Genomic DNA, 57,671 nt, shown 5'->3' with positions numbered 1-57,671 from the left:
CCGACGAAATCATCGCGAAGATCGACACCGAAGCGAAAGCAGGCGAAGCACCCGCCGCCGCCGCTGCCGGCGACGCCGAAGTGAAGCCCGCGCCGGTCGCGGAAACGGTTGCCGCATCGGCTCCGGCTGCTGCTCAGGCATCGGGCGCCACGGGCGGCGCTGCTTCGCCGGCCGCGACGAAGATCCTGGCCGAGAAGGGCGTTTCGGCGGATCAGGTATCGGGTTCGGGCCGCGACGGCCGCATCACGAAGGGCGACGCGCTCGCCGCGCAGGCCGGCGCTCCGGCTGCCGCCAAGGCCGCCGCACCGGCTCCCGCCGCCGCGCGCGCCGCGAAGCCGTCGCTGCCGCAAGTCAGCGCACCGGCATCGGCCGATCAGTGGCTCAAGGACCGCCCGGAACAACGCGTGCCGATGTCGCGTCTGCGCGCGCGTATCGCCGAACGCCTGCTCGAGTCGCAGCAGACCAACGCCATCCTGACGACGTTCAACGAAGTCAACATGGCGCCGGTCATGGATCTGCGCAACAAGTACAAGGACCGCTTCGAGAAGGAACACGGCGTGAAGCTCGGCTTCATGTCGTTCTTCGTGAAGGCCGCCGTGCACGCGCTGAAGAAGTTCCCGCTCGTGAACGCGTCGATCGACGGTAACGACATCGTCTATCACGGCTACTTCGACATCGGTATCGCGGTCGGTTCGCCGCGCGGTCTGGTCGTGCCGATCCTGCGTAATGCGGATCAAATGAGCCTCGCCGACATCGAGAAGAAGATCGCCGAATTCGGCCAGAAGGCCAAGGACGGCAAGCTGTCGATCGAAGAGATGACCGGCGGCACGTTCTCGATCTCGAACGGCGGCGTGTTCGGCTCCATGCTGTCGACGCCGATCATCAACCCGCCGCAGTCCGCGATTCTCGGCGTGCACGCGACGAAGGAACGCGCGGTCGTCGAAAACGGCCAGATCGTGATCCGTCCGATGAACTACCTCGCGCTGTCGTACGACCACCGCATCATCGACGGCCGCGAAGCCGTGCTTTCGCTGGTCGCGATGAAGGATGCGCTGGAAGATCCGGCTCGCCTGCTGCTGGACCTGTAAGCATCAACGCATAGAACGGCCGACTGGCGCGCGCGATAGACTCGCGCGCGCCATGCAAGGCACGCTCCGCAAGAGCGGAGACAGACCCAAGGAAAGTCATGTCCAAAGAATTTGATGTCGTCGTGATCGGCGCGGGCCCTGGCGGCTATATCGCGGCGATTCGCGCAGCGCAACTCGGCAAGACGGTTGCGTGTATCGAGAAGTGGAAGAACCCGGCTGGCGCGCTGAAGCTCGGCGGCACGTGCCTGAACGTGGGCTGCATTCCGTCGAAGGCGCTGCTCGCGTCGTCGGAAGAATTCGAGAATGCGTCGAAGCATCTGGCCGATCACGGCATCAGCGTGTCGGACGTGAAGCTCGATGTGTCGAAGATGCTCGCGCGTAAAGACGGCATTGTCGAAAAGATGACGAAGGGCATCGAGTTCCTGTTCCGCAAGAACAAGATCACGTGGCTCAAGGGTCATGGCAAGTTCACCGGCAAGAATGCGGCCGGCGTACAGATCGAAGTGTCGGGCGAAGGGGAGACCGAAGTCGTCACGGCGAAGAACGTGATCATCGCAACGGGCTCGAAGGCGCGTCATCTGCCGAACATTCCGGTCGACAACAAGATCGTGGCCGACAACGAAGGCGCGCTGTCCTTCGACGCCGTGCCGAAGAAGCTCGCCGTGATCGGCGCGGGCGTGATCGGTCTGGAACTCGGCTCGGTGTGGCGTCGTCTCGGCGCGGAAGTCACCGTGCTCGAAGCGCTGCCGCAATTCCTGGGCGCGGCGGACGAATCGCTCGCGAAGGAAGCTGCGAAGCAGTTCAAGAAGCAAGGTCTCGACATTCATCTCGGCGTGAAGATCGGCGAAGTGAAGACCTCGGATAACGGCGTGTCGATCGCTTACACGGACAACGCCGGCAACGCGCAGACGCTGGAAGCGGAGCGTCTGATCGTGTCGATCGGCCGTGTGCCGAACACCGACAACCTCGGTCTGGAAAGCATCGGCCTGAAGGCCAACGAGCGCGGTTTCATCGACGTGGACGATCACTGCGCGACGAGCGTGCCGGGCGTCTACGCGATCGGCGACGTGGTGCGCGGCCCGATGCTCGCGCACAAGGCCGAAGACGAAGGCGTGGCGGTGGCGGAAATCATCGACGGCCAGAAGCCGCACATCGATTACAACTGTGTGCCGTGGGTCATCTACACGGAACCGGAAATCGCGTGGGTCGGCAAGACGGAACAGCAACTCAAGGCCGAAGGCCGCGAGATCAAGACCGGCCAGTTCCCGATGATGGCCAACGGCCGCGCGCTGGGTATCGGCAAGGCGGAAGGCTTCGTCAAGATGATCGCCGACGCGAAGACCGACGAAATCCTCGGCGTGCACGTGATTGCCGCGGATGCATCGGATCTGATTGCCGAAGCGGTCGTCGCGATGGAGTTCAAGGCGGCGTCGGAAGACATCGGCCGCATTTGCCATCCGCATCCGTCGCTGTCGGAAGTGATGCGTGAAGCGGCGCTCGCCGTCGACAAGCGCGCGTTGAACATGTAATACCGTTTGCCTCGGCAACAAGGCAGCACAGCAAAGGCGAGCGGGTCGATCCGCTCGCCTTTGTCACTTCGAACGGCAGAAGATGAACGTCACCGAATACTACGAAAACGAACTGCGCACGCGGGGCTATCAATCGGACGAGGCGCAGCTCGCGGCGGTCATGCGCCTGCAGCGCTGCTACGAAGAGTGGGTCGCGTACAAGTCGCGCCGCTCCAACGCGCTCAAGAAGTTTCTCGTGCATCCGGACCTGCCGCGCGGCGTGTACATGTGGGGCGGCGTCGGGCGCGGCAAGAGCTTCCTGATGGACAGCTTCTACGCGGTCGTGCCGGTGCAGCGCAAGACGCGCCTGCATTTCCACGAGTTCATGCGCGAAGTGCATCGCGAACTCGAGGAGCTGAAAGGGCAGGCCGATCCGCTCGACGAGCTCGCGAAGCGCATTGCCAAACGATACAGGCTCATCTGCTTCGACGAATTCCACGTCTCGGATATCGCCGACGCGATGATTCTTTATCGCCTGCTCGACCGGCTGTTCAAGGCCGGCGTGCAGTTCGTGATGACGTCCAATTACGAGCCCGACACGCTGTATCCCGAAGGACTTCATCGTGACCGTCTGCTGCCCGCGATCGAGCTCATCAAGCAGCATCTCGACGTGCTCAACGTCGACGCCGGCACTGACTACCGCAAGCGCACGCTGTCGCAGGTGAAGGCGTATCACACGCCGCTCGGCGCTGCCGCCGACAAGTCCTTGCGCTCGGATTTCGCAAAGCTCGCAGCCGTCCCCGACGAAAGCCCGATCCTGCATATCGAGAAGCGCGAAATCAAGGCGCTGCGAAAGGCGGACGGCGTCGTCTGGTTCGATTTCGCGACGCTCTGCGGCGGCCCGCGCTCGCAGAACGATTATCTGGAGCTTGCCAACCGCTTTCACGCGGTGATTCTCTCCGATGTGCCGCAGATGACGCCGCGCATGGCCTCCGAGGCGCGCCGCTTCACGTGGCTCATCGACGTCTTCTACGATCACAAGGTGAAGCTTCTGATGTCGGCGGCGGTGCCGGCCGAAGACCTTTACGTCGAAGGGCCGATGGCTAACGAGTTCGCGCGTACGGTGTCGCGTATCGTGGAGATGCAGTCGAAGGAATATCTGGAAGCGCCGCGGCGCGTCACGGATATTTCGCTGACCTAATACGAGAATCAAAAATCGGCGGTTAGCCAACAGGCATAAGGCTTCACGGGCTTTTTCAAGATTAGGATCACTCCGATTTGCCGGCGTAAGGGTACTCGGTATCGTCGATACCGGTTATTGGTCAGCAAATTGGAGAGAATACCGTGAAGCCCTATCGCGACATGTCCGACGAAGAATGGCAAATGGTGGCGCCGCTGCTTCCCGAACTGCGTCCGCGTTCGGAACTGCGGGGGCGGCCGCTCGCGAACACCCGCGCCGTGCTCAACGGCGTGCTCTGGGTGATGTACAGCGGCGCGTCGTGGTCCACGTTGCCGCGCAAATACCCGTCGTATCAGACTTGCCATCGGCGCTTTAAGGCGTGGCACGAGTCCGGCGTGTTGCTGCGGGTCATGACCCAGTTGTTCGGGCCGGCGGGCGAATCGCTTTATGCGTTGATGACTTCGCGCATGCGCGTGCCGGCCGAGATGCCGTCCGGGACAACGGAGCTGCCGGACGTCGCGCAAGCGGACAGCCCCCTCGCGCGTCGCGCTGCGTAAGCCAGCTGCCGAAGCCCTTCAGGCAGCTCGTACGCGGCAACAGAGAGGCAAACCAGAAAGAAGCAAAGCCGGTCGGAGACGAAAGTCTTCGACCGGCTTTGTCGTTTTGTCATAAATCCGGCTCGTGCGTTATTGCTGACGCACCCACGTCTGCGAGCGCCCCAGCAGGGACACGCCGACATACCCGCGCACCACGAGCTTCTGGCCGCCGTCCTCGAGCTTCATCTTGCACTTGTACAGCTTGCCGTTCTCGGGATCGAGGATCTGGCCACCGTCCCAGGCATCGCCGTCCTGGCGCATGCCGGTAATGATCGTCATGCCCTTGACCAGTTGATCCTTCCGCTCGTCCGTACAGGCCGTGCAGCGTCGCTCCGGATGATCGAATTCGCCGATGCCGCGCACGACCTTGCCGGACAACTGACCGCTGCCGTCGTCGGCGATCTGGATGATCCCTTTGGGCTTGCCGGTCTGATCGTCGATGGTCTGCCAGGTGCCGACGGGCGTCGCCGCCTGCGCGAACACGCTCGCCGCGAGCGTGGCGCACAGCGCGCCGAGCGTCAGGTGCGCGCCGCGCAAGCCGATGGAAAGGGTCATGTTTTCTCCTTGTCGTGATGAGTGCGCCCGGAATCCATGCGCGCCGATGCCGGGCGGCTCAGCATACGAGAAACGACCGTTGCCGTCTGTGAGAAAAGGTTCTAGCCGCGCGGGCGCGGACTCAGAGGCCGCGTTTCAGTCCGGCTTCGAGGGTCGCGAAGGTGCGCTCGTCGGTGCGATCGAAATGCAGCGGCGTGACCGACACGCCGCCCGACGCGATGACCGCCGTCTCGCTGTCGGGCGAGTTCGGGCGCGGGCCGCGCTGAAAGCGCAGCCAGTGATAGTCGATGCCGCGCGGATCGACTTCCGCGACCACGTCGATGCCTTCCACGAGCCCGACGCCTTGCCGCGTGACGGTGAGCGGACCGGCGGCGGACGCATCGCAATCGGGGAAGTTGACGTTGAGGCAGGTGGGCGCGTCGTGGGAGATTTCGAGCAGCTGGCGGATCACGCCCGGCGCCAGCGCGCGCGCCGTGTCCCAGCGCACGTTTTCGCGATCGCGGAAGGTCTGCGACAGGGCGATCGACGGGAGGCCGAGCAGCAGGCCCGTCATCGCCGCGCCTACGGTGCCGGAAAACATCGTCTCGACGCCGAGATTCGCGCCGCGGTTGATGCCGGACAGCACCAGGGTGGGTGGCGCGTCCTTCATGATGTGACGCGCGCCCATCACGACGCAGTCGCCGGGCGTGCCCTGTACGCCGAAGCGCCGTTCACCCTGACGCGATACGCGCAACGGCGAATGCAGGCTGATGGAATGCGAGGTGCCGCTTTGATCGTGCTCGGGCGCGATGACCCAGACTTCGTGCGCGAGTTCGGCCGCGACTGCTTCGAGCACGGCGAGTCCGGGCGCGTCGATGCCGTCGTCGTTGGTGATGAGCACACGTTGCACGATGGGAGAAAGGGCGGACATCGCGAATGACTCCTGGGTCGAAGGTGAAAAGGATCGACCGATTATTACAGAGTTCGCGTTTGCGGGCGTCCGCCAGGCCCGCGCTTACCTGACGCCGAGTCCGCGCAGCACCGCGTTGCCGTCCTCGGTCAGACGCACCTTGGGCGTGTCGGCGTCCGGCGACACGATCTCGACATATCCGTATTCCTGCAGCGAAGCGACATCCGGCGTGGCCGCCATGACGTCGATGGGCGCGTGCATGAGCAGGAGCAGCGTGGCGATTTCGTGATGGCTCAGAAGTCTTTTTATGGCTCGCACGGGTGCGGCGGCCGGACGGCGGAAGTTCATGGAGGTAATCCTCACTTTGGCATGACGATGCTTGGCGCACCGGGCGTTCCGGCAGGTGCGCACCTTGATGTCGATGGAATCCGGGCAGGTTATCGGTCGACTCTTAGGCGAAACTTAAACCGCACGACGCGCCCTGCGGCGAGTTGTTACACCCGGTGTCACGTGTTCAGCGCACACTTCACAAGGGCTCCGATCAGAACCGGTAGTCCGGGTTTTTCGGGTCGAAAGTCAGTCCGTCGAAGGGTTTGGGTTCGATGCGCTCGAACACGACGCTTTCGAAAATGGTGCCGTCGTTGTCGTACGACTCCAGGGTCCGGAAAACCGGGCGCTCCAGATCGAGTCCGAGAACCTCCTTCTTCGCGTAGAAATCCGGCTGACCCGTCGGCGTTTCGTAGGTCAGCGCGACCACGCGCAGTCCGTCGATGGTCTTCACTTCGATATCGGCGGGCTTCGTGATTCCGGCATCGGCGAACTTGCGCCCTTCGTCGATGAAGCGTTGCGTGATCGCTTCGATGCCGAGCTCGCGGATCGAATGATTCGACTGCGCGCGGGCGAGCACGCCGTGCACCGATGCCCACATCGGCACGACCCTGAGAAAGCCGCCGAGATGGCCGTAGAGCTCCTCGGGGCGCGTGGATTCGTCATAGATGATTTCCTGGCCGGCGTGCGCGCCGTCGGGCAGCCATTTCGCGTAGATGCGCAGCGGTTCGCGCGTGACGCGCACGAGCATGTGATCGGCGCGCTTCGGCCACTTGCCCTTGATGCGCTCGCGCCGCCGCATCGTGAGTTCGTACGACGCGTAATCGCGCAGCCCGTTTTGCAGATAGCGCGGCAGCGTGCGTGGATCGAGCGCGCTGAAGAGTTCGACGAGTCGCGCGTCGTCGAGTTTCGCGAGCGCGCCGCTGGCGGCGTATTGCGCGAGCCACTGCGTCTGCTGTTCGACGCCGAGCGTGGCGATGCGCGCGATATGCGCCGCTTCGCCGTCGTCCGTTGTCTGGGCGAGCGCCGGACCACCCGCGAATGCGAGGCAGGCGCACAGCGCCGCGCAGGCAGACCGCAAGTCTGAAGCGTTGCGTCGTCGCGCACGCGGCATGAGCATCTATTCCCGAGATTGGCGTTGCAATTCGGCGTCGCGCAATTCGCGCCTGAGGACCTTGCCGATCGTCGTGAGCGGCAGCGCGTCGCGAAACTCGACGTAGGACGGCACCTTGTAGCCGGTCAGGTGTAAACGGGCGAACTTCAGCAATTCTTCCACCGAAAGCGACGCATCGCGCCGCACGACGAACGCCTTCACGCGCTCGCCGGTCACCGGATCGGGCACGCCGACGGCGGCCACCGCGCGCACTTTCGGATGCGCGGCGAGCACGTCCTCGATCTCGTTCGGATACACGTTGAAACCCGACACGATCATCATGTCCTTCTTGCGGTCGATGAGCGTGACGAAGCCGCGCGCGTCCATCACACCGACATCGCCGGTCGCAAGCCAGCCGTGCGCGTCGATGACGCCCGCCGTTTCCTCGGGACGGTTCCAGTAGCCTTTCATCACTTGCGGTCCGTGCACGCAAAGTTCGCCCGGCTCGCCGATATTCGCCCACGAACCGTCGTCGCGGCGCAGGCGCACGAGCGTGGAGGGCACCGGCAGGCCGATGGTGCCATCGAAGCTGTCGGCACCCTGGCGCTCGAGCGGCGTCGCACAGACGAGCGGCGAACATTCGGTGAGCCCGTAGCCTTCGACGAGCGCGCGTCCGGTCATCGCGCGGAAGCGCTCGGCGACGGCGCGCTGCGTGGCCATGCCGCCCGCCATCGCGAGCTTGAGCGCGGAAAAGTCCCGCCGGCGGAATTCCTCGTGGTCCATGAGCGCGCTGTAGAGCGTGTTGAGCGCGGTGATCGTCGTGAAGTTTTCGTGACGCAGCGTACGCACGAGAGCGTCGATGTCGCGTGGATTGACGATCAGCACATTGCGCGCGCCGACCGCAACCGACACCAGCGCGTTCGCGGTGAGCGAATAGATGTGGTAGAGCGGTAGCGGCGTGACAACGATCTCGCGGCCATCGACGAGCACGCCGCGCGTCCACGCGAGCGCTTGCAGCAGATTGGCGATGACATTGCGATGCGTGAGCATCGCGCCCTTCGCGACGCCGGTGGTGCCGCCCGTGTATTGAATGAGCGCGATGTCGCCATGACCGGTGCGCACCGCTTCGAACGCGCGGCGTGCGCCGAGTGCGAGCGCGTGCGGCAGGCGGACCGCGTCGGGCAGCGCGTACGCGGGCACCTGCTTTTTCACGTGCCGCAGATACAGATCGATCGCGCGGCCTTTCACGTTGAGTCCGCGCCCGAGCAGATCGCCGAGCCCCGTCACGATGACGTTGCGGATGCGCGAGCCCGGCTGCGCGTCCTGCAGCGTCTTCGCGAAGTTCTCGAACACGACGATGGTCTGCGCGCCGCTGTCCTTCAGTTGATGGCTGAGCTCGCGCACCGTATAGAGCGGGTTCACGTTGACGACGATCGCGCCCGCGATGAGCGTGCCGAACAGCGCGACGGGATAAGCGAGCGTGTTGGGCATCATCAGCGCGACGCGATCTCCGGGCTTCACGCCGATGTCCTGCAGATACGAGGCGAACGCATGCGCTTTCGCGCCGAGCGCGGCGAAGCTCAACTCGGAGCCCAGACTCACGAAGGCGACCTGATCGCGGAAGCGCGCGACGCTTTCGTCGAAGAAATGCGCGAGCGAGCGATAGCGCGCAGGGTCGATCTCGCGCGGCACATCCGGCGGATATGACGCGTACCAGATGCCGTCCGTCGCGTGCGGCGTCACAACCGCGCTCGGCGCTTGCGGTCCCGGGCTCATGCGGTGTCTCCGTCGGCGCGGCTTTGGCGCGCCTTTATTTTGTGATTGCTGCTATGTCTGCCGCCCGCCGCTCTCCAGGATCGCGACGACGCCCTGACCGCCCGCGGCGCAGATCGAGATAAGGCCGCGCATCGGGGTGCCGCCGGCCTGCGCGCCCGCCTGCGCGAGCATCTTCGCGAGCGTGCCGACGATGCGCCCGCCCGTCGCCGCGAACGGATGGCCGGTCGCGAGCGAACTGCCGTTCACGTTCAGCCGCGCGCGGTCGATCCAGCCGGGAGGTGCTTCGAGGCCCAGCGCCGTGCGGCAGTATTCGTCGTCTTCCCACGCGGCGAGCGTGCAGAGCACTTGGGCGGCGAACGCTTCGTGGATTTCGTAGAAGTCGAAGTCCTGCAGCGTGAGCCGCGCGCGCGCGAGCATGGCGGGGACGGCGTAGGCGGGGGCCATCAGCAGGCCTTCGCGCTTGTCGAAGAAATCGACGGCGGCGGTGGCCGAGTGCGTCAGATACGCGAGCACCGGCAGTCCGCGCTCGGCGGCCCATGCCTCGGACGCGAGCAGCACCGCCGACGCGCCGTCGGTGAGCGGCGTCGAGTTGCCCGCGGTGAGCGTGCCGGCGTCGCGATCGAATACGGGCGTGAGCGCCGAAAGCTGATCGAGCGAGACGTCGGGGCGCAGCGTGTTGTCGCGCGAGAGCCCTCTGTACGGTGTCATCAGATCGTTGAAAAAGCCGCGCCCGTACGCCGCCGCCAGCTTGCGATGGCTTTCCTGCGCGAGCGCGTCCTGCGCCTCGCGCGAGATCTTCCAGCGCTTGGCCATCAGTTCGCAATGCTCGCCCATCGAAAGGCCGGTGCGCGGCTCCGCGTTGCGCGGCAGCGCGGGTCTGAAGAGCATGCCCGGCCTGAGCTTGGCGAGCGCGCCCAGGCGCTGTCCCGCCGAGCGCGAGCGATGCGCCTCGAGCAGGATCTTGCGCATGCGCTCGTTCACGGCGATGGGCGCATCCGAGGCCGTGTCGACGCCGCCCGCGATGCCCGCGTCGATCTGCCCGAGCGCGATCTTGTTGGCGACCAGAATCACGGTTTCGAGCCCCGTGCCGCAGGCCTGCTGCACGTCGTAGGCGGGCGTCTCGCGGGCCAGCGTGGTCGACAGCGCGGCTTCGCGCGTCAGATTGAAATCGCGCGAATGCTTGACGACGGCGCCCGCCGCCACTTCGCCGAGCCGCATGCCGTGCAGATCGAAGCGATCGACGAGCCCCTGCAGCGCGAAGCTCAGCATGTCCTGATTCGATGCGCTCGCGTACGCCGTGTTCGAGCGCGCGAACGGAATGCGGTTGCTGCCGATGATCGCGACGCGCCGGACCTCGCTCATGGCAGCTCCCATTCGAAATGGCCGCGCAGATGCGGCCGGTCGCCCGCCAGATCGCGCACCTCGAAATCGCGCGCGGTGGGCGAGGGCGCGGCGGTCCACAGCGTCGCGTCGCCGGGCAGATAGAGCGGCGACTTGAAATCGCCGCGCGCGTGCCCGGAGGCGAGCGCCTTGACCGGATGCAGCGCCGCGAGCGTTCGCGCGAGCGTCCACATGCCGTGCGCGATCGCGCGTGGATAGCCGAACGCCTTGGCGCTCAGCATGTGCAGATGGATCGGATTGAAGTCACCCGACGCCTTCGCATAGTCGCGCCCGAGCTGCGGCGGAAGCTGCCAGCGCGCCTCGCGCGCGAGCAGCGGGACGCCTGCATCGGCAACGTCGACGATCTCGGTCGATGGCGCATGGCTCTCGCCGCGCACGCCGCGCTTCAGATAGACGCTGTCGCCGTCCCACACGGCTTCGCCGCGCCGATAGATGCGCGTATGCAGCGTGAACGCCTGCCCCTTCTGATGCGGCACGAGCGGCCCGCACTCCACTTCGACACGCAAACTCTGACCCGCCGCGAGCGGCCGCCGCAGCCGCACGCTGTTGGACAGATGCACGACGCCCAGCGCCGACCACGGAAACGACGGGTCCGTGAGCATCATCAGATGCAGCGGAAACGCGAGCACGTGGGGAAAGGTCAGCGGCACGCCGTGCTCGGGAATGAAGCCGCACACGCGCGCATAGCGGCCGATGTCTTCGGCGTCGAGCTTCACGTTGGGACGCACGAGGCGCAGCGCGGGCAACTCCGGCGCGCGTGCGCGTCTGAAGAGCGCGGGCAGCGCGCGCCCATAGAGCTTCGCGGGCGGCGGCAGGGTATCGATGACGACGGTGCGGGCGCGCGGCAGGGTCGGTGCGTGCATGCGGTCTCGTCTCCTCACGCGCCGATCAGGCTCTGGCCGCACACGCGCACGACATTGCCCGTGATGCCCGCGCTGCCCGGGCTCGCGAGCCACGCGACCGTTTCGGCGACATCGACGGGCAGGCCGCCCTGGCCCATCGAATTGAGCCGTCTGCCGGCCTCGCGCAAGCCGAAGGGCATGCGCGCGGTCATATGCGTTTCGATGAAGCCGGGCGCGACCGCATTGATCGTCACGCCGCGTGCGCGCAGCACCGGCGCCATCGCGCGCACGCGGCCGATCACACCGGCTTTGGAGGTCGCGTAATTGGTCTGCCCGCGATTGCCCGCGATGCCCGCAATCGACGACACCGCGACGATGCGCCCGCCATCGCGCAACACGTGGGCCTCGAGCAACGCTTCGTCGATGCGCTCCTGGGCCAGCAGATTGACGTCGATCACGCTGTCCCACATTTCGCCGCTCATGCGCGCGATGGTCTTGTCGCGCGTGATGCCCGCGTTGTGCACGACGATATCGATGCCGCCCGACGCCGCGAGCGCGGCCGCGATTTGCGAGGGCGCTTCCGGCGCGGCGATGTCCGCGACGAGCGCCGCATGCGCGCCCGCCGAAGGCGCCGCATCTTCGATCGCGAGCATGGTCTGGTCGAGCGCGCCGCGGACGGCTTCGACGTCGAGCCCGGTGACGATCGCGCCGTGCTCGGCCAGCACCGCCGAAATCGCGGCGCCGATGCCGCGCGCCGCGCCGGTCACGAGCGCGCGCCGCCCCGCGAGCGGCTTAGTCCAGCTTTCGGGCGAGGTGGAGGGAGCGTCGATGGTCACGACCTGTCCCGATACGTACGCCGATCGCGGCGACAGGAAGAAGCGCAGCGCGGCGTCGATATCCGCGCCTTCGGCCACGCGCAGCAGATTCGACGTGATGCCGTTGCGCGCTTCCTTGCCGAGCGAACGCGTCATGCCTTCGAGCGCGTGCTGCGCGGTCGCGGCCGCCACGCTTGCGCACGTGGCCGGCGGACGTCCGATCACGACGATGCGCCCGTTCTTCGCGAGCGAGCGCAGCGCATCGTGAAAGAAGGCGTAGAGCGAATGCAACTGGCTGCTGTGCTCGATGCCGGTTGCATCGAAGATCAGCGCCTGCACGCGATCGACCGCGTGCGCGTCGCCCGAACGCGGCTCGAAGCGTCCGCTCATCACGCCGTGGCGGGCGGCGGCGGGCAGCCAGCCGTACGCGCTTTCATGCGCGACGCCCGTCATGCCGATTGTTGCGAGCACGCCGAGGAGCGCGTCGAAGAGCGTGGGCGAAGGTCCCGCGCCGATGGCGGCCATGCCGCCGAATTCGGCCTGATCCGCGCGATGGCGGCGTAATACCTCGGGACGCGGCAAGCCGAGCGAGCGGGCGATGCTCGTGCCGAAAGGCGAATTGACGAAGTCGAGATAGCGGTCTTTCATCGATTGGCGATCGGTCGTCGGGGGCGCATGACGCGGCGTCGGCTCAGGCGATAGTCTCGGGCAACTGCCGCTCCAGCGCCGCGCTGCGCTTTTGCAATGCTTCGAGGATACCGAAGTCTGGGGAAAAATCATCGACTTTCACGGCTTCGCGCGCGTGTCCCGCCCATTCGACTAGCAGCGCAAGCTCGCTGTCATCGATGAAACCGCGCGCGGAGGCCGCCTGCGCCCACGCACCGATTTCGTCGGGACTCTGCGGCAACGCGGGCGTATCGCCGGCTTTGACGGCTTCGCGCAGACGCGCCTCCAGAGCCGCGACAGCAGGCGTGAGCGCGAGCAGTTTTTCGCCGCGCGCGATCGGATCGCCGGGATGGATGTCGAGCGCCGCAACGTGCGAGCCCGCGACGAGCCGCTCGCGCGCATCGCCGGGCGTCTGCATGAGCAGCGCGACTTCGTTGCCGAGCGCATCGGCGCTGGGTGCGTGCGGCAAACCGAGCGGAAATGCGATCACGCGCAGGAACGCCGCCGCCGCGCGGTTCGGATAGTTCGCGAGCAGGCCTTCGAAGGCCGCGCGCGCCCGATACAGCGCATCTTCCGCGCCCCAGCGCACGAGCGGAAGGTCGCTTTCCGGGCGGCCGTCGTCCTCGAAACGCTTGAGCGTCGCCGAGAGCAGATATAGCTGCGAAAGGATGTCGCCGAGACGCGCCGAGAGCCGCTCGCGCCGTTTCAGCTCGCCGCCGAGAGCGAGCATGGAGACATCGGCGAACAGTGCGAACGCGCTCGACAGGCGCGTGGCCGCGCGATAGTACGGCGCGAGCCGGGCATCGGCGCGCGCGGGCCGGGCGATCAGCGCGCCGCCGCCGCATGCGTAGACCAAGCTGCGCATCGCATTCGAAGCGAGGAAGTTCGCGTGGCCGAAGAAGGCGGCGTCGAAGGCGCGCAAATCGTGTTCGCGCGCAGCGGTCATTTCCTTGAGCACGTACGGGTGGCAGCGGATCGCGCCCTGTCCGAAGATGATCAGGCAGCGCGTGAGGATATTCGCGCCTTCGACAGTGATCGAAATCGGCATCTGCTGATACGCACGCGCCAGAAAATTCGACGGCCCCATGCAGATGCCTTTGCCCGCGACGACGTCCATGCCGTCGTTGATCAGGACCCGCGCCCGTTCCGTGATGTGGTACTTCGCGATCGCCGATATAACCGAAGGCTTTTCGCCGAGATCGACCGCCTGCGCCGAGAGGCGGCGCGCCGCGTCCATCACGTACAGATTGCCGCCCATGCGCCCGAGCGCTTCCTGAATACCCTCGAAGCGTCCGATCGAGGTGCGGAACTGTCGGCGCGCGGCGGCGTACGCGCCCGTTCCGCGCACCGCGAGTTTTGCCATGCCGACATTCGACGAAGGCAGCGAGATCGCGCGTCCGGCGGCAAGGCACTCCATCAGCATGCGCCAGCCGCGGCCGACCTGCGCGCGGCCGCCGATGACCCAGTCCATCGGGATGAAGACGTCGCGGCCCGAGTTCGGCCCGTTCTGGAACACCGCGTTGAGCGGCCAGTGACGGCGGCCGATCTGCACGCCGGGATGGCTCGTCGGAATCAGCGCGCAGGTGATGCCGGGCGCTTCGTCATCGCCCAGCAAATGGTCGGGATCGAGTGCGCGGAAGGCGAGGCCGAGCACGGTGGCGATCGGTCCGAGCGTGATGTAACGCTTGTTCCAGGTGACGCGAAAGCCGAGCGTCTCGCGACCCTCGTGCATATCGCGACAGACGATGCCGACATCGGGAATCGCGGCGGCGTCCGATCCTGCGTAGGGGCTCGTCAGCGCGAAGCAGGGAACTTCGTCGCCGCGCGCGAGGCGTGGCAGATAGTGATTCTTCTGTTCCTCGGTGCCGTAGTGAAGCAGCAGTTCGGCCGGACCGAGCGAATTGGGCACCATCACCGACACGGCCGCCGCCGACGAATGCGTCGCCAGCTTCATGACGACCTGGGAATGTGCATACGCGGAGAAGGCTTTCCCGCCGTACTGCTTCGGGATGATCATCCCCAAAAACCCCTGTTCCTTGATGTAGGCCCACGCCTGAGGCGACAGGTCTTGCCAGATCGCGGTGGTGTCCCAGTCGTTGGAGAGATCGCACAGGCGCGCGCATTCGTTATCCAGAAAGCTCTGCTCTTCGGCCGTCAGCTTTGGTGCGCCGTGCGCGAGCAGCGTATCCCAGCGTGGGCGGCCGGAAAACAGTTCGGCGTCCCACCAGACGGTGCCGGCTTCGATGGCATCACGTTCCGTCGACGACATCTCCGGCAGGATCTCGCGAAACAGCGCGAACACGCGACGGCTGATGAGTGCGCGGCGCAGCGGTTTCGTGGCGAGCACGAGCGCGGGAACGAGGAAGAGGATCGCGAGCAACGCAACGCCGATGGAGCCGGTCACGCCGACGACCGGTCCCAGCGCTACCCAGATGATGAGGCCGGCGAGCCAGGCGAGCGCGGGAGCCTGAAGGAACGACAGCGCGCCGGCGAGCGCGAGAAAAGCGACTACGTAGAGAGCGGGCATCACGGATCTCCGACGAGAGCGGCCACGAACTCGAAAATGCCAGTCTACGAGCACATGACGTGCCGATGTTCTGGATTTCTCCCTCTAATTGGGCTTTTTACGGTTGCGATACAAATCCCGTCGTGAAACGATTCGGGAATTGGGGACGTTGAACTCGGAATATCCAGTTCAAGATTAAATCATGCAAGCTAAAAATAACCTGATCTAGATTCGCGGCGTCGAATGCGACGCCGGAGTGACGCCAAAGGGTTTATCGATCCCCGCGCGGCGCGGGGATCAAAAGGGCGCTGTGGATCGTTCTTTGCCGGATCTCACCACAGCAAGTCACAAAGGGCGAGCCTCTTGTTGTGACCACCTGCCAGCGTGCACGTGGTCTGGGGAGCATAGTCGGCTTTGGAGAATCTAGATCAATTAGTTAGGCTAAATATAGGCGGCATTTCCTTGGAGGCCACGTTTCCTGATTGGGCATGTATTCAGGGATATTTGCTTTTCAAGTCATTGAGCGCGAAGGGCAAGTGTCAGTACGTATATGTGCCGCTAGACACGAGCCTTATCGAGAGCATTCGCTTGCGCAGTTCCGGTGCGAGGTTTTCGCTGTACCGTGACGGCAACGGACGCATCACTCCTGTCGCGAAATTTGTCGCCTTGTGCTGTCTGGAGCAAGGCGTGTCGATTCCCGCGATCAGCTGGCAACTCGGTGTGTCCGAGAGCGTGGTGCGATGGTTGAGGCGCAAGCGATGGCGGGTGGGCAATGCTCCGGATCGTGTCGCGCTCCGGGAACTGCTCCGGAACATCGCGTTCGAGGCCGGCGAAGGATAGTTATACAGGCAGTTTTCCTTTCGATTGACCGACGCAATTCTTAAATGGAGTGGCCCCGTCTCGCACGGGGTCAACCATGTGCGACCGCGACTCCGCCTCCCGCATCCGTTTCCTGCGCCGCGCGCGTCAGATCGATGCCCCGCCGCTCCCGGCTGAAGAAAATCAATGCCGCGATGACGACGGCGACGACCCCCGCGACGATCGCCATCGCCATGCCGTAATTGTCGCCGTGTGAAGTGGCCAGCGACGCCTGCATCGTCGCATTGACCGCGGCGAGCAGATTGCCGAGCTGGTACACGAGCCCTGGGAAAGTGGCGCGAATCTCGTCGGGCGAGATTTCGTTCAGATGTACCGGAATCACACCCCACGCGCCCTGCACCGAGATCTGCATCAGAAATGCGCCGATCGCCAGCAAGACGGGCCCGCTCGAAAACGCCCACAGATACAGGACGGGCAGTGCAATCAGCGCAGCGATGAAGATCGCCAGCCGCCGGCCGATCTTCTCCGACAGCGCCCCGAAGAACAGCCCGCCGACGATTGCGCCGATATTCAGCACGATCGTGATCCACGACACGGTATGCGGATCGAAGTGATGCTGCTCGCGCAGGAAGGTCGGATAGAGGTCCTGCGTGCCGTGCGAGAAAAAGTTGAACGCGGTCATCAGCACGATCGCGTAGAGCGAAAGCGTCCAGTTCTGCTTGAGAGTCGCGAGCAGACCCGGGCGCTTGCGCTTCTCCATCGCGCGCCAGGCGGGCGATTCGGGCACGTGGGCGCGCACGTACATCACGAGCAGCGCGGGCGCTACGCCGACGAAGAACATTCCGCGCCAGCCGACGATCGGAAACAGCACGCCGAAGACGATCGAAGCGAGCAAATAGCCGCTCGGGTAACCCGCCTGCAGAAGCCCGGAGACGAAGCCGCGCGCGTGGGGCGGTACGGTTTCCATCGTCAGTGCGGAGCCGACGCCCCATTCGCCGCCCATCGCGATGCCGAAGAGGGCGCGGAGGATCAGCAGCGTGGCGAGATTCGGCGACAGGCCAGACAGCAATTCGAGCAGCGAATAACACGCGATGTTGATCATCAGCGTGGGACGGCGGCCGAACTTGTCGGCGAGTCGCCCGAAAATGAGTGCGCCGATGGGGCGCATCGCCAGTGTGATCGTGATCGCGAACGCGACTTCCGGGATTTTCACATTGAATTCGGCGGCAATATCCTTCAATACGAAAACCATCAGGAAGAAATCGAATGCGTCGAGTGTCCAGCCCAGATAGGCGGCGATCGTCACGTTTCTTTGTTCGCGCGTCCAGCTCATTGCTCATGCTCCGTTCGGGTAACGAATGACGGATAGTGCAATGCGGATGAGCAATAAATGAACCTTGCGGCAGCCTTTCCGCGCGGGCGTTTGCGCTCGATGGATCGGAGAATTACCGCGTGGCTTCATTCTCGATTCGATACATCGGATATCGAATAGAAAATGAAAGCAGGGAGCACGAAAAGCGAAGGCGAAAAACAAAAAACCCCACGATCATGCGTGGGGTTTTTCATATGCGATGCGCTTGAAAAAAGCGTCTCGCGAAATAGGACCTTGGTGCCCAGGAGAGGACTCGAACCTCCACGGTGTTGCCACCGCTAGGACCTGAACCTAGTGCGTCTACCAATTCCGCCACCTGGGCCAAGGGGTACAGCGAGCCCGCTATTTTAGCGGGTACGGGCGCCGTGTCAATCGAAAAGTCATACAACTCGCCTCGATCAAAAACACGGTCTCCGCATAAATAGAAAAAGCCACCTGACTTTGACATCGAGGTGGCTTTTTCTTACATCTTGGTGCCCAAGAGAGGACTCGAACCTCCACGGTGTTGCCACCGCTAGGACCTGAACCTAGTGCGTCTACCAATTCCGCCACCTGGGCCAAGGGGTACAGCGAGCCCGCTATTTTAGCGGGTACGGGCGCCGTGTCAATCGAAAAGTCATACAACTCGCCTCGATCAAAAACACGGTCTCCGCATAAATAGAAAAAGCCACCTGACTTTGACATCGAGGTGGCTTTTTCTTACATCTTGGTGCCCAAGAGAGGACTCGAACCTCCACGGTGTTGCCACCGCTAGGACCTGAACCTAGTGCGTCTACCAATTCCGCCACCTGGGCAAGGGTGCGTTTTGCTGTTGTTGGCTTGTTGCGTCAGCAGCAAAGAACGCCATTATAGCGAGTGAAATACGCCTGTCAAGTGTTTCGATATAAAGCGCGTAACCGGCGTGCAGCGGGGCCGTGCTGCACGCCGCGCCGGCCTCCGCAGCCCGTGGTGCTTAAACGACGGGTGTTAGAATGACCCGCAACGAAGACCGCATTCCGGGTAGCAAAGCATCGCAAAAGTCCCGTCCAACGAGAAAAAACACGACTACGCCCTTGAGCAAATATCCGTATCCGATTCCGAGCCGCGAAGAAATTCTCGGCGTGCTGCGCACGAGCGAGACACCGCATGCCGCGAACGACATCGCCGAGGCGCTGTCGATCAAGCGCCAGGAGCGCGAAGGATTTTTCAAGCGACTGGCGGCAATGGAACGCGACGGGCAAATCCGCCTCGACAAACGCGGCCATTATCAACTCACGCATCCGTCGAATTTCGTGGCCGGGCGCGTGCAGGGACATCGCGACGGCTTCGGCTTCCTGATCCGCGACGACGGCCAGGACGATCTCTTTCTGCCCAACGGCGAAATGCAGAAGGTCATGCACAACGACCGCGTGCTTGCGCGCATCGTCGGCTATGACCGTCGCGGGCGGCCGGAAGGGCATATCGTCGAAGTCACGGAGCGCGCCAACAAGCGCATCATCGGCCGGCTCGTCAACGAGAACGGCGCGCTCATTCTCGTGCCGGAAGACAAACGCATCGGGCACGACATTCTCATCACGCAGAATCCGAAGAAGGCGAAGGTCGGCCAGGTGGTGTCGGTCGATCTGACGGATTTCCCGAGCCGGCATTCGCAGCCGCTCGGGCGCGTGGCCGAAGTGATCGGCGATATCGACGACCCTGGCATGGAGATCGAAATCGCCGTGCGCAAATACGGCGTGCCGCATGAGTTCAGCGACGCCGCGCTCGCCTCGGCCGCGAAGCTGCCCGACGAAGTGCGTCCGGTCGATATCCGTCATCGGGTGGACTTGCGCGACGTGCCGCTCGTCACCATCGACGGCGAGGACGCGCGCGACTTCGACGACGCCGTGTATTGCGAGCCGGTCGCCGTCGGACGCGGTCAGGGGTTTCGTCTGCTGGTCGCGATCGCGGACGTGTCGCACTACGTGCGCCCGAACGAGCCGCTCGATGTCGATGCGCTCGATCGCAGCACCTCGGTCTACTTCCCGCGCCGCGTGATTCCGATGCTGCCGGAGAAGCTGTCGAACGGCCTGTGCTCGCTGAATCCGCATGTGGACCGCTGCGTGCTCGTGTGCGACATGGTCATCACCGCGCGCGGCGAGATCAAGGCATATCAGTTCTATCCGGGCGTGATGCATTCGGCGGCGCGTCTCACCTATACCGAAGTCGCGGCCGTGCTGACGAACACGAAAGGACCGGAAGCGACGAAGCGCGCGGATCTGCTGCCGCAATTGCAGGATCTCTACGGCGTCTACAAGTCGCTGCACGCCGCGCGTCAGAAACGCGGCGCGATCGATTTCGACACGACCGAGACGTATATCGTCGTGAACTCGCAGGGCAAGATCGAGCAGATCGTGCCGCGTCATCGCAACGACGCGCATCGGCTGATCGAGGAGTGCATGCTGGCCGCCAACGTCTGCGCCGCGGACTTCCTGAAGCGCAACAAGCATCCGGGTCTGTATCGCGTGCACGCGGGGCCGACCGAGGAAAAGCTCGAGAACCTGCGCGCGTTCCTGCGCGGCGTCGGCCTCACGCTGACGGGTGGTGACAAACCGCACGCGAGCGATTACGCCGCGCTGATCGCGCAGATTCGCGACCGGCCCGACGCGCAAATGCTCCAGTCGATGGTGCTGCGCTCGATGCAGCAGGCCGTGTACAGCCCGGACAACATCGGTCACTTCGGCCTGGCTTACGAAGCGTATGCGCACTTCACCAGCCCGATCCGCCGTTATCCCGATCTGCTCACGCATCGCGCGATCTACGCGATCCTGCAGGGCAAGAAGTATCTGCCGGACATCGGCCATGACGTTTCGCTGAGCACGGGCCTGACCAAAGCGGCGCGCGAAATGCAGAAGGCCGACGACACCGCGCGTGGCCGGGCGCGCAACAGCGTCGCGATCTGGGAAGAGCTCGGGCTGCATTGCTCGTCCAACGAGCGTCGCGCGGATGAAGCCTCGCGCGACGTCGAAGCCTGGCTCAAGTGCTATTTCATGCGCGACAAGCTCGGCGAGGAATACGGCGGCATGGTGAACGGCGTGACCTCGTTCGGCATTTTCGTGCAGCTGGATTCGCTGTTCATCGAAGGGCTCGTGCATGTGACCGAGCTCGGCTCGGATTACTTCCAGTACGACGAGATCAAGAACGAGTTGCGCGGCGAGCGCACGGGCATTCGTTACCGCATGTCGGATCGCGTGCGCGTGCAGGTTGGACGCGTCGATCTCGATGCCCGCAAGATCGATTTCCGTCTCGTGCGCGATACGCCCGTGAAGCCGCCGGCGCCGCGTGCGTCGTCGGGGGCGGGTGAAGCGGCGGCGGGTGCGGGCGGCGTCGCGGCGGGTCCGCGCATCCGTTCGTTCAACGACGACGACGCGCCGAGCACGCGCGCCCGCGGCGGCACGAAGAAGGGCGCGGCGCTCGCGTCCGGTCCGCGCGGAGGCGGCGCTGCGAAGAAGCGCGGGGCGGCGTCGAAGTCGCCGGCGCGCAAGAAACGTTAGGGCGGCGCGCAGCACGCGTCGTCATCGAATACGCGCGGTCCGATGCCTCATGGCTCGGACCGCGTCGTGCTTTTCAAGTTTTCACCGAAGGTTCGGATCAGTCATGTCACGTCTCAAGGTTCTATACGGATTTCACGCAGTCACCGCGCGTTTGCGGGCGGATGCATCGTCGATCGAGGAGGTGCTGTACGACCCCACGCGCAAGGATCGGCGCATGCAGGACTTCCTGCGGACCGCGAAGGAAGCGGGCGTGCGGCTGATCGCGGCCGATGAATCGCGCCTGTGGGGGCTCGCGGGCAATATTCAGCATCAGGGCGTGGTGGCGCGCGCGAACGATCTGCCGCTTGCGCAGAACCTGGCCGAGTTGCTCGATGGCATTTCGGGCACGCCGTTGTTGCTGGTGCTGGACGGCGTCACCGATCCGCATAATCTGGGCGCGTGTTTGCGCGTCGCGGACGCAGCGGGCGCGCACGCGGTGATCGCGCCACGCGATCGCTCGGCGGGCCTGAATGCGACCGCTGCGAAGGTGGCGAGCGGGGCGGCGGAGAGCGTGCCGTATATCACGGTGACGAATCTGGCGCGCTCGCTGCGGGAGCTGAAGGACGCGGGCGTGTGGGTGATCGGCACGGCGGGCGAGGCGACGGCTTCGCTTTACGAGACCAAGCTGGATGGTCCGGTGGCGATCGTGGTCGGCGCCGAGGGCGAAGGGATGCGCCGGCTCACGCGCGAGACCTGCGACGAGATCATGAATATTCCGATGGCGGGATCGGTCGAGAGCTTGAATGTGTCGGTGGCGAGCGGGGTTTGTTTGTTCGAAGCGGTGAGGCAGCGGCAGGTGAAGAAGTAAGCGCAGCTCAAACGTCGTGGTATTCCACTCATGGCTTTGCTAGAAGCAATCTTCGAAAATCTGACTCCTGCTCACCGAGCCGCGTTGCAATGGTTTCATAACCGCAAGGGCCAGGTTGTTCCTTGGCCCGAACCCCTGGCGGATGGCACGTTCATTGTCAACAAAGCAAAGGGAATTCATAAACCGAAAGATATCGAATACGCCGTAAGCGTACGTCAGTCGCTTCAGAGCGCGTATGACGATCTCGAGCCGGAAATGAAGGCAGACGGGTCGTGGACCTATCAGTATTTTCAAGAGCAACTCGATCCAACAAGGCGCGACAGCCAATTTACAAATCGCGCTTTGCTGGCTTGCTGGCGGGATCGTATTCCTGTCGGGGTTATGCGCCAAGTCAAGACGAAACCAGACCCGCGTTATCTGGTTCTTGGTCTTGCGTTTGTGACGGGTTGGAAAGACGGCTATTTTCAAATTAAAGGCATCGAGGACAATGCGACTGAGATTCCTGACCCTTCCCTCGAGTTGGTTGAGTTTGCGATTGACTCTTCGGGCGCTTTCAATCCGTTCAACGTTGAAGATGCCCGAAGATGGATAGACGCATCGATCGTGCTGCGTCAGGGCCAGTCGATCTTTCGCCAGGACTTATTGAAAGCCGACGACGGCCGATGCGCTATCACTGAATGCAACGTCAGAGAGGTGCTCGAGGCTGCCCATATTTGTAGCTATCTGGGAAAAGAGACCAATCACGTTCAAAACGGAGTCTTGCTTCGCGCCGACCTGCATACCTTGTACGACCGTGACCTGATGGCGATCGAGCCCTTTTCTTACCGGGTGCGCATTTCACCTGCGCTCAAGGACAGTGACTATCATCAGATCGACGGACGCGTGCTTCGACTTCCTAACAATTTGAAAAACCATCCTAGTGATGCAGCGCTGGGTACGCGTTTCAGGCGGGTACAGGAAGCGTGGACGAAGGACGCGCAATAGTCGGATTGTCAACATGACCAGGCTCTTGAAATTGGTCGGGCTCGTTGCTTCTTCGGCAGCGCTCATGCTCGCCGCCTGCACCACCACGCAGATCGATCGCGGCAGCTACATCGCCGACACGCAATACAAAGCCAGAAACGCCGACTCCCGCGTCCGTTTCCTCGTGATGCATTACACGGAAATCGACGAAGCCCGATCCCTCGCGGTTCTGACGGGCGATGACGTCAGCGTCCATTACGTCGTCCCCGACGCGCCGCGCATCGAGCGGGGCGAGCCCGTTGTCTATCAGCTCGTGCCGGAGAACATGCGCGCGTGGCACGCCGGCGTCAGCTCATGGCAAGGCGCGACGGAGCTGAACGCCTCGTCGATCGGCATCGAGAACGTGAACCTCGGCCCGATCGGCCCGCTCAGCGACGGCAAATGGCAGCCGTATCCTCCCGCGCAAGTCGACGCGCTCATCAAGCTCTCGCGCGATATCGTCGCGCGCCACAACATTCCGCCGACACGCGTCGTCGGTCATAGCGACATCGCGCCGCAGCGCAAGATCGATCCGGGTCCGCTCTTTCCGTGGCGCGCCCTGTACGATGCCGGCGTGGGCGCATGGCCCGACGACGTCACCGTCGCCGCGCGCCTGGCCGGCCGGGACCGCAAGGCGCCGGCAGACGTGCGCGCGCTGCAGGAAAAGCTGAAGCGCTACGGCTACGACGTCGCCACCGACGGCGTGCTCGACAACAAAACCCGCCGCGTCTTCAGCGCATTCCAGATGCACTTCCGGCCGTCGGATTACGCGGGCGACGCCGACGCCGAAAGCGACGCCATCGCTCAAGCCCTGCTCGACAAATACTTCCCTCGATAAGAAAGGAGCCCACGATGGGCGATTACTTCCTCCCGCTGCGCGCACTTCACATGACCTGCGCGGGGTTGTCCATCGCCGGTTTCGTGCTGCGCTGGATCTGGATGCTGATGGACTCGCGTCTGCTGCAGGCGCGTCCGGCGAAAATCCTGCCGCACATCATCGATACGCTGTTGCTGCTGAGCGCGATCGCTCTGGTCGCGATCGTCGGCTTTTCCGCGAACGCCGCGTGGCTCAGCGCGAAAATCGCGGGCCTCGTCGTCTATATCGTGCTCGGCACGCTCGCGCTGAAGCGCGGCCGCACGAAGGGCGCGCGCGCCGTCTATGGCGTGCTGGCGATCATCGTGTTCGCGTTCATCGCGTCGGTGGCGCGCACGCACGATCCGCTGGGCTTTCTGCACGCGATTGCATGATTCCCGTGAACGCGCCGCGCGCTCCGATAAAATCTCAGTTTTCTCCGACAAGCAGCACCGCTCCCATGACTCAAGACGAACTCAAGCAACTGGTCGGCCAGGCCGCCGCCGACTACGTGAACGCGAACGTGCCCGAAGGCGCGATCATCGGTGTCGGCACCGGCTCGACCGCCAATTGCTTCATCGACGCCATCGCGAAATCCAAGGCGCGCTATCGCGGCGCGGTGTCGAGCTCGGTCGCGACCACGGCGCGTCTGGAATCGCACGGTTTCAAGATGTTCGATCTGAACGACATCGAGACGCTTTCCATTTACGTCGACGGCGCCGACGAAATCGACGCGAGCGGTGCGATGATCAAGGGCGGCGGCGGCGCGCTCACGCGCGAGAAAATCGTCGCGTCGGTGGCGGACGTGTTCGTCTGCATCGCCGACGCGAGCAAGCGCGTGCCCGTGATGGGCACGTTCCCGCTGCCCGTCGAAGTCGTGCCGATGGCGCGCACTGCGATCGGCCGCAAGCTCGCCGCGCTCGGCGGCGTGCCGGTTCTGCGCGTGACGAAGGACGGCGCGCCTTACATCACCGACAACGGCAACGAGATCATCGACATAAAGGGCCTGTCGATCACGGACCCCCGCGCGCTAGAGGCGCAGATCAACGCGTGGCCCGGCGTCGTCACGGTCGGGCTGTTCGGGGCGCGCGGTGCGAACCTCTGCCTGCTCGGCACCGAATCGGGCGTCGAACGCATCGACTACAAGTAAGACAGGCGCGAGCCAAAACAAAAGCCCGGCGATTCGCATCGCCGGGCTTTTGTTTTCGTCGGAGGACCGATCAGAACGCGTTGCGTCCGATGAATCCCTTGAACATCGTCATGGCGACGATCTTGATGTCGAACCAGAACGACCAGTTGTGGATGTAGAACAGGTCGAACTTCACACGGCTCTGCATCTTCTCGATCTTCTCGGTCGCGCCGCGGTAGCCGTTCACCTGCGCCCATCCCGTGATGCCCGGCTTGATGCGGTAGCGGAACATGTAGCCGTAGACGAGATCCTTGTAGAGATCGTCGTGCTCCAGCGCATGCGGGCGCGGGCCCACCACCGACATGTGCCCGAACAACACGTTCAGAAACTGCGGCAACTCGTCGAGGCTCGTGCGCCGCAGGAAGGCGCCCACCTTCGTCACGCGCGGATCGTTGCGCGTCGCCTGCGTCACATGCCCCGTGGTCTCCTTGTGCACTGCCATCGAGCGGAATTTATAGATGGGGAACGGCCGTCCGTCCGCGCCCTTGCGTTTCTGCGTGAAGAACACCGGACCCTTCGATGTCGTCTTCACGGCGATCGCGATCGCGATCAGCAGCGGTGAGAGCGCGAGCACGGCGGTCGCCGCGAACAGCCGGTCGAACAGCATCTTCGGCCACATCTGCAGCGCGCTGACCGGCGAAGTCGTCAGATTGATGGTGGCGAGCCCCGCGACATCCGTCATCGAATGATTGAAGAGCGAAATGCTGCGCGTGTCCGGAATCAGCCGCAGGTTCACGAAGTCGTGGCGCAGCGCATGCACGAAGCGGTAGATCGTGTGTTCCTGCGACAACGGCAGCGCGAGCCACACTTCGTTGATCTCCTCGGCACGCACTTTCTCGACGAGTTCATCGAAGTCGTTCAGCACCGGAAGCCGGTTGCCGTTGGTGCCGATCGCGGTTGTCGCCGGCACGCCGTCGAGGCCGCTCGCGTGCAGTTCCTCATCGCCGGTCGTGTCGAGCAGGCAGACCGGCGTGAAGCCTTGCTCGGGCGTGCTGCTCAGATGCGCGAGCAGCGTGCGCGCGAAGCCCTGCGCGCCGACGATCGCCACGGTGCGCTGATTGAAGCCGCGTCCGCGCACGCCCCGCAGCCCCGTATAGACGGCCAGTTTCACCGTGATGATGAGCGCGCCGGAAATCAAGGTTGAATATGCGAACCACAGACGCGACACGGCATCCATGCGATGCAGCGTGAAAGCGAGCAGGAGACCTGCGGCCACCACGGCCATCCACGCGAGCGTGACGCGCGCCAGCATCACCGGAAGCGGCTTGCCGCGCCAGGCTTCGTACACGCCGAACGCCGGGAAGAAAAGCAGCGCCAGAACCGAGTTGAAAGCAATCAGCAATTTTTCGATATCGCTGAAATCGAGCGTTGAGAAGCGCACACTATGCGCGATAAGGCCGCCCGCAATGATCAGACAGACGTCCAGAGTGCGTGCCAGCCACGCAATCATGTCGTTTTTTTTATCTTGCATCAATTGAGACCATTAAACACTGGAGGCGGAAGCAGCAGCCTCGGTTGCACGGAGACGCGGCAATAGTCGGTCGAATTCTCGCTTCACGAGGCCGTAGCACTCGCAGGCGCGGGCTTCGAGCCCTTCGCGATCGACCACCTTGATGCAGCCGCGGCTATGGTGGATAAGTCCGGCGTCGTGGAGCTTGCCAGCCGCTTCGGTCACGCCCTCGCGGCGCACACCCAGCATGTCGGCGATGAGTTGCTGGGTGACCTGCAGTTCATTCGACGCCGTACGATCGATTTCGATCAAAAGCCAGCGGCAAAGTTGCTTGTTCAGCGAGTGATGCCGGTTGCACGCCGCCGTCTGCGCGACTTGCGTGAGGAGCGCCTGCATATAGAGCAGCATCAGGCGGCGCAGGAAATCGGAGCGGCCGAATTGCTCGCGCAGGGCCTGCGCGCTCATGCGATAAGCGAAGCCGGGGCACTGCACCTGCACGCGCGTGGGCATGGTTTCACCGCCGGTCAGCACGGGCACGCCCGTCATGCCTTCGCGGCCCACCGCGGCGATCTCGACCGAGCCGCCGTCTTCCATCGTGTGCAGCAGGGAGACGATCGCGGTTGTCGGGAAATAGACGTGGTGGATGCGTTGGCCCGAGTCGCACAGCAGTTGTTCGGTGCGGAGCTGGACGAGTTCGAGATGCGGGGTGAGCGCTTGCCATTCGTGCGCCGGAAGTGCGCCGAGCAGGTGGTTGCCGTGCAAGTCGGACTGGAGGGTCAGCATGATTTGTTCTCTCTCGTAACTTCGCGCATTGCGCTTCACATTTTTATTTACTGGCGTGACCGTTCTCTGAATCGCCGCGTACCGGCACGTCGAAAACGCCTCACACCAGCCCCGTAGCAGCCCGCTCGCGCCTGAGTTGATTTTGTTGATCGCGTTCGTTCGGGTTGCGGGTTTTCTATTAGCGAGGACTGTGCCAATACGACCAACGTCAATGCTGGTGGGGCTTCTGGGCGAAAGCATTTTTCGTGGTGCAGCGCAGCGCGGCGTTTTTGTTTCAGTCTTGAACATTGCTGGTCTTAGGAATACGTGCACGCCTCGACAAGTTTCCTCAGTTCAATCCCCCCATATGTCGGTCTGACCTTTTCTGATCAACGTGTGACAGGCCTCACAGGTCGACATCCCATCGACGGGAAGCCCCCTTTCGTAGGGATAATCAAAATTGATTCATCCGTGTTCCATGCGCTGGGTGGGCCAGCGAACGCGCGTCCGCACACATTCCGCTTGATTCCCCGAAGAGCCTTGCGCTACGTGGCTCTTCGGGATATGGAGAATGTCTTCCGCGGAATGTTGCTTGTAGCGGGAACGTCGCGTCGATTCCACCTGCTGAAAAATCCGTGCGCTACACCACGCGCAATCTCGCCTTTGTCGGCGCTTGAGGAGCGAGGGCTATCTCACACGGCGCTCGCAGCCAAGCGGGCATCGCGCTGAAGATACGCATCACGCCGCCAAACGTTTGCCGGTCGTTTGTCGGATTGCCGCCGGGAACGGAGCCATTTCGTGCGACAGAAAAGGGCAGCGAAATGTTTCATCGAGGAAAATTTCATGCGGAGCGATTAATCGCGCTATTCCGGATTCAGGCGAAACGCCCCAATGACATCACGCGGTCATATGGCTCTGGATATGTATCGAGCACGTAAGCGATTGAAAAAGGCCTTGAAACGAGGCCTCGAATATGGTTTTAAATAATGCATTCTACGAATTGCATCGTGCTCCATTAAGGCGCGCGTATTAATTGCTCAACAGACGATATTCGCCAGTGGAGGAATGACACGTTCATACGCGTCCTCCAGAATGTCGAACGATGCTTCGCAGAGTTCGACGCGTTGCCGCGAGAGCGCGCGTGCGAGGCGGCATTGCATCACCATGGTTTCGCTGGCGATCTTGCGCGCGCCGATGTGAGTCTGTGCCGGAATGTCGAAGCCTTGTTCGCGCATCCATTGCAGGTAGTGTGCTAGCAGTTCGAAGTTGGCCCCGAGTTGCCGCATCATGTTGAACGCATAGAGCCGCGCGTAGGGCTCGCCGCGTGCGAGCATCGTCTCGACGTGGGCGGGAAAGGCCGCGCGCCAGCGAGCGATCGGATTGTGCATTGGTCGTCGCAGCAAATGCGCGCACAGCAGGTCCGCCGAAACCTCGGCGAGCGGCGTGCCGGACAGCGGTTCGCGCACACGCTTGACGAATTCGACGTGCGGAAAGAGCGTCTGCTGCGGCGTTACGTTGGACCGCAACACGCCGTCGTAGTCGTCACCATCGAGCAGGTGGTAACCCGTGTGATGAAAGTAGCCGAAACGCCTTGCATCAGGATCGATCACATCGATGCCGATAGTCGTCTTCGCATGCTCGCGATGATACGAATCCGCGCGCATGTCGGGCAGAAAGAACGCATCGACCTCGACGAGCACGATGTTCTCGCGCCGTGTCTGCACGAGCGCGCGTTCCTCGAGCGAGTCGAACACGGCGAGCTCCTGCACCTGCAGACCGTACAGCTTTTCGATGTCTTCGTAAGAGCATTTGCCGAGCGTGAACTGGTCGTCCTCGAAGTCCTGCGCGACCGCGAAGGCGAGCACCGCGCGCGGCTCCAGGCCGTTGCCATGCAGGAGTTCTATCCACAGATCGACGGGCGCGACGCCTTCACGCCAGATGCGCTCGCCGCGATGCAGCGCATGCGCATGATGACGGCGCGCACGCATGCGCAGAGGATCGAGTGACACGACGCGGGAACGACTCGCGCCTGAACCCGTCACACCGCTCGTATGGAACGCGCTCATGCCGTTACCTCGGGCCGGGAAGGCCGACGTCCGATACCGCGTGCGCGTCCGAGCGTGGATGCTTGTGCTTGTAGTTGTGCGTCTCTGTCGCGTTCGATGGCGGTATGCATTTTGATTTTCCCATGAAGGTGCCGTATTACGCGAGTGCTATCGACGGACGCGCGCACGCGGCGACCCGCATGACGGGCCGCCGCGCAACGTGAGTTGTCGGGCTTGGCGTCTTGTTTCCCCGGGACGCCTTTTTGCGTGTGGTGGGCCCTATTTGAAGGGCGCCCAAGGTTTGGGTCGGTGCGATGGCGCACCGAATGCTTGCGGGTCGGGGGGTAACGTTTAATCGTCGCAAACGCCGGTTATTACCGGCAAAGCATGGAGATAATCAATGAACTGGAAAATCCTGGATTTCGAACAACTCACTGCGCGTGAGCTTTATTTGATTTTGCGCGCGCGCAGTGCGGTGTTCGTCGTCGAGCAGTCGCATGTGCATCTCGACCCGGACGGGCGCGATGAAACCGGCACGCATGTCTTCGCCGCCGAAGACATGAGCCGCTCGATGCCGGTGCTCGCTTATGCGCGCATTCACGAAGGCGATGCAGAAGATCCGGAAGTGGTGGTCGACAAGATCCTGACGAGTCCGCTGCGTCGCGGCGATGGCACCGCGCACGCACTGATCGAGCGCGTGCTCGCGGTGAGCGCCGAGCGCTGGCCCGGCCGCGGCGTGCGCCTGACCGCGCCGGTGAGCCTGCGCGGCTTCTACGAAGGGTTCGGCTTTCGAAAGACCGAAGGTCCGTTCCTCGAGCACGGCATGCCGTATATCGGTCTGACGAGAAAGAGCCGGCAGACGCGCGAAACGCTCAGCACGAGCAAGGCGCAGGTGGCCGGTTCCGTCGATTACGCAAGCACATACGAGTTGCTATAAGCGCCACCCGAAGCATCCATCGCAGTGAGCAGGACGACGGGCGCTCAGACCGGCGCTCGTACTCGAAAAAAACTCGAAACAAGCACGCAGCAACCACGCAGTCGCCACACAGTAGTTCAAAGGCGTGAGCCGTCCGAAGCAACGAGGCAAGAACAACGAGCAGGACGGCGCACGCCGTCCAGAACGGTCCTCGACACAAACAAAAACGAACAGCGCCGCGGGCGACGTGCCGGCGCGCGTGCAAACGGCTCCTCTCATGCGAATAGTCCATCTGGCGAACCACGCGCAGACGATCGGCAACGGCACCGTCAACATGATGGTCGATCTCGCCTGCGTGCAGGCGCGCATGGGTCAGGATGTCGTGGTCGCGTCGTCCGGCGGCGGATTCGAGCCGCTGTTGCGGCGCCACGGCATCACGCACATTCCGCTGCAGCAGTCGCGCCAGCCATGGCGCGTTCCCGCGATGATCGCGGGCTTCAATCGTCTCATCGATCGTTTCGATCCCGACATCGTTCACGCGCACATGATGACGGGCGCGCTCATTTCGCGCTTCGGCAGCATGCGGCGACGCTTCGCGCTGGTCACGACGGTGCATCACGAGTTGCAGAAGAGTGCGTCGCTGGTGCGCGCGGGCGATCACATGGTCGCCGTTAGCCGCGGCGTCGCGACGGAGCTGGAAGCGCGGGGCATGAGGCCGGAGCGCATGTCGGTCGTGCTCAACGGCAGCCTGGGAGCGCCGCGCATCGCGTTGCGGCCTGCCGCGCGGCCTTTGCCCGTGCCGCTCGCGCATCCGAACATCGTGTGCGTGGCGGGCATGTATCGCAGGAAGGGCATCGCGGATCTGCTGCAGGCGTTCGCGCTCGTGCGCGAGCAGTCCGCGCAGGAGCGCGAGTTTCTGCCCGAGCCGAATCTGTATCTGGTCGGCGACGGCCCCGATCGCGGCGCGATGGAAGCGCTCGCCGACGAACTCGGGATCGCGTCGTCGGTGCATTTCACTGGCTTTGTCGCTGATCCGCGGCCGTATTTCGCGGGCGCCGACGTCTTCGCGCTGCTGTCGCGGCAGGACCCGAGTCCGCTCGTGATCGCGGAGGCGCGCGAGGCCGGCTGCGCGATCGTTGCAACGCGCGTGGGCGGCATTCCCGAAATGCTCGACGACGGCGCCGCAGGGGTGCTTGTGCCTCCGGGCGAGCCGGCGCTGGCGGCCGCCAAGCTGCGCTGGCTGCTGCTCGACGCACCCGCGCGCGGCCAGTTCGCGGAGCGGGCGCGGCAGAATTTGCAGCCACTCTCGGTCGAGCGCGTCGCCGCCGAGTACATGGCGATTTACCAGCACACGCTCGCGGAACGAGCGGCGGTGAATCGTCGGCAGATTACAACCGATGCGCGCCGCTCCCGTGCACCCGATGGCGCGGTTTAGGCATACAACATGCAAAATCGCCGCGAAGCGGCGTGCTGCGGCGCTTTGCGGCCCGACAAGCGAATCATACAAAAGGCCTGTGCCAGCAAGCGAGCGTTCGCGTTCGCACAGAACGCATACGAGATGCTTGCTCAAATGGGTGCATGACCGGTCCGCTGAATTCGCAGGCCGCACATGAACGCTCGCGCCGCGCTGCGACGCCGCCATTCTTCAGTTTCCCTGACGAATGGCGGCGCGCGCGCGGCGCAAGCGCAGCAGATGCACGTGAAGCGGTAAGAAAGACAGAAAACGAAATATCGACGTCGGGCTCAGAGGGATTACCCTGTCAGGAAATTCCTCACTGGCATTCGACGCAACGAAGACGCAACGTATCAAGCACGACGAATGGACCTCTCGGAAACCCGTCGTGCCTTTCGCAGAAACCGGGGAAGCGAAAGCGATGCGCTTATACACACGGCTACGGAACAGGCGAAGAGGGGAGAAGCGAGATGGATGACAACAAAGAGCGATCGCTGGTGGCGAAGGTCATGGACGGACTCGTCTCAGGGATCGTCGAGCAAAAATATGGCGCGATATTGCCTCCGCAGGACATCCTCTCGAAGGAGTTCGACGTGAGCCGCACCGTCATGCGCGAGGCGCTTTCGATGCTGCTCGCGCGCCATATGCTCGACGTGCGGCCGAAAACCGGCACGCGCATTCGTCCGATGAGCGACTGGCGCCTCATCGACGAGGACGTGGTGAGCTGGCGTTTTCGGGCAAAACCCGATCAGACGTTTCTGCGCGATGTAATCGAATTCCGCATGCTGATCGAGCCGCGCGCGGCCGCACTCGCGGCAGCCCGTGCGACGCCCGACGAGATCGCCGGCATTCGTGACGCGTTCGATGCGCTGTCGCGCCTGCAGGTGGGCGAGCCCGAATATCAGGCGGCGGACGAGGTGCTGCACACGCGCATCGTCGCGGCGAGCGGCAACCAGTTCTTTCGTCAGATGACTGCAATCGTGCGCGGCGCGCTCGTCACGGTGAATCCGATCGTGGACGGCATCGAGTCCGTGCGCGAGGCGACGCTCGCCGCGCAGAAGAGCGTCGTCGAGGCGATCGAGTCGAAGGATCCCGCCGCCGCAGAAGCCGCGACGCGCGCGCTCGTCGATCTGGCGGCGGAAGAGGTCGGCCGCGCGTTCGCGCTCGAACGCGTGAACAGCCAGCCTGCTGCGCCGAACGTGAACGCATCGGCGGGCGCGGCGTAACGCGCATCGTCTGTTTGGTTCGAAGTCTGCAAGGAAGCCGGGACGTGTCCCGGCTTTCGTCGTTCTTGCAGTATGCAATCGTAGTACGCAAGATCGGCGCGCGATGCAATGAGGCACAATGCTTCGCGTCACGATATTGCGCAGGGAGAGAGGTTTGGCCGAATCGAAATTCACCGGAGAGACGATCCGCTGGGGTATCGTCGGCGCGGGACGCATCGCGCGACGCTTCGCCGACAGCCTGAAGCATGTCGAGGGCGCGCGGCTCGCGGGCGTCTGGTCGCGCCGCGCGGACCCGGCGCAGGCGCTCGCCGACGCATTCGGTGCGCGCGCTTTCGCCGATTTCGACGAACTGCTCGCGAACATCGACGCGCTCTATATCGCAACGATGCAGGACAGCCATCCGCACTACGCCCTGCGCGCGTTCGCGGCCGGGCGCGCCGTGCTTTGCGAGAAACCGGCCGCCGTGAACGCGCGCTCGCTGCAGGAAATGATCGACGCGGCGCGCGAAGCCAGGCTGCTGTTCATGGAAGCGATGAAACCGCCGTTCTATCCGCTCTACCGGCGGCTGCGCGAACATCTGGTGCGCGATCCGATTGGCGAGATCGGGCTCGTGCGCGCGGGCTGCTCGGCGTCGAACGTGCCGCCCGATCATCCTTCGTTCTCGCTCGAAATGGGCGGCGGCGCGCTGCTCGACATCGGCATTTACGAGGCGTTTCTCGCGGTCGACTGGCTCGGCGAGGCGCTCGACGTGCAGACGATCGGCCGTCTCGGCGCGACTGGCGTCGACGTGTTCGCGAGCCTGAACGTGCGTCACGAGCGCGGCATCGCGCAACTGTTCTGTGGGCTCGACCTGCAAGGTCGCGGCGATGCGCTGATCGCCGGCACGCGCGGCACGGTGACGATCGACGAAGGCTGGTGGAATCCGGCACGCGCGACCATTGCCTACACGGACGGTCGCAAGGTCGAACTGGACGAGCCGTTCAGCGGCGGCGGCCTGAATTACGAAACCGCGCACTTTTGCGAACTGCTGCGCGCGGGTGAAATCGAAAGCCCGGTCATGTCGCACGCGGTATCCATGCGCATGATCGCGATCATCGACGCCGCGCGGCGCGATCTGAATCTGCGTTTTCCCTTCGAGACCGACTGAAACCGACGGATACGAAAAAGCCGCTTCTCAGCGGCTTTCGTTTCTCAATGACGTCCCGGCAGCGCGAGACGCCGCTCGAAAATCCGCTGCACGAATTCCAGCACGCTGCATAACACCCAATAGACGAATGCAGCCGCGAGATAGAGCGGCAGCGGCTGATAGGTCGCCGCGATCACTTCCTGGGCGCTGCGCAAAAGCTCGGTCACGGTGATGACCGACACGAGAGACGTGTCCTTGATCAAACTGATGAGACTGTTCGACAGACTCGGTACAGCGATACGCAGCGCCTGCGGACCGATCACGTAGCGCAGCGTCTGCGTGCGCGACAAACCCAGGCTGTAGGCGGCGAGCCACTGTCCGGCGTGAATGCCGAGAATTGCGCCGCGCATGCTTTCGGAAAGATACGCCGCGACGTTGGCGGACAGCGCGATCACGCCGGCGGGTGTCGGATCGAGCGAGATGCCGAGACTCGGCAGGCCGTAATAGATCACGAAGATCTGCACGAGCAGCGGCGTGCCGCGCATGATGCTTACATAGCAGCGCCCGACGGCGACGAGCGCGCGACTCTGGCTGATGCCCATCAATGCGAGCACGACGGCCGCGATCAGGCCGAAGAACATCGAATAGAGCGCGAACTTGATCGTCAGTAGCGCGCCTTGCGCCAGCACGGGCGCCGATTGGACGAGCAGGGATGTCGTGGACATGTAGGGGAAGCGTTGAAAGAGCCATTGCGCGGCGATGCGATCGGCGCGCGCAAAGCGCACATCATAAACCGGAGCGGAAAAAACGAAGGGCGGCACCGTCACCGATGCCGCCCTGGCTTGCCTGAAAGCCGTGACTTACTTCGCCGGCTTGGTCACGTCGATGCCGAACCACTTGTCGGAAATCTTCGTGAAGGTGCCGTCGGCTTCGAGCTGGGTCATGGCGTCGTCGATCGCCTTCGCGAACTTCGGATTGCCCTTCTTGAACGGAATGCCCGACGGATTGCCCGCGCCGACATTCGCGCCCGTGCGCAGCGGCAACTGCGAGTTCTTCAGCAGATAGGCGAGCATCAGGCGGTCGTTGAGCGCTGCGTCGAGACGGCCCGCGGCGAGATCGCGCAGATATTCGGGCGCGCCCGGATACGTTTTCACATCGATGCCCGGCACCGACTTCGCCATGTCCATATAGTTCGTGCCGAGACCCACGCCGAGCTTCTTGCCCTTCAGGTCCTCGAGCGTCTTGAACTCGCGCTTGTCTTCCGAGCGCTGGATCAGTTGCGCGTTCGAGTACGTGTACGCTGGCGAGAAATCGAGCGTCTGCTTGCGCGCGTCCGTGATGCCGACCTGGTTGACGATCACGTCGAACTTGCCCGCCTGCAGACCCGCGATGATGCCGCTCCATTCGGTCGTGACGAACTCCGGCTTCACGCCGAGCTTGGCCGCGACGGCCTTGGCGATATCAACATCGAAGCCGACCAGTTCGCCGTTCGGCGCCTTCGAGTTGAACGGCGGGAAGGTGCCTTCCAGACCGATGCGCAGCGTGCCGCGCTGCTTGACCTGATCGAGCAGGTCTTCGGCGTGCGCCGCGGTGGTGGCGGCGGTGAATGCCGCGCCGATCAGGCTGGCGGCGACGAGCTTCTTGAGCGTAGACAGTTTCATCGTGTTTTTCTCCTCTTTGTGGGCCATGAAGTGCGTCATTCAGGTGCGGCGATCATAGTGAAATTGCAATCGCCGCGTCATACCGTTTGCTCATTTCTATATTTCCTCGGGCCACTTCTTCACGCGAGGGCTTCGACGCATTCCTTCACGAGCGCCGGGCCGCGATAGATCAGCCCGGTGTAGATCTGCACGAGCGATGCGCCCGCCGCGAGTTTCGCGCGCGCGTCCGCGCCGGAAAAGATGCCGCCCACGCCGATGATAGGCACTTCGCTGCCAACCTCGGCGCGCAGCTTGCGGATGACTTCGTTGGACGCGTCGAACACCGGGCGACCCGACAGGCCGCCGGCTTCGTCGCCGTGCTTCATGCCGGTGACGGCGGTGCGCGAAAGCGTGGTGTTGGTGGCAATCACGCCGTCGATCTTGTGTGCCAGCAGCGTGCCCGCGATCGACTTGATCTGCTCGTCGTCGAGATCGGGCGCGATCTTGAGCGCGAGCGGCACGAGCTTGCCGTGCAGGTCGGAAAGGCGTTGCTGCTTGTCCTTCAGCGCGCCGAGCAGCGAATCGAGTTCGCCCGCGCCTTGCAGTTGCCGCAGGTTCTTCGTGTTCGGCGAAGAGATGTTGATCGTCACGTAGCTCGCGAACGGATAGACGCGTTCCAGACAGTACAGATAGTCGTCGGCGGCGCGCTCGATGGGCGTATCCGCGTTCTTGCCGATATTGAGCCCGAGCACGCCGCGATAACGCGCGGCCTGCACATTCGCGACGAACTGATCGACGCCGCCATTGTTGAAGCCCATCCGGTTGATGAGCGCATTCGCTTCCGGCAGCCGGAAAATGCGCGGGCGCGGATTACCCGGCTGCGCGCGCGGCGTGACGGTGCCGACTTCGATGAAGCCGAAGCCAAGGGCGGCGAGCCCGTCGATGCACGCGCCGTCCTTGTCGAGGCCCGCCGCGAGGCCGACCGGATTGGGGAACCTGATGCCCATGACGGTGCGGGGCGAATCCGGGCCGCGCGTGGCGAACATGCTGGCAAGTCCGGTGCGGCCGGCCGCGCCCAGCATGCGCAGCGTGAGGTGATGGGCGTCTTCCGCGTCCATCTTGAACAGATGCGAGCGCGCGAGCGGGTAGAGGGAACTGAACACGAAATGAAAGCCGGCGACGGCGAATTTTTTTAAGACCGCTATTTTAGCGGCTTTGGCGGCGCGGCCTGTCGGGGTATACGGGCAGCAAGCGCTCGCCGCCCCTTGCGACTTTCGGGCGGCTACTTCGGCTGGCCCGGCGTATGGATGCGCCCGGGCATCGGCAAAGTGCCGGCGGATTGCGTGCTGGCGGGATCGAGCAGCGTCCAGTGTCCGTCGATCAGACCTTCCAGCGGCCGGAAATTGGCCTTATAGGCCATTTTTTCGCTTTCGCGAATCCAGTAGCCGAGATAGACGTGCGGCAGATCGAGGCTCTTCGCCTGTTCTATCTGCCACAGGATGTTGAAGGTGCCGTAGCTCGTCTTCGGCATGTCGGGCTCGAAGAACGTGTACACCGAAGAAAGCCCGTCGCCCAGAATGTCGATCATGCTGATCATGCGCAACTCGCCGGGCTCATCAGGATGGCCTGGATGCGCGGGTTCGCGGAATTCGACCAGACGCGAGTTGATCCGGCTCTGCAGCAGAAACTGCTCGTACTGGTCGCGGCTGTCGCGGTCCATGCCGCCGCCGGCGTGCCGCGCCGACTGATAGCGCATGTAGAGCGCGTAATGCTCCTCGTCGTAATGCAGCGGCGCCACGCTCGCGACGAGATTGCCGTGCAGCTTCCACACACGGCGTTGCGCACGGTTCGGCACGAAGCGCGCGACCGGCACGCGCACCGGCACGCAGGCGCGGCAGCCGTCGCAATACGGCCGATAGGTGAACACGCCCGAGCGCCGGAAACCGGCCTTGACGAGTTCGGTGTAGACGTCGGAGTTGATCAGATGGCTGGGAGTCGCGACCTGCGAGCGTGCGACGCGTCCGTCCAGATAACTGCACGGATAGGGCGCTGTTGCATAGAATTGCAGCGCGGAAAGCGGTGACAGCGGCAGCTCGTTCGGGTGTGTCACGTTGGCGGCTCTCGCAGGCGTCGTCTCGTCGTTGCCGGCCGGTGCGCGCATGAAGCGCGCCAGGCGGCTGCATATCGTGGGTCGCTCAGGGCATCACACTGGGGCGTCACGCTCAGGGCGCTACGCTTCATGCATTCAGCGTGCCAGGACCTCGAGCAGGACAGTCTTGTCGAAACGCCAGCCGATCGGCGCTTCGGCGGCGGCTCGCCGGAGATGCGCGACAAACGCCCGGCGGGCAATCTCGCGGCCGCCCAGCGACGCCAGATGCGACGTGTTCTGCTGGCAGTCTATCATCTCAATTTGATTGCGGCGCAAGTGTCCGACGAGCGCCGCGAGCGCGATTTTCGATGCATCGGTGCGGTGCGCGAACATCGATTCGCCGAAGAACATGCGCCCGAACGACACGCCGTAAAGCCCGCCCACGCGCACTCCGTCGTACCACGTTTCGATACTGTGAGCGCTGCCCGCGCGGTGCAGCGTCGTGTACGCGTCGACGATATCGGTCGTGATCCATGTGCCGCGCTGGCCGTCGCGCGGCGTCTCGGCGCAGGCGCGCATCACGGCGGGGAAATCGTCGTCCACGCGGACTTCCCAGACGGGATCGCGCACCACGCGCTTCAACGTCTTGCGCAACGAATCCGACACCTTGAATTCGGCAGGAAACAGCACCATGCGCGGATCTGGGCTCCACCACAGCACGGGCTGACCATCTGAATACCACGGGAAAATGCCGCGCCGGTAAGCATCGATGAGGCGCGAGGGCAGCAGATCCGCGCTCGCGGCAAGCAGCCCCGGGGCGCCGCTCGCCGCGCCGAGCGCGCGCTCGACGGGCGGAAAGGGATCGTCGTCGGCGAGCCAGGGAACCATGTTCTCGGGAAGTCGGCGGGCTGTGTCGTCGGGGGCGGTGGCGTAGTGGAGACGATCAGCCGTCGCGCAGCGTGCGGAAGATGTCGCCCGTGTGCAGCGTGAAATTGCCCGCGGCGCGGTCGGCGAAGAAAAAGCGCAGCGTCTGCCCGACCGTCGGGAAAGCGATCTCGTCCCACGGAATCTCGCTTTCGTCGAACAGCTTCACTTCCAGGCTTTCCTCGCCCGGGTCCACTTCGATATCCAGGAGCCGCGCCAGATAAAACAGATGCACCTGATGCACGTGCGGCACGTTGAGCAGCGTGAACAGGCTCTGGATTTCGACGCGCGCGCCCGCTTCCTCGAGCGTCTCGCGTGCGGCGCCTTCGCTCGTCGTTTCTTCCATTTCCATGAAGCCGGCGGGCAAGGTCCAGTAGCCGTAGCGAGGTTCGATCGCGCGGCGGCACAACAGCACCTTGTCGTCCCACACGGGCACGGTGCCCACGACGTTGCGCGGATTCTGATAGTGCACGGTGCCGCAGTTGTCACAGACGAAGCGTTCGCGGTTGTCGCCGGGCGGAATGGCGAGGCCGACCTCGTGGCCGCAGACGGAACAGAATTTCATGGAAATGGACGTGGGAAGTGTGCTGCGAGTGTATCACCGCGCCGCGACGGCTTTGCGCGCGTCCACGCCGCTTCGGTATCAGCGATGTCGCATGGCGGGCAAGCCTTCAGGCGCAGGTGTCGCGCCGTCCTTGTCGCTACAATGGTTGACCGGATGCAGTGCCTCTCTTAACGATCAGGACGCTTCGCGCGCCCGAAGCAAATTCCATGTCGACCACGCCAGCCGCTTCCTCACGTCCTCCGATGCTCGCCACGGCCGACGCGCTCGCCCGTCTTCTCGACGCCGCGCGTGGCGTCGAAGGCCGCGAATCCGTCGATACGCTCGATGCGGGCAATCGAGTGCTCGCCACCGATGTGAGCTCGCCACTCGACGTCCCGCCGATGCACACCAGCTCGATGGACGGTTACGCCGTGCGCGCCGCCGATCTCGCCGGCGCGAGCGAAGGCGCGCCCGTTGCGCTGCCGGTGTCGCAGCGTATCCCGGCGGGCCACGCGGCCGCGCCGCTCGCGGCGGGCACGGCGGCGCGCATCTTCACCGGCGCGACGGTGCCGCCGGGCGCGGATACGGTGGTCATGCAGGAAATGGCGCAGGTCGCGGATGACGGGCGAGTTTCCTTCGCGCAGGCTCCTACGGCGGGTGAATGGATCACCCGGCAAGGCGCGGATATTCAGCGCGATTCCGTCATCCTGCCGGCCGGCACGCGCCTGACGCCGCAGGCGCTCGGGCTCGCGGCATCGGTGGGCTGCGCCCGGCTGGAAGTCGTGCGGCGGGTGCGCGTCGCGATCTTCTTCACCGGCGACGAATTGCGTATGCCCGGCGAGCCGCTAGAGCCCGGCGCGATCTACAACTCGAACCGCTTCACGCTGCGCGCGCTGCTCGAAAAGCTCGGCTGCGCGGTGTCGGATCTCGGCATCGTGCCGGACCGGCTCGACGCGACGCGCGAAACCTTGCGGCGCGCCGCGCGCGAGCACGATCTGATTCTCACCTGCGGCGGCGTGTCGGTCGGCGAGGAGGATCACGTGAAGCCGGCAGTGGAGGCGGAAGGGCGCATCTCCATGTGGCAGATCGCGATGAAACCCGGCAAGCCGCTCGCGTTTGGCGCGGTGCGGCGCGGTGCCGATACCGCCGAAAGCAGTGAAACCGGCGAGGCGTTCTTCATCGGCCTGCCGGGCAATCCGGTGTCGAGCTTCTGCACCTTTCTGCTGTTCGTGCGGCCGTTTCTGCTGCGCTTGTCCGGCGTGAAGAACGTCGCGCCGCGCGTGTTTTCGATGCGCGCCGACTTCAGCCAGAAAAAAGGCGATCGCCGCAACGAGTTCCTGCGCGCGCGGGTGAACGAGTCGGGCGGGCTCGATCTTTTCGCGAATCAGAGCTCGGCCGTGCTGACATCGACCGTGTGGGGCGACGGCCTCATCGACAATCCCCCGAATCACGCGATCAGCGAAGGTGAGATCGTGCGTTTTATCCCGTTTTCCGAACTGATGCGGTAAAGGACCAGGCTGGACATGAAAGTCGAACTGAGATTTTTTGCGAGCGTGCGCGAGTCGCTCGGCGTCGCCAATGAAACGGTCAGCGTGCCGGACACGGTCGTCAATGTCGGCGACGTGCGCGCGTGGTTGCGCATGCGCGGCGGCGTGTGGGCCGAGACGCTCGCCGAAGGCCGCGCGTTGCGCATGGCGTGCAATCACGTCATGACGAACCCGTCGCAGCGCATTACCGAAGGCTGCGAAGTCGCGTTCTTTCCGCCGGTCACGGGCGGCTGAGCCATGAATACGCGATCAAGAATCCGCGTCCAGGAAGCCGACTTCGACATAAGCGCCGAAGTGGCCGCCCTGCGCGCCGACAATCCGAAAGTCGGCGCGGTCGCGTGCTTCGTCGGCACGGTGCGCGATCTGAACGAAGGCAGCGCCGTCGAGACGATGGAGCTCGAGCACTATCCCGGCATGACGGAGAAGTCGCTGGAAGCGATCGCCGATCAGGCGCGCGCGCGATGGCGCGGCTCGGACGTGCTGATCGTGCATCGCGTGGGTAAACTGAAGCCGCTCGACCAGATCGTGCTGGTCGCGACCACGGCGATGCATCGCGCCGACGCGTTCGAATCGTGCGCCTTCGTAATGGACTACCTCAAAACGCAGGCGCCATTCTGGAAAAAGGAGAAGACCGGGGCGGGCGAACGCTGGGTCGACGCACGCGAATCCGACGACGCGGCGCTCGCGCGCTGGCAGCACGGGAAGGAGTAGCCGCGGTTACTTTTCGTCGGCGGGCTTGCCGACGAACTTGGCCGGAAACGGCTCCGCGCCCGGGCGTTCGGGAAAGCGCGGCTCGGGATTGTCGCCTGTGCGCTGGCGCTTCAGCGCCGCAAGCAATTCCTGCTGCTCAACGGGAATCTGGTAGTCCCAGCCAAACTTGCTGAGTTGCAGGCTCTGCGCGATGCGTAGCGCCGGTTCCATGAATTGCACGGCGGCGGCCGGCTCGTAACGCGTTTCGACGGTATTCAGAAACAGCGACAGCCAACGCGCGAAGTGGCGCGGTTCGATTTCGTCTACAGGCCGATGCGCCTCCTGCACGTTCCCCCGATAGTTCTTCGTGCCGAGCACGAGGCTCGACCAGAACGTGGTCATCTTGGCGAGATGCTCGTCCCAGCGGCCGGTGAGCGCACGGGAGAAGATCGGACCGAGCAGCGGGTCTTCATCGACGCGGCCATAGAACGCTTCGACCAGCGCGCGAATATTGGCTTCGTCGGGTTCTCGCTCGCGCGGCGTATCGGCGGCGGGGTGCTGGATGTTTGTCATCATTTGCGAAACGAAGGGCGTGAAAGTCTGATTATTTGCTGACGAACAATATCAATATGACGCAAAATGTCGCAACTGCGAGTTCGTGCGGAACAGCCAAGTGCAGAAAACTTGATTTTGCGCGTTCTAACTAGTCCGAATCGCATGCACGTTCGTCCGTAAGCCATATGTTCCGGTCGAACTCGCTGAATGTACTGGACACCGCCGAATCCCGCAGGGTCAGCCGGATTTGAAGTCCATTGTCACCAATGCGAAACATTCGGCGCAATGCGCGTTCCGTCGCGCCTCTCGCCGGACTTCCGCCCCGCTCAAGCCATTAAACCTTCTTCGCGCGAAATCATGCGACTTACCGATTACACCGATTATTCGCTGCGGGTACTGCTTTACCTATCCATTCGGCCATCCGGTCTGTCGACGATTCAGGAAATCTCGGACGCATACGGCATCTCGAAGAACCATCTGATGAAAATCGTCCAGCAGCTCGGCGAACTCGGCTGGGTCGAAACCGTGCGCGGACGCAATGGCGGACTGCGCCTCGCCGAGCGCTCGAAGACGCTCACGATCGGCGATATCGTGCGCAAGACAGAAAGCGACTTCGCCGTGGTCGGCTGTTTTTCGGACGGCACCGATCATCGCGGCTGCGTGATCGAGCCCCATTGCCGCCTGAAGGGCGTGTTCGCCGCCGCGCGCGATGCCTTCCTGGCCGAGCTCGACAAACACACGGTCGACGATCTCGCGCGGCCTGCGAGCGAACTGGCGCGCATGCTCGGCATCGTGCCGATCGTCGCCGCGCCGGCCTTCGCGCTGGTTCCGAGCGGCGCCGCAAGCTGAGGGCCGGCCGCCGCGCAGAACGAAATCCGCACGCGGCGGTCTCTCCTGTGCGCCCGGACGCGGCGCGGTCTCCTGTCGAGAAACAAAAATCGTCGGAATCGGGCAAAACATGCTTGAAACCGGCGATATGCACCTCATTTTCGACGTATTCAGAATTGGAGCAGTCAAAAAATGAGAATCGACAAACTCACTACCAAGTTTCAGGAAGCGCTCTCCGACGCGCAAAGCCTGGCGGTCGGCCATGACAACCAGTACATCGAACCGGTGCACCTGCTCGCGGCGCTGCTTGCGCAGCAGGACGGTTCCGCGCGCTCGCTGCTGTCGCATGCGGGCGTGCAGGTTCAGGCGCTGCAGAGTTCGCTGAACGACGCCATCGCGCGCCTGCCGCAGGTGCAGGGCACTGACGGCAACGTCCAGGTGAGCCGCGACCTCGCCGGCCTCCTGAACAACGCCGACAAGGAAGCGCAAAAGCTCAACGATACCTACATCGCAAGTGAGATGTTCCTGATCGCCGTGGCCGACGATCGCGGCGAAGCGGGCCGCATCGCCAAGCAGCACGGCCTGACGCGCAAGGCGCTCGAAGCCGCGATCAACGCTGTGCGCGGCGGCGCGCAGGTCGATAGCCAGGATGCCGAAAGCCAGCGCGAAGCGCTCAAGAAGTACACGGTGGATCTGACCGAGCGCGCCCGCGCCGGCAAGCTCGATCCGGTGATCGGACGCGACGACGAAATTCGCCGCTCGATCCAGATCCTGCAGCGCCGCACCAAGAACAATCCGGTGCTGATCGGCGAGCCGGGCGTGGGCAAGACGGCGATCGTCGAGGGACTCGCGCAGCGTATCGTCAACGGCGAAGTGCCGGAGACGCTCAAGGGCAAGCGCGTGCTGTCGCTCGACATGGCGGCGCTGCTGGCGGGCGCGAAGTATCGCGGCGAGTTCGAAGAGCGCCTCAAATCCGTGCTCAACGATATCGCGAAGGACGAAGGGCAGACCATTGTCTTCATCGACGAAATCCACACGATGGTCGGCGCGGGCAAGGCCGAAGGCGCGATGGACGCGGGCAACATGCTGAAGCCCGCGCTCTCGCGCGGCGAGCTGCATTGCATCGGTGCGACCACGCTGGACGAATATCGCAAGTACATCGAAAAGGATGCGGCGCTGGAGCGGCGTTTCCAGAAAGTGCTCGTCGATGAACCGTCGGTCGAGGCGACCATCGCGATCCTGCGCGGCTTGCAGGAGAAGTACGAGCTGCACCACGGCGTCGAGATCACCGATCCGGCGATCGTCGCGGCGGCGGAACTGTCGCATCGCTACATCACGGATCGCTTCCTGCCGGACAAGGCCATCGATCTGATCGACGAAGCCGCGTCGCGCATCAAGATGGAAATCGATTCGAAGCCCGAAGAGATGGACAAGCTGGATCGCCGTCTGATCCAGTTGAAGATCGAGCGCGAAGCCGTGAAGAAGGAGAAGGACGAGGCCTCGCAGAAGCGGCTGCAACTGATCGAGGAAGAAATCGATCGCCTGAACCGCGAGTATTCCGATCTCGAGGAAATCTGGACTGCCGAAAAAGCGGCGGTGCAGGGCAGCGCGCAACTGAAGGAAGAAATTGAGAAGGTGCGCGCGGACATCACGCGTCTGCAACGCGAAGGCAAGCTCGAGAAGGTCGCCGAGTTGCAATACGGCAAGCTGCCGGAACTCGAAGCGCGTCTCAAGCAGGTGACGCAGGCGGAGTCGCAGGAACAGAACAACCCGACGCGTCCGCGTCTTCTGCGCACGCAAGTCGGCGCGGAGGAAATCGCGGAAGTGGTGTCGCGTTCGACCGGCATTCCCGTGGCGCGCATGATGCAGGGCGAGCGTGAAAAGCTGCTGCAGATCGAAGCGAAGCTGCACGAGCGCGTGATCGGCCAGGACGAGGCGATCGGCGCGGTGGCGGACGCGATTCGCCGTTCGCGCGCGGGTCTGTCGGACCCGAACCGGCCTTATGGTTCGTTCCTGTTCCTGGGACCGACGGGCGTCGGCAAGACGGAACTGTGCAAGGCGCTCGCGGCGTTCCTGTTCGATTCGGAAGATCATCTGATCCGCATCGACATGAGCGAGTTCATGGAGAAGCACAGCGTCGCGCGGCTGATCGGCGCGCCGCCGGGATACGTCGGCTATGAAGAAGGCGGCTATCTGACTGAAGCCGTGCGTCGCAAGCCGTACAGCGTGATCTTGCTCGATGAAATCGAGAAGGCGCATCCTGACGTGTTCAACGTGCTGCTGCAAGTGCTCGACGACGGCCGCATGACCGATGGACAGGGCCGCACTGTCGACTTCAAGAACACGGTGATCGTGATGACCTCGAATCTCGGTTCGCAAGTGATTCAGGGCATGGTGGGCGAGCCGCAGGAGAAGGTGAAGGACGCCGTGTGGGAAGAAGTGAAGCTGCACTTCCGGCCGGAATTCCTGAACCGTATCGACGACGTCGTGGTGTTCCATGCGCTCGACCGCACGAATATCGAGTCGATCGCGAAGATTCAGCTGCTGCGCTTGCAGGAGCGTCTCGGGAAGCTCGACATGCAGCTCGAGGTATCGGACGCGGCGCTCGAGCAGATCGGCAAGGTCGGCTACGATCCGCTGTTCGGCGCACGGCCGCTGAAGCGAGCGATTCAGCAGGAGATCGAGAATCCGGTCGCCAAGCTGATCCTTGCCGGGCGCTTCGGGCCGAAGGACGTCATTCCGGTCGATCTGCGCGACGGGAAGTTCGTGTTCGATCGGGTGGTGCATTGAGGCGAAAGCGCTTTCTCGAAGAAGGCGCGGGAGCAGGGCAGCGGGAATCCGCTGCCCTTTTTTATCTTCGTTGAAATCCGTGCGATTGCAGGGGTTTCATCTCGCGCATCCAGGCAATGACCAAAAAAATCCTTCCGAACGAGCAGTTTTTGTCGGCGATAGAGACTGACGAAACGGCGGCTCGCGCGCCCCTGAAAACAAAAAACCCCGCACGGCGCTAAGCCTGCGGGGTTTTTCATGAAGCGGAGCGGAAACTCAGCCCTGCTTCGGCTCCTCACTCTTGCCGAACAGTCCGGCGAGTCCGCCGAGCGAACCGAGCACACCGGTCAGATCGAGCTGACCTTCGGGCGGCACTTGGCCGTTCGGCGTTGCGCGATCGATGATATGCGGCAGAACCGCCGCCAGCATCCCCGAAAGCTGATCGCCCGAGACGCCGGCCTTTTGCGCGAGTGCGCCGACATTGTCCTGGCCGAGCACGTTCGTGAGCGTGTCCGGGCTGATGGGTTTGTTCTCGCCATTGCCGATCCACGACTGGACGATATCGCCCGCGCCGTGCTGCTGGAAACGCTGGAGCAGGCCCATGATGCCGCCCGGCTGGCTGTTGACGAACTGGAGCGCCGCCGCGATCAGCGCGGCCTGGCCCGACTGGGCGGGCTGGCCGCCTTGTTGCGATGAATTGCCGAGGGTGGAGGCGAGGATATCGAGTAGGCTCATGGCAGTCTCACTACGAGGGTTGCGGGGTGGGTTCGCCTGGCGCCGCCGCTCCGGAGCAGCTTCGGGCAGGGCGGCGCAGGCATCGGCCGAACGGCCGTACAACGAAGGTCATACGCGAAGGCAAGTTTCCTTCGACAAGGTTCCCCGAGAAATTACTGACTTGCGGCCGCGGCGCTGGCGGCCTTGTCTTTTTTGCTGCGCTTCGACTTGGCGGGCTTCGCATCGCTGGCAGCGGCGGGGCTCGATGCGCTCGTCGTGGCCGAGGCAGCGCTGTCCTTCTTCGACTTCTTCGATGCCTTCGCGCCAGATGCCGGCGCGCCAGGCGTCGCGGCCGGCGTCTGCGCCGTCGTGGCCGCGGGCGAGGTCGCGGCGGTGGCCGCCGTCGAGGATTTGACCGTCGAGTTCGATGCGGCGCTGCCGCCCGCCGAGGTCGTGGGCTTCGCGGACTTGCCGGTCGGCGGCAACGACGAACCGCCGACGGTCAGGCCGTTCTGCTCCAGATTGGCCACCGACTTGGTGCCCAGGCCCTTGACGCGGGTGGCGAGATCGTCGGCGTCCTTGAACGGGCCATTCTTGGCGCGCTCGTCGATGATCGCCTTCGACTTCACCGGCCCGAGGCCCTTCACCGATTCGAGCGCGGCCTGATCGGCCGTATTGACATCGACGGCGGCGAAGGCCGAACCGATCGACAGCATCAACGCTAAGCACAACATCAGCAGCTTTTTCAGCATGACGTCACTCCAGGCTTGAGAGAAACAACGATTCGAAGAGTTCGGGCCGCGCAAACCGGAGTCAATCCGGACGATGCCGTTAAGCATAGGGCAAAAAGCCGTCCCGAACGAAGACGCCGCATTGTGCACGTTCCCGCCGCGCACGCCGCACTTGCGCACACTCTTTAACGTTGCGAAACGTTCGGCGGATGACGTTGCGTGTTTGCGCCGTCGTCTTCGGACATACCAATACCGCGCAACGCTTCGCGCTGCAAAGTTTCGTCATGGTTTCGGCAGATCATTTCGCAGGCCGCGCGGCAGTTTTGGCATACGCGCCGCGCACTTCGAAGCCGACTTTATCGACGATTGCGCCATGTGCGTCCACGAGTTCCAGCACGTGGCGCCCCGGCCACGGCAGCCATGCAATGCGGGCATCGCGGCCGTAGGTTTTGCCGTCGAGCCGCCACGCGAGGCGCGCGTCGCTGTCCGCGCGCTCGAACCAGACGCGCTGACGTGCAGGTGGAATGTCCGGATCGAGCGCGAAAATGGTGCCGTCCGTGGGCGCGCCGATGCGGGCGGCGCGTGCGTCGGCGTGTGAATCGCGCGCGCTCCGCGACGCATTCGCCGCGAGGCCGATCTCGCTCATTTGCGTGCCACGCACGAACCACTCGCCGCGCTCAGGCTCAATGTCGTCCTGATACGTGACGCGCGTGTTGACGACGCCCGCCGGCGCCTGAGGTGCGCGGCTATCCGCGCGCCGGTTCAGATAGTTGACGATGGCGTTCCACGCCGGGGCCGCGCCGGTCACGCCCGAGACGTCCCACATCGGCGCGCCGTCCGCGTTGCCGACCCACACGCCAACGGTGTATCGCGACGTGAAACCGACCGCCCAATTGTCGCGCATGTCCTTGCTGGTGCCCGTCTTCACCGCGCTGAAGCTGCGCGTCGCGAGTACGGAGTCGAAGCCGAAGGTGCGCGTGCGCGCGTTGTTGTCGGCGAGGATGTCGGTGATGATGAAGCTCGCTTCGGCACTGAACACGCGGGTGCCGGCGGGCGCCGCGCGGTGTTCCGCGAGATCGAAAACCGGCCGCGCGACGCCGCCGTTCGCGAGCGTTCGATACGCATTGGCGAGGGTCGCCAGCGTGACATCGGCGCTGCCGAGCGCGAGGCTGAAGCCGTAGTAATCGCCCGCCTGAGTCAACGGCAGGCCGAGCGCGACGAGCGTCTTCGCGAATCGGTGCGGCGTGACCATTACCAGCGCGCGCACCGCCGGCACGTTCAGCGACGAGCCCAGCGCCGTGCGCACGCTCACCCAGCCCTTGAAGTCGTGATCGTAATTCTGCGGGATATACAGGCCGCCGCCGGTGGCGAGGTCGAGCGGCGCGTCGTCGAGCAGGGTGGCGGCGGTGACGCGCTTTTCGTCGATGGCCTGCGCGTAGAGGAAGGGCTTGAGCGTCGAGCCCGCCTGACGCGCGGCGAGCACGGCATCGACTTCCGGCGCGTTCGACAGCCCGCCCGCCGAGCCGACCCACGCGAGCACGTCGCCCGTGCGGTTATCGATGACGATCGCCGCGGCGTCGTGCACGTTGCGCGGATGAGCGCGTGCGTTGAGTTCGGCGAGCGTGCGCGCGAGCGTGTCGCGGGCGAAGCGCTGCAGCCGCGCATCGAGCGTGGAGCGCACGCGCGCGCCCGCCGCCGGGTGCGCGACGCCCGCGATGCGGCGCGCGAAATGCGGCGCGAGCGCGTCGTCGCCCTGTGCAAAGGCGGGCGCTGAAGCGGTGCGCGTGAGGGTGAGCTGGACGTAGCTGTCGAGATTGATGCACGGATCGTCATCGCGTGTTCCGTGCAACGTCCGCATGTCGCGCAGGATCACGCACGCGCGTGACGCGACTTGTCGATACGGCGCGTTCGGCGCGCGCACCAGCGCGGCGGCGAGCGCGGCTTCGCGTTCGTCGAGACCGGAAGGCGCCTTGTTGAAAAGCGTCTGCGACAGCGCCGACAAGCCGACGATCTCGCCGCGAAACGGCACGAGGTTGAGATACGCCTCGAGAACCTGATCCTTGCGCCAGCTTCGTTCGAGCCACAGCGCGCCGATCGTCTGTTCGGCCTTTTCGCCGACGGAGCGGCGTCCGGCCGGCTTGCCGTTGGCATCGATGAGACCGGTGAGCTGCATCGTCACCGTCGATGCGCCGCGCGTGCGCGTGTTCCACAGATTGCCCCAGGCCGCCGCCGCCGCGCCGCGCCAGTCGACGCCCGCGTGCTCATAGAAGCGCTTGTCCTCGGAGACGACGATCGCCTCGCGCAGCGCCGGCGACACGTCCGCGAGTGCGATCCAGTCGCCACGCCGCGCGCTTTTATCGACACGCGTGCGCGCGACGGGTTCGCCGTCGCGGTCGAGCAGCACCCAGTCGGAGCTGCGCCACTTCGCGCGCACGTCGTCGAACGACGGCGAGGCGTGCGCCGCCGCCGAAAAAAGGCACGCGAAGCAGGCGATGACGAGGCAGGCGGCGCGTTTCATCGGATCACTTCGCGGCGAGCGGTTTGACGACTACCGGCGCATTCGGCAGCGCGCCGAATGTCGAGGGCGCGTAGAGCGCTTCGACGCGCGTCGGCGGCAGGCCGAAAGTGCCGGGATTGTTCACGCGCATCGTGTATTCGACTTGCAGCTTGCCCTTCGGCAGATAGGCGTAATACGCGCGATAGCCATCGAAGCCGCGCTCGACGAACGCCGGCCACGCGTCGCGATCCCGCTTCTCGCCTTGCGTCGCCGCTGCGGAATCGCGGCCGAGGCCGGAGCCGAGTATCGTCGCGCCAGCGGGAACCGGATCGTTCACGACGACCCAGGTCATATCGCTTTGCGCGTCGATGTCCAGATGCACGCGCACGATGTCGCCGCGCGAAAGCACACCGTTCACCGCCGGATCGACCGGCGTGACGGTCTTCGCGATGCGATAGCCCGCCGCGAACGGCGCCTTCAGCGCGACCGCCGCGAGGCTTTCTATCGTCGCCCAGGGTTTGCCCGTGCCGGCCTGCGTCAGCGTCAGCGAGCCGCTGGACCACGGCAGCATCACGCTGTGCGTGTTGTCGCTCTTCGGCGCAGGGGTCGCGCGCCAGTCGACCTCGTTCGCGGTCGTCCCCAGTTGAATCGACGTATGGCCCGTCACCGGCGTGCTCTCGAACAGTCGCGAGAAGCGGCCGACCGCGAGCGCGCCCCACAGGTTCGCCGTCGTCGTTTGCCACGCGCCGTTCTTCTGCAACGCGAGCAGGCCCGCGACCAGGCGCGGCATCTCCTCCTTCCAGCCGGGCGCGTCAGCGAAGATCAGCGCGGTGCGCGCGGCGTTGGTTTCCGTGCCGGTCATGAGCCACCAGAGATCGTCGTCGCGTTCGGTCGAGAAGTTGAGGCGCGTGCCCTGATACGTGAGCCGCGCGCGAATGATCTGCTCGACCTGCGCGCGCCTTTCATCGCGATTCGGAATGCCATCGACGCGCGACAGGATCGCGTAGTAATCGAGCACGGCGGATGTCGGCCACTGATCCGGCGCGAGTGTGATCGAGCCGAGCATGCGCGGCTGCGCGAGACCGAAGCGCGACAAGGCTTCGATCGCCGCGAGCTTCTCATAGTCGAGATCGTTGCGCGGCGCCCAGAACTTGCGCTCGATCTTGCCGTCGATGAAGTTCGCGAGACCCGCCGCCATCTGGTTGCGCAGATCGTCGGGCAGCGCGAAGCGGCGGTCCTGCTTCGCGGCTTCATCGGTCACGGCGAGCAGATAGGCGGTGAGGGCGGGGCTGCCGGTCGGGCGCTCGTCGTCGGCGGGCGGAAAGTAGTTCGCGAGGCCGTCGCGGTCGAGATAGGACGGCATTTTCGCGAGCACGGCCTGCCATTGGGCGGCGTCCATCAGGCCGAGCGCGCGCGAGGTTTGTTGCTCCAGACAGCTGTACGGATAACGCTCGAACCAGCGGCGCACGCCGGGCAGACCGTCCGCGAGCTTTGGTTGCAAGGACACCGCGATGCCGCCGCGCACGTTGCCATCGCTGGACTTGCTCGCATCGGCGGGCGGTGCGACGGGCAGCGTGTACGTCCCATCGATTTGCGCGATGGTCGCCTGCTGCACGTTCACCGGAATCGCCGCAACGACTTTTTGCGTGAGCCTGACGGCGTCGCTCGCTTTCGGTCCGGCTTGTTCGGATGCCGTCACATTCCACTCCAGACTCGCGGAAGCGTTCGTTCCGAGCACATCCGGCGTCGTCACGTTCCACGCCACTTCCTGCGACGATTCCGGCGCGAGCTCCACCGTGCGCGCATCGAGCGCGAGCACGCCCGCGCGCGGTGTGACGACGACGCGCATGGTCCGCGCGGTCGTGTTGCGCAGCGTGAATTGCGCGCGAAACGCGTCACCTACGCGCACGAGCGGCGGCAATCCCGAGATCAGTTGAAGGTCCTGCGTGCTTTGAATCGATGCGCTACCCGTGCCGAATTGCCCCGCGCCGACCGCCGCGACGGCGACGATCCGAAAGCGCGTGAGCGCGTCGTTCAGCGGTACGTCGACGGTGGCTTCGCCTTGCGCATCGAGCGGGACGCGCGGGTTCCACAGAAGCAGCGTGTCGAACAGTTCGCGCGTCGCGCTGTGCCCGCCGCCGCCGCCCGCGGGCACGGCCTTGCGTCCGAAGTGACGCCGCCCGATGATCTCCATCTGCGCGGTCGCCGTCTCGACGCCGTATGCGCGCTGCTGAAGCATCGCGTCGAGTACGTCCCAGCTTCGGTTGGGCATCAGTTCGAGCAGCGCTTCATCGATTGCGGCGACGGCGATCTGCGTGCCTGCGGGCGCGGGCTTGCCATCGGGCAGCGCGACTTTCACCTTGACGTGCGCGCGGCCGCGCACCGTGTACGACTTCGCATCCGGATTCACGCTGACCGCGAGCTTGTGCGACGCCGTGCCGACCCTGATCGACGCGAGCCCGTAACGGAACGCGGGCTTGCTCAGATCGACCAGCGGCGTCGGCGCCTGATATTGACGGCCTTCGTACCAGAACGCCTGCGCCCATTCGACCGGCGCCTTCCATCCCCACGTGAAGAACGAATACCACGGAACTTCGCGGATGCGTCCGCGCAGCGCGAGCACCGACACGTACACGTTCGGCCCCCACGATTCCTCGACCTTCAGTTCGACGGTCGGGTCACGGCCGTTCAGCTCGACGACCCGCGTCTCGACGATGCCCTCGCGCTCGACCGCGACGAGCGCAGTCGCCGAACGGAACGGCATGCGCACCTGAAAGCGGGCGGTTTCGCCCGGCTCGTAGCTGGTCTTTTCCGGCAACACGTCGATGCGGTCCGTATTCTCGCCGCCGAACCACAGTTCATCCGCGCGCGTGACCCAGACAGACGTGCTCGCGTTGGCGGCGTGGCCGTCGCCGTCCTTCGCGATCGCGATCAGATCGACATTGCCGGGCTCCTTCAGTGTCGCCTCGCAGGAGACGATGCCGTGATCGTCGCTCTTTCCGCTGCAGAGCGTGCCGAGATCCTTGATTTCGGTGTGGTTGTCGTAGGCATAGAAGCCGCCGACCATACGCTTGCGTGAACTCGACATCGCGCGCGCGACGGCCTTGATCTCGACTGAAACGCCCGCGCGCGGCTTGCCTTGCAGATCGAGCGCGAGCGCCTGCACCGGCAGCGCGCCGCCGACCGACACCCAGTGTCCCGCCTTCACGCCGACGGCCACCGACGCGGGCCACAAAATCGTGCCGCCGCTGATCGTCTGAACTTCGCCGTTCGGATCGGCGAAGCTCGCTTCGAGCGCGAGACGTTTCGGCGCTTCGACGGCGGGCAGCGGCTTGATCGTGAGCTTGCCGGAGCCGTCGCGATCGAGCGTCACGCGCAGCTTGTCGGCGACGAGTTTCGTCGTCGCGTTGTCCTGCTGCTCGCTGTCTTCGTCCTCGGCGGGCGCGCTGGCGCCATCGTTCGCGGGCTTGCGATACGGCGCGAAGCTGAACGCCTCGTATCGCGAAGCGAAGGGCGGCGCGACATCGCGCACCAGCGCGGATACCTGCACCGGCAGATTCGACGCCGGTCCGCCCTGCACGTATTCGAGTTGCACGGAAACCGGCGCTTCCTGCGCGGCGACGAGTCCTGTCGAATGCGCGGCCGATTTCGCATCGCCGGCCGTGATCGAGCCTTTGAACACCGGCAGCCGGAATTCCTCGACGCGGAAGCTGCCCGATTCATACGACTGCGTGACGGCGTTGTCGTTATCGTCGTTGTCGTCGTGGTTGTTCGACGCGGCGGCGCCGTTGTCGAGCGCCACGCTGTATTCGCCGAGCTTCGCCGCGACGGGCACGGTGAAGGTCGAGTCGGCGCTATGGTCCGCCGCCCATTTGAGAGGCAGATGCCAGGTCTGTCCGCTGCCGACGTGCCGGATCGTCACGCGGCTCGGATAGTTCGATGCAAACGCGAACCCGGTCAGCGTTTCGACGCGCAGCAGATGCTTCATCGACACCGTTTCACCCGCGCGCAACAGCGTGCGATCGAACACGGTATGCGCGCGCGTGGTGCGCGCCGCGCTCATGTCGGTCGGCACGTTGAAGCGCCACGATTCGATGCCGCGATTCCAGTCCGATGTCACGAACGCCATGTCCGGCCCGGTGACGGGATCGTTCACGCGCGCCGACACGAAAAAGCCGCTCCACGCGAGACTCTTGTCGTTGCATTCGCCCACTGCCGCGAGCGGTTTGCCGATTTTCGCGATGCCCTGCGCATCCGTTTTCGCGGTGGCGATTTCGTCGCCGTTGCAGTCGGTCACGCGGACGTCTGCCTGGGCGACGGGCTTGCCCTTGTCGAGCGTCGTGACCCACACGAGGCTGTTCTCGCGTCCCTGCTTGAAATGCACGCCGAGATTGGTGACCAGCACCGACGTGCGTACGTACATTGCCTGATTCTTGCCGAGCAGCGACGCGCCGAGCGCCGGCGAGCTCAGTTCGACGACATAGAAGCCGGGCTTCGTGAGCGGAATGCCAACGACTTCGAACGGACGCAACGCTTTCGGATCGGCGGCGGGCAGCGTCAGGGTTTCGACGCCTTTCTGTTGCGCGAGCATCGACAACGAACGGATGTCGATCTGCGGGTCCTTCGACACCGTGCCGTCGCTGTTCGGGATGATGACTGGCTTGATGCCGCTCTTTAGCATCCGCGGCATGCGTTCTTCGATCGTCGAGCGCGACATTGAGATGCCGTCGAACTGATCGACGGCGCGCATCCATTGGCGGATGTCGGTGTCGGCGTCGAGCCTGAGTTTCGTGATTTGCGAGGTGCCGGAAGTCAGCCCCTGCACGTGCAGGTCCGCTTCGACATGGCGCAGCGTGACAGGCAGCATCGCGGGCATGTCCGGTTCCGCGAATCGTTCGATGATGCCGAACGTGCCCGACGAGAACTTCGCGAGCGGCGGCATCGGCGCGGTGGCGGTTTTCAGCGGGAAGAGATCGGCGTTGGCGAGCGCGCGCCCGCTCACGTCTTTCAGATTCGCGGGGGCCTCGATGGTGAGATCGGCACGCTCGGGCAAGGGCGCGGCGAATTCGACGGCGCTGATTTCCGCGTCCCTGTCGCTGTCTTCGAAATGAGGCGAGGCCGTGCCTTTGGGCCCGCGCAGGACGAACTTCTGCGCATCGGCGCGGCTGATCGGCGCGCTGAAGTTCAGCCGCAGCGGACGCAAGGGCGTGCACGGCGCTTTCGCGTTCTCGCGCTCGCACGAAAAACTCGCGGCGAAGGGCTCGCGCACGTTGAAGTCGAAGCGCTTTTCGACATCGTTGGCGATGCCGCCAGGCCCGCTCACACCCGTGCCGTAGACGAGCTGCATCTTGGTCGCGGAAGGCAGGGTCTGCTGGCACGCGAGCGTCAGCACGCGATCGCCTTCCTTTTCCAGCCGGAAGTGTTTGAGCAGCGTGGCGCGCGTGGCGTCGTCAACGGTGCGCACCGGAATGCGGTTGCCGAGCGCGGCCGATTCGCACCACACATGTTGAAGCACGGAAGCCTGCGTCGCCGGTCCATTCAGGCGCAGCACGAAGACCTGAGTCTCTTCGATATCGCCATAACCCGGCATGACGCGCGTGACGAACGGACCACCCGTCTGGAACGCGAACTGTCGCGGGCCGGCGAGCGCATTGCCCGCGACCGATTTGAGACTATCGGAAAGATCGAGCGCGCAACGCACGCCCGGCGGAAGATCGTGTTCGAAGTCGAAGGCCCAGGTCCTGGCATCGATCCAGCGGCCCGAGCCGGATGTGGCCGAAGCGCTCGCGCCGCTACAGGCGAGCTTGCCGGGCGCCGGCGCGGCGGCGTTGCCGAAGGCGATCATCGGCTCGTCGAATTTGGCGACGACTTGCCGGACTTGCGCGACTTTGCCCTGCGGCGACACGCTCACGATGCGCGCGGCATCAGCCCGATGAATCGCGACGCTCATTCCAAGCGCGGCGATCAGCGCGGTTGCGGCCAGAAACCAGTTTTTTTGTGACGTTGTTATGCGGCTCATTCACTCGCTCCGAGTTTTCCTCGACGCGAAATTCTACTGGAGCCTTACGTCGTTCTTTCCGATGATGCAAACCGGCGATGCTTTTTCATACAAACCATCGCATCGGATGCACGCGGTTCAGTTCGGGTCGACGTTCTTCAGATGACGCGAGCTGACGCGCCGCCAATAAACGAACAGCCCGATGCCGGCCACACCCAGGCTCGCCGAATTGGCGATCCAGAAGCCGCGCGCGCCCTGGAGCCATTCCGGCACGCCGCCGCCGACGTCGAAGCCAAGCAGATAACCGCCGCCCAGCCCGATGCCCCACAGCGCGATGGCGTAGATCAGGGTCGGCACGAGCGTCACCTTGTACGCGCGCAGGATGAACGCGGTGGTGATCTGCAGCGCATCGCCGAGATGGTAGAAGGCGATGATCAGCACGAGCGGCATCGCGGCGGCGATCACGTTCGTATCGGGTGTGTAAGCCGCGATGATGTGCGGGCGCGCGGCGATCAGGATCACGCCGTACACCAGCGCCAGCACGCACGCCATGCCGATGCCGTGGCGCGAGATGGAACGGGCGTCGTCGTGGCGTTGCGCGCCGAGCGCCTGCGACACGAGCGTCGACGCGGCAATGCCGATGGAAAGCGGCGTCATGTACAGCACCGCGCCCAGATTGCCGGCGATCTGATGGCCCGCGAGCGTGGTCGTGCCGAAGCGCGAGATGAACAGCGCCATGAAGGTGTACGACGTGACTTCGATCAGGTACGACAGGCCCATCGGAATGCCAAGTCGCAGGAGCGCGAGTTGCCGCCGCCAGACCGGCCAGCAGAAGTGAGAAAAGATGCCGAACGGGCGGAAGAACTCGACCTTGAACAGCACCGTCATGCCGACGATCGCCAGCGCCCAGTTGATCAGCGTGCTCGCGAGCGCGCAGCCGGGACCGCCGAGCGCGGGCACGCCGAACCCGCCGAAGATGAACCACGTATTGAGCGGAAACTTGAGCAGCAATCCGCCGACTTGCAGGAACATCACGAGCCGCGGCTTGCCGACCGCATTGGTGAGCGAACTGTAGACGCGGAACGCAAGACTCGCGGGCAGGCCGAACGCGAGAATGCGCAGATAGTCGACGGTGCGGTCGTGCAGCGCGGGCGGCGTTTTCGCGAGCGAGAGCAGCGGTTCCGGATGGAACAGCAGCACGAAGCCGATGACCGTCAGCACGGCGGCGAGCCACAGCGCCTGGCGCGTCTCCTCGCCGATCTCGCTCTCGCGGCCCGCGCCGAAGAGTTGCCCGGCAATCGGCTGCAGCGCGACGAGAATCCCCGTCAGGCCGATATACACCGAGATGTAGACCGAGCCGCCGAGCCCGAGCGCGGCGAGATCGGTGGCGGAGAAGCGGCCGACCATTGCGGTGTCGATCACGCCGAACGCGATCACCGCGAGCTGGCCGATCAGCACAGGCCACGCGAGCGCCGCGATCTTGCGCACGTCGCTCAGCATACCGGTCGTGCTGGCCGCAGTCGTTGTCGCGCGCATGCTTACTGCGTCCGGCGCAGGCTCTTCGATCGCAGCGGTTTCTTCGCCGGCGGCGTCGGCCGTTCGATGCGCACGTAGAGGCGGAAGCGCTCGTCGCGGTCGGCCACGCGCCGGCCTTCCCAGACCAGCTTCCACTGGAATTCCGACATAGAAGACGGCTCGCCGTAGTCCGCGTGATCCTGACGCAGGATCACGTCGCAGTCTTCATCGAACGCGAAGTGCATGCCGCCGAAATACGCGAACGTGGCGATCTGCGCGTCGCCCAGACGCACGGGCGAGATGCAGGTGTAATCGGGCGGCAGATGTTCGGCGATCTGTTCCGCGACATCGCGATACGTGCGGCTGTAGTTGACCACCGGCAGCCACAGCGTCATCAGGAGCACCCACATGAGCGTGGTGCCCGCGCTCGACAGCACCACGCTGCGCCATAGCACCTTCGGATGACGCGCGAGGCGCCAGCGCGCGAGCATGAACCAGCACACCGTCACGGCCACCGCGCAGACGAACGAAATCAGCTTGAATTCGGGATGGAAGCCAGGCGCTAGACGCGCGAGATTGCGGGCCATCGGCGCGGGAAAGCCGATCATGCCCGCGGTCCACACGAGCCACACGAGCGAGCCGATGATCGTGAAGCTCAGCATCGCGAACCAGTCGATCGCGTTGATCGCGCCGCGCTTGAGCGTCGGCAGCGCGAACGTCGCGAGCACGGAAAGCGGTGGCAGCAGCAGCATGAAGAGGCGGTTGGTTTCATGCGCCTGCAGCACGACCAGCACGAGCAACGGCCCGATGATCGACAGC

45 protein-coding genes and 3 tRNA genes (2 of these 48 only partly in view) are annotated in these 57,671 nt (G+C 64.2%); 19 read left to right on the top strand and 29 right to left on the bottom strand.

The genetic code is table 11. The annotated features are described in order from the left end of the window. The 4 genes from odhB to AWB79_RS23250 all read left to right on the top strand — a co-directional run. On the top strand, window positions 1-1,088 hold the 3' portion of the coding sequence (odhB, locus tag AWB79_RS23265; RefSeq protein WP_061169845.1) for a 2-oxoglutarate dehydrogenase complex dihydrolipoyllysine-residue succinyltransferase. 208 nt of this gene lie to the left of the window's left edge; only the last 1,088 of its 1,296 coding nucleotides appear in the window; its start codon lies off the left edge, out of view; the stop codon is at window positions 1,086-1,088. A gap of 98 nt (window positions 1,089-1,186) precedes the next feature. Further along, the gene (gene lpdA / locus AWB79_RS23260) at window positions 1,187-2,617 is read left to right on the top strand and encodes a dihydrolipoyl dehydrogenase (protein ID WP_061169783.1); all 1,431 of its coding nucleotides are present in this window, start codon (window positions 1,187-1,189) and stop codon (window positions 2,615-2,617) included. An 82-nt stretch (window positions 2,618-2,699) separates the two neighbouring features. Next, window positions 2,700-3,797, top strand: coding sequence for a cell division protein ZapE (zapE, locus tag AWB79_RS23255; RefSeq protein ID WP_061169782.1), 1,098 nt, complete (start codon window positions 2,700-2,702; stop codon window positions 3,795-3,797). Window positions 3,798-3,940: 143 nt separating this feature from the next. Beyond that, on the top strand, window positions 3,941-4,333 hold the full coding sequence (locus AWB79_RS23250) for a transposase (RefSeq protein ID WP_061169781.1): 393 nt from the start codon (window positions 3,941-3,943) through the stop codon (window positions 4,331-4,333). A gap of 129 nt (window positions 4,334-4,462) precedes the next feature. Here AWB79_RS23250 and AWB79_RS23245 read toward each other — a convergent pair whose 3' ends face one another. The 13 genes from AWB79_RS23245 to AWB79_RS23180 all read right to left on the bottom strand — a co-directional run bounded on the left by AWB79_RS23245 (window position 4,463) and on the right by AWB79_RS23180 (window position 18,227). Further along, entirely contained in the window at window positions 4,463-4,927 is a 465-nt protein-coding gene (locus tag AWB79_RS23245; RefSeq protein ID WP_082862449.1) for a DUF2147 domain-containing protein, read from the bottom strand. 121 nt (window positions 4,928-5,048) lie between these two features. Further along, a complete protein-coding gene (gene surE / locus AWB79_RS23240; protein ID WP_061169780.1) occupies window positions 5,049-5,837 on the bottom strand; it encodes a 5'/3'-nucleotidase SurE in 789 nt (262 codons plus the stop codon). A gap of 84 nt (window positions 5,838-5,921) precedes the next feature. Next, window positions 5,922-6,164 carry a hypothetical protein gene (locus tag AWB79_RS23235; RefSeq protein ID WP_061169779.1) on the bottom strand — a complete coding sequence of 81 codons (243 nt, stop codon included), beginning with the start codon at window positions 6,162-6,164 and terminating at the stop codon, window positions 5,922-5,924. Between the two features lie 193 nt (window positions 6,165-6,357). Continuing rightward, on the bottom strand, window positions 6,358-7,257 hold the full coding sequence (locus AWB79_RS23230; RefSeq protein ID WP_061169843.1) for a DUF1571 domain-containing protein: 900 nt from the start codon (window positions 7,255-7,257) through the stop codon (window positions 6,358-6,360). Window positions 7,258-7,263: 6 nt separating this feature from the next. Further along, the gene (locus AWB79_RS23225) at window positions 7,264-9,012 is read right to left on the bottom strand and encodes an AMP-binding protein (protein WP_061169778.1); all 1,749 of its coding nucleotides are present in this window, start codon (window positions 9,010-9,012) and stop codon (window positions 7,264-7,266) included. Between the two features lie 51 nt (window positions 9,013-9,063). Beyond that, window positions 9,064-10,374 carry an acetyl-CoA C-acetyltransferase gene (locus AWB79_RS23220; RefSeq protein WP_232470979.1) on the bottom strand — a complete coding sequence of 437 codons (1,311 nt, stop codon included), beginning with the start codon at window positions 10,372-10,374 and terminating at the stop codon, window positions 9,064-9,066. Beyond that, window positions 10,371-11,276, bottom strand: coding sequence for a MaoC/PaaZ C-terminal domain-containing protein (locus tag AWB79_RS23215; RefSeq protein WP_061169776.1), 906 nt, complete (start codon window positions 11,274-11,276; stop codon window positions 10,371-10,373). The genes AWB79_RS23220 and AWB79_RS23215 overlap by 4 nt, the downstream gene beginning before the upstream one ends. A gap of 14 nt (window positions 11,277-11,290) precedes the next feature. After that, window positions 11,291-12,718, bottom strand: coding sequence for a 3-oxoacyl-ACP reductase (locus AWB79_RS23210; RefSeq protein WP_061169775.1), 1,428 nt, complete (start codon window positions 12,716-12,718; stop codon window positions 11,291-11,293). Window positions 12,719-12,761: 43 nt separating this feature from the next. Continuing rightward, window positions 12,762-15,263: an acyl-CoA dehydrogenase gene (locus tag AWB79_RS23205; RefSeq protein WP_061169774.1), complete on the bottom strand. Its 2,502-nt coding sequence runs from the start codon at window positions 15,261-15,263 to the stop codon at window positions 12,762-12,764. 889 nt (window positions 15,264-16,152) lie between these two features. Beyond that, window positions 16,153-17,394: an MFS transporter gene (locus tag AWB79_RS23195; protein ID WP_061169772.1), complete on the bottom strand. Its 1,242-nt coding sequence runs from the start codon at window positions 17,392-17,394 to the stop codon at window positions 16,153-16,155. A 274-nt stretch (window positions 17,395-17,668) separates the two neighbouring features. Beyond that, window positions 17,669-17,755: transfer RNA gene (locus AWB79_RS23190), tRNA-Leu, on the bottom strand. A 149-nt stretch (window positions 17,756-17,904) separates the two neighbouring features. Further along, window positions 17,905-17,991: transfer RNA gene (locus tag AWB79_RS23185), tRNA-Leu, on the bottom strand. Window positions 17,992-18,140: 149 nt separating this feature from the next. Next, window positions 18,141-18,227, bottom strand: a tRNA-Leu gene (locus AWB79_RS23180). A 258-nt stretch (window positions 18,228-18,485) separates the two neighbouring features. Here AWB79_RS23180 and rnr point away from each other — a divergent pair. From rnr to rpiA, 6 genes are all read left to right on the top strand, one after another. Continuing rightward, window positions 18,486-20,942, top strand: coding sequence for a ribonuclease R (rnr, locus tag AWB79_RS23175; protein WP_061169771.1), 2,457 nt, complete (start codon window positions 18,486-18,488; stop codon window positions 20,940-20,942). 103 nt (window positions 20,943-21,045) lie between these two features. After that, complete coding sequence (gene rlmB, locus AWB79_RS23170; RefSeq protein WP_061169770.1) at window positions 21,046-21,789, top strand: 23S rRNA (guanosine(2251)-2'-O)-methyltransferase RlmB; 744 nt, start codon at window positions 21,046-21,048, stop codon at window positions 21,787-21,789. Window positions 21,790-21,819: 30 nt separating this feature from the next. Next, window positions 21,820-22,773 carry an HNH endonuclease gene (locus tag AWB79_RS23165; RefSeq protein WP_061169769.1) on the top strand — a complete coding sequence of 318 codons (954 nt, stop codon included), beginning with the start codon at window positions 21,820-21,822 and terminating at the stop codon, window positions 22,771-22,773. 13 nt (window positions 22,774-22,786) lie between these two features. Beyond that, entirely contained in the window at window positions 22,787-23,629 is an 843-nt protein-coding gene (locus AWB79_RS23160; protein ID WP_061169768.1) for an N-acetylmuramoyl-L-alanine amidase, read from the top strand. A 14-nt stretch (window positions 23,630-23,643) separates the two neighbouring features. Continuing rightward, a complete protein-coding gene (locus tag AWB79_RS23155; RefSeq protein WP_061169767.1) occupies window positions 23,644-24,039 on the top strand; it encodes a SirB2 family protein in 396 nt (131 codons plus the stop codon). A 65-nt stretch (window positions 24,040-24,104) separates the two neighbouring features. Next, entirely contained in the window at window positions 24,105-24,794 is a 690-nt protein-coding gene (gene rpiA / locus AWB79_RS23150) for a ribose-5-phosphate isomerase RpiA (protein WP_061169766.1), read from the top strand. Window positions 24,795-24,864: 70 nt separating this feature from the next. Here the strand turns inward: rpiA and AWB79_RS23145 are convergent, their stop codons facing one another. The 3 genes from AWB79_RS23145 to AWB79_RS23135 all read right to left on the bottom strand — a co-directional run bounded on the left by AWB79_RS23145 (window position 24,865) and on the right by AWB79_RS23135 (window position 29,111). Beyond that, window positions 24,865-26,283 carry an undecaprenyl-phosphate glucose phosphotransferase gene (locus AWB79_RS23145; RefSeq protein ID WP_061169765.1) on the bottom strand — a complete coding sequence of 473 codons (1,419 nt, stop codon included), beginning with the start codon at window positions 26,281-26,283 and terminating at the stop codon, window positions 24,865-24,867. A 33-nt stretch (window positions 26,284-26,316) separates the two neighbouring features. Further along, a complete protein-coding gene (locus tag AWB79_RS23140; RefSeq protein ID WP_061169764.1) occupies window positions 26,317-27,066 on the bottom strand; it encodes a Crp/Fnr family transcriptional regulator in 750 nt (249 codons plus the stop codon). A gap of 1,016 nt (window positions 27,067-28,082) precedes the next feature. Further along, window positions 28,083-29,111, bottom strand: coding sequence for a DUF1839 family protein (locus AWB79_RS23135; RefSeq protein WP_061169763.1), 1,029 nt, complete (start codon window positions 29,109-29,111; stop codon window positions 28,083-28,085). A 379-nt stretch (window positions 29,112-29,490) separates the two neighbouring features. Between AWB79_RS23135 and AWB79_RS23130 the strand changes: the two genes are divergently transcribed. The 4 genes from AWB79_RS23130 to AWB79_RS23115 all read left to right on the top strand — a co-directional run bounded on the left by AWB79_RS23130 (window position 29,491) and on the right by AWB79_RS23115 (window position 33,832). Continuing rightward, window positions 29,491-30,027, top strand: a complete 537-nt coding sequence (locus AWB79_RS23130) for a GNAT family N-acetyltransferase (protein WP_061169762.1) — start codon at window positions 29,491-29,493, stop codon at window positions 30,025-30,027. A 256-nt stretch (window positions 30,028-30,283) separates the two neighbouring features. Beyond that, window positions 30,284-31,441: a glycosyltransferase gene (locus tag AWB79_RS23125; protein ID WP_061169842.1), complete on the top strand. Its 1,158-nt coding sequence runs from the start codon at window positions 30,284-30,286 to the stop codon at window positions 31,439-31,441. Window positions 31,442-31,929: 488 nt separating this feature from the next. Beyond that, window positions 31,930-32,685 (top strand): FadR/GntR family transcriptional regulator, encoded by a 756-nt coding sequence (locus tag AWB79_RS23120; protein ID WP_061169761.1) that lies wholly within the window; start codon window positions 31,930-31,932, stop codon window positions 32,683-32,685. 118 nt (window positions 32,686-32,803) lie between these two features. Next, window positions 32,804-33,832 carry a Gfo/Idh/MocA family protein gene (locus AWB79_RS23115; protein WP_082862448.1) on the top strand — a complete coding sequence of 343 codons (1,029 nt, stop codon included), beginning with the start codon at window positions 32,804-32,806 and terminating at the stop codon, window positions 33,830-33,832. Between the two features lie 44 nt (window positions 33,833-33,876). Here AWB79_RS23115 and AWB79_RS23110 read toward each other — a convergent pair whose 3' ends face one another. The 6 genes from AWB79_RS23110 to AWB79_RS23085 form a co-directional block, all read right to left on the bottom strand. Continuing rightward, window positions 33,877-34,536: an amino acid ABC transporter permease gene (locus AWB79_RS23110; protein ID WP_061169840.1), complete on the bottom strand. Its 660-nt coding sequence runs from the start codon at window positions 34,534-34,536 to the stop codon at window positions 33,877-33,879. A 135-nt stretch (window positions 34,537-34,671) separates the two neighbouring features. After that, window positions 34,672-35,472, bottom strand: coding sequence for a cystine ABC transporter substrate-binding protein (locus AWB79_RS23105; RefSeq protein WP_061169841.1), 801 nt, complete (start codon window positions 35,470-35,472; stop codon window positions 34,672-34,674). Between the two features lie 119 nt (window positions 35,473-35,591). Beyond that, window positions 35,592-36,614: a quinone-dependent dihydroorotate dehydrogenase gene (locus AWB79_RS23100; RefSeq protein WP_061169759.1), complete on the bottom strand. Its 1,023-nt coding sequence runs from the start codon at window positions 36,612-36,614 to the stop codon at window positions 35,592-35,594. 119 nt (window positions 36,615-36,733) lie between these two features. Beyond that, window positions 36,734-37,561: an arginyltransferase gene (locus AWB79_RS23095; protein WP_061169839.1), complete on the bottom strand. Its 828-nt coding sequence runs from the start codon at window positions 37,559-37,561 to the stop codon at window positions 36,734-36,736. A gap of 135 nt (window positions 37,562-37,696) precedes the next feature. Beyond that, window positions 37,697-38,428, bottom strand: coding sequence for a leucyl/phenylalanyl-tRNA--protein transferase (gene aat / locus AWB79_RS23090; protein ID WP_061169758.1), 732 nt, complete (start codon window positions 38,426-38,428; stop codon window positions 37,697-37,699). A gap of 55 nt (window positions 38,429-38,483) precedes the next feature. Next, on the bottom strand, window positions 38,484-39,029 hold the full coding sequence (locus tag AWB79_RS23085) for an NUDIX hydrolase (protein ID WP_061169757.1): 546 nt from the start codon (window positions 39,027-39,029) through the stop codon (window positions 38,484-38,486). A gap of 242 nt (window positions 39,030-39,271) precedes the next feature. Between AWB79_RS23085 and AWB79_RS23080 the strand changes: the two genes are divergently transcribed. The 3 genes from AWB79_RS23080 to moaE are packed head-to-tail and all read left to right on the top strand — an operon-like array spanning window position 39,272 to window position 41,266. Continuing rightward, window positions 39,272-40,516 carry a molybdopterin molybdotransferase MoeA gene (locus tag AWB79_RS23080; protein WP_096031594.1) on the top strand — a complete coding sequence of 415 codons (1,245 nt, stop codon included), beginning with the start codon at window positions 39,272-39,274 and terminating at the stop codon, window positions 40,514-40,516. A gap of 15 nt (window positions 40,517-40,531) precedes the next feature. Then, window positions 40,532-40,789: a molybdopterin converting factor subunit 1 gene (gene moaD, locus AWB79_RS23075; protein WP_061169755.1), complete on the top strand. Its 258-nt coding sequence runs from the start codon at window positions 40,532-40,534 to the stop codon at window positions 40,787-40,789. 3 nt (window positions 40,790-40,792) lie between these two features. Continuing rightward, complete coding sequence (moaE, locus tag AWB79_RS23070) at window positions 40,793-41,266, top strand: molybdopterin synthase catalytic subunit MoaE (RefSeq protein WP_061169754.1); 474 nt, start codon at window positions 40,793-40,795, stop codon at window positions 41,264-41,266. 6 nt (window positions 41,267-41,272) lie between these two features. On the opposite strand, the gene AWB79_RS23065 is transcribed toward moaE, so the two are convergent. Beyond that, a complete protein-coding gene (locus AWB79_RS23065; protein ID WP_061169838.1) occupies window positions 41,273-41,818 on the bottom strand; it encodes a group III truncated hemoglobin in 546 nt (181 codons plus the stop codon). Between the two features lie 339 nt (window positions 41,819-42,157). Here AWB79_RS23065 and AWB79_RS23060 point away from each other — a divergent pair, with 339 nt between their 5' ends. Both AWB79_RS23060 and clpB read left to right on the top strand, forming a co-directional pair. After that, window positions 42,158-42,649: an Rrf2 family transcriptional regulator gene (locus AWB79_RS23060; RefSeq protein WP_061169837.1), complete on the top strand. Its 492-nt coding sequence runs from the start codon at window positions 42,158-42,160 to the stop codon at window positions 42,647-42,649. A 171-nt stretch (window positions 42,650-42,820) separates the two neighbouring features. Further along, window positions 42,821-45,418 carry an ATP-dependent chaperone ClpB gene (clpB, locus tag AWB79_RS23055; RefSeq protein WP_061169753.1) on the top strand — a complete coding sequence of 866 codons (2,598 nt, stop codon included), beginning with the start codon at window positions 42,821-42,823 and terminating at the stop codon, window positions 45,416-45,418. Window positions 45,419-45,673: 255 nt separating this feature from the next. Here clpB and AWB79_RS23050 read toward each other — a convergent pair whose 3' ends face one another. From AWB79_RS23050 to AWB79_RS23025, 6 genes are all read right to left on the bottom strand, one after another. Then, window positions 45,674-46,234, bottom strand: coding sequence for a YidB family protein (locus AWB79_RS23050; RefSeq protein ID WP_374728560.1), 561 nt, complete (start codon window positions 46,232-46,234; stop codon window positions 45,674-45,676). A gap of 50 nt (window positions 46,235-46,284) precedes the next feature. After that, on the bottom strand, window positions 46,285-46,863 hold the full coding sequence (locus AWB79_RS23045) for a ComEA family DNA-binding protein (protein WP_061169751.1): 579 nt from the start codon (window positions 46,861-46,863) through the stop codon (window positions 46,285-46,287). A 277-nt stretch (window positions 46,864-47,140) separates the two neighbouring features. Then, a complete protein-coding gene (gene pbpC, locus AWB79_RS23040; protein WP_061169750.1) occupies window positions 47,141-49,360 on the bottom strand; it encodes a penicillin-binding protein 1C in 2,220 nt (739 codons plus the stop codon). Window positions 49,361-49,364: 4 nt separating this feature from the next. After that, window positions 49,365-55,358 (bottom strand): Ig-like domain-containing alpha-2-macroglobulin family protein, encoded by a 5,994-nt coding sequence (locus AWB79_RS23035; RefSeq protein WP_061169749.1) that lies wholly within the window; start codon window positions 55,356-55,358, stop codon window positions 49,365-49,367. A 117-nt stretch (window positions 55,359-55,475) separates the two neighbouring features. Beyond that, window positions 55,476-56,837 (bottom strand): MATE family efflux transporter, encoded by a 1,362-nt coding sequence (locus tag AWB79_RS23030; RefSeq protein WP_061169836.1) that lies wholly within the window; start codon window positions 56,835-56,837, stop codon window positions 55,476-55,478. A 38-nt stretch (window positions 56,838-56,875) separates the two neighbouring features. Next, a protein-coding gene (locus tag AWB79_RS23025) for an ArnT family glycosyltransferase (protein WP_061169748.1) crosses the window boundary here: on the bottom strand, window positions 56,876-57,671 show its 3' end. The gene runs 968 nt beyond the window's last position; only the last 796 of its 1,764 coding nucleotides appear in the window; its start codon lies off the right edge, out of view; its stop codon occupies window positions 56,876-56,878.

Source organism: Caballeronia hypogeia, assembly GCF_001544875.2.
Taxonomy (GTDB): Bacteria; Pseudomonadota; Gammaproteobacteria; order Burkholderiales; family Burkholderiaceae; genus Caballeronia; species Caballeronia hypogeia.
The sequence above is the reverse complement of the archived record's forward strand: the minus strand, read 5'-3'. Positions and strand labels throughout refer to the sequence as shown.

Excerpts from the sequence above, each read along its gene's own strand:
- AWB79_RS23210 (WP_061169775.1), bottom strand. The coding sequence starts at position 12,718 with ATGAAAGACCGCTATCTCGACTTCGTCAATTCGCCTTTCGGCACGAGC.
- AWB79_RS23215 (WP_061169776.1), bottom strand. The coding sequence starts at position 11,276 with ATGCACGCACCGACCCTGCCGCGCGCCCGCACCGTCGTCATCGATACC.
- clpB (WP_061169753.1), top strand. The coding sequence starts at position 42,821 with ATGAGAATCGACAAACTCACTACCAAGTTTCAGGAAGCGCTCTCCGAC.
- AWB79_RS23160 (WP_061169768.1), top strand. The coding sequence starts at position 22,787 with ATGACCAGGCTCTTGAAATTGGTCGGGCTCGTTGCTTCTTCGGCAGCG.
- AWB79_RS23135 (WP_061169763.1), bottom strand. The coding sequence starts at position 29,111 with ATGAGCGCGTTCCATACGAGCGGTGTGACGGGTTCAGGCGCGAGTCGT.
- moaD (WP_061169755.1), top strand. The coding sequence starts at position 40,532 with ATGAAAGTCGAACTGAGATTTTTTGCGAGCGTGCGCGAGTCGCTCGGC.
- AWB79_RS23125 (WP_061169842.1), top strand. The coding sequence starts at position 30,284 with ATGCGAATAGTCCATCTGGCGAACCACGCGCAGACGATCGGCAACGGC.
- AWB79_RS23245 (WP_082862449.1), bottom strand. The coding sequence starts at position 4,927 with ATGACCCTTTCCATCGGCTTGCGCGGCGCGCACCTGACGCTCGGCGCG.
- AWB79_RS23205 (WP_061169774.1), bottom strand. The coding sequence starts at position 15,263 with ATGCCCGCTCTCTACGTAGTCGCTTTTCTCGCGCTCGCCGGCGCGCTG.
- AWB79_RS23065 (WP_061169838.1), bottom strand. The coding sequence starts at position 41,818 with ATGACAAACATCCAGCACCCCGCCGCCGATACGCCGCGCGAGCGAGAA.
- AWB79_RS23225 (WP_061169778.1), bottom strand. The coding sequence starts at position 9,012 with ATGAGCCCGGGACCGCAAGCGCCGAGCGCGGTTGTGACGCCGCACGCG.
- AWB79_RS23110 (WP_061169840.1), bottom strand. The coding sequence starts at position 34,536 with ATGTCCACGACATCCCTGCTCGTCCAATCGGCGCCCGTGCTGGCGCAA.
- AWB79_RS23155 (WP_061169767.1), top strand. The coding sequence starts at position 23,644 with ATGGGCGATTACTTCCTCCCGCTGCGCGCACTTCACATGACCTGCGCG.
- rpiA (WP_061169766.1), top strand. The coding sequence starts at position 24,105 with ATGACTCAAGACGAACTCAAGCAACTGGTCGGCCAGGCCGCCGCCGAC.
- AWB79_RS23060 (WP_061169837.1), top strand. The coding sequence starts at position 42,158 with ATGCGACTTACCGATTACACCGATTATTCGCTGCGGGTACTGCTTTAC.
- zapE (WP_061169782.1), top strand. The coding sequence starts at position 2,700 with ATGAACGTCACCGAATACTACGAAAACGAACTGCGCACGCGGGGCTAT.
- surE (WP_061169780.1), bottom strand. The coding sequence starts at position 5,837 with ATGTCCGCCCTTTCTCCCATCGTGCAACGTGTGCTCATCACCAACGAC.
- AWB79_RS23130 (WP_061169762.1), top strand. The coding sequence starts at position 29,491 with ATGAACTGGAAAATCCTGGATTTCGAACAACTCACTGCGCGTGAGCTT.
- AWB79_RS23030 (WP_061169836.1), bottom strand. The coding sequence starts at position 56,837 with ATGCTGAGCGACGTGCGCAAGATCGCGGCGCTCGCGTGGCCTGTGCTG.
- AWB79_RS23235 (WP_061169779.1), bottom strand. The coding sequence starts at position 6,164 with ATGAACTTCCGCCGTCCGGCCGCCGCACCCGTGCGAGCCATAAAAAGA.
- AWB79_RS23105 (WP_061169841.1), bottom strand. The coding sequence starts at position 35,472 with ATGAAACTGTCTACGCTCAAGAAGCTCGTCGCCGCCAGCCTGATCGGC.
- AWB79_RS23035 (WP_061169749.1), bottom strand. The coding sequence starts at position 55,358 with ATGAGCCGCATAACAACGTCACAAAAAAACTGGTTTCTGGCCGCAACC.
- AWB79_RS23220 (WP_232470979.1), bottom strand. The coding sequence starts at position 10,374 with ATGAGCGAGGTCCGGCGCGTCGCGATCATCGGCAGCAACCGCATTCCG.
- AWB79_RS23115 (WP_082862448.1), top strand. The coding sequence starts at position 32,804 with ATGCTTCGCGTCACGATATTGCGCAGGGAGAGAGGTTTGGCCGAATCG.
- rlmB (WP_061169770.1), top strand. The coding sequence starts at position 21,046 with ATGTCACGTCTCAAGGTTCTATACGGATTTCACGCAGTCACCGCGCGT.
- AWB79_RS23045 (WP_061169751.1), bottom strand. The coding sequence starts at position 46,863 with ATGCTGAAAAAGCTGCTGATGTTGTGCTTAGCGTTGATGCTGTCGATC.
- AWB79_RS23230 (WP_061169843.1), bottom strand. The coding sequence starts at position 7,257 with ATGCCGCGTGCGCGACGACGCAACGCTTCAGACTTGCGGTCTGCCTGC.
- aat (WP_061169758.1), bottom strand. The coding sequence starts at position 38,428 with ATGGTTCCCTGGCTCGCCGACGACGATCCCTTTCCGCCCGTCGAGCGC.
- moaE (WP_061169754.1), top strand. The coding sequence starts at position 40,793 with ATGAATACGCGATCAAGAATCCGCGTCCAGGAAGCCGACTTCGACATA.
- lpdA (WP_061169783.1), top strand. The coding sequence starts at position 1,187 with ATGTCCAAAGAATTTGATGTCGTCGTGATCGGCGCGGGCCCTGGCGGC.
- AWB79_RS23080 (WP_096031594.1), top strand. The coding sequence starts at position 39,272 with ATGCTCGCCACGGCCGACGCGCTCGCCCGTCTTCTCGACGCCGCGCGT.
- AWB79_RS23195 (WP_061169772.1), bottom strand. The coding sequence starts at position 17,394 with ATGAGCTGGACGCGCGAACAAAGAAACGTGACGATCGCCGCCTATCTG.
- AWB79_RS23165 (WP_061169769.1), top strand. The coding sequence starts at position 21,820 with ATGGCTTTGCTAGAAGCAATCTTCGAAAATCTGACTCCTGCTCACCGA.
- AWB79_RS23120 (WP_061169761.1), top strand. The coding sequence starts at position 31,930 with ATGGATGACAACAAAGAGCGATCGCTGGTGGCGAAGGTCATGGACGGA.
- AWB79_RS23140 (WP_061169764.1), bottom strand. The coding sequence starts at position 27,066 with ATGCTGACCCTCCAGTCCGACTTGCACGGCAACCACCTGCTCGGCGCA.
- AWB79_RS23085 (WP_061169757.1), bottom strand. The coding sequence starts at position 39,029 with ATGAAATTCTGTTCCGTCTGCGGCCACGAGGTCGGCCTCGCCATTCCG.
- AWB79_RS23145 (WP_061169765.1), bottom strand. The coding sequence starts at position 26,283 with ATGATTGCGTGGCTGGCACGCACTCTGGACGTCTGTCTGATCATTGCG.
- pbpC (WP_061169750.1), bottom strand. The coding sequence starts at position 49,360 with ATGAAACGCGCCGCCTGCCTCGTCATCGCCTGCTTCGCGTGCCTTTTT.